This is a genomic window from Nocardia sp. GCM10030253, from assembly GCF_042675075.1.
Taxonomy (GTDB): domain Bacteria; phylum Actinomycetota; class Actinomycetes; order Mycobacteriales; family Mycobacteriaceae; genus Nocardia.
This window is the reverse complement of sequence record NZ_JBHTDL010000009.1, coordinates 114,954-170,810: the sequence shown is the minus strand read 5'-3', so window position 1 is coordinate 170,810 and position 55,857 is coordinate 114,954. Positions and strand designations below refer to the sequence as shown.

General features: G+C 66.2%; 50 protein-coding genes, 3 tRNA genes and 2 pseudogenes (2 of these 55 running past the window's edge). 22 read left to right on the top strand and 33 right to left on the bottom strand.

The annotated features are described in order from the left end of the window. The 4 genes from ACFQZZ_RS21595 to ACFQZZ_RS21580 form a co-directional block, all read left to right on the top strand. Nucleotides 1–355, top strand: the 3' portion of a protein-coding gene (locus ACFQZZ_RS21595; protein WP_378683584.1) for a DNA-directed RNA polymerase subunit beta. The gene continues 95 nt to the left of window position 1, outside the view; only the last 355 of its 450 coding nucleotides appear in the window; the start codon falls outside the window, past its left edge; it ends in the stop codon at nt 353–355. Nucleotides 356–603: 248 nt separating this feature from the next. Beyond that, nucleotides 604–849: a hypothetical protein gene (locus ACFQZZ_RS21590; protein ID WP_378683582.1), complete on the top strand. Its 246-nt coding sequence runs from the start codon at nt 604–606 to the stop codon at nt 847–849. 8 nt (nt 850–857) lie between these two features. Further along, nucleotides 858–1,076 (top strand): hypothetical protein, encoded by a 219-nt coding sequence (locus ACFQZZ_RS21585; RefSeq protein WP_378683580.1) that lies wholly within the window; start codon nt 858–860, stop codon nt 1,074–1,076. A gap of 292 nt (nt 1,077–1,368) precedes the next feature. Beyond that, nucleotides 1,369–1,878 carry a DUF664 domain-containing protein gene (locus tag ACFQZZ_RS21580; RefSeq protein ID WP_378683578.1) on the top strand — a complete coding sequence of 170 codons (510 nt, stop codon included), beginning with the start codon at nt 1,369–1,371 and terminating at the stop codon, nt 1,876–1,878. 219 nt (nt 1,879–2,097) lie between these two features. Here the strand turns inward: ACFQZZ_RS21580 and ACFQZZ_RS21575 are convergent, their stop codons facing one another. Beyond that, on the bottom strand, nt 2,098–3,579 hold the full coding sequence (locus ACFQZZ_RS21575; RefSeq protein WP_378683576.1) for an FAD-dependent monooxygenase: 1,482 nt from the start codon (nt 3,577–3,579) through the stop codon (nt 2,098–2,100). A 91-nt stretch (nt 3,580–3,670) separates the two neighbouring features. Between ACFQZZ_RS21575 and ACFQZZ_RS21570 the strand changes: the two genes are divergently transcribed. Next, nucleotides 3,671–4,324: a TetR/AcrR family transcriptional regulator C-terminal domain-containing protein gene (locus ACFQZZ_RS21570; protein WP_378683573.1), complete on the top strand. Its 654-nt coding sequence runs from the start codon at nt 3,671–3,673 to the stop codon at nt 4,322–4,324. 65 nt (nt 4,325–4,389) lie between these two features. Here ACFQZZ_RS21570 and ACFQZZ_RS21565 read toward each other — a convergent pair whose 3' ends face one another. Further along, on the bottom strand, nt 4,390–4,863 hold the full coding sequence (locus tag ACFQZZ_RS21565; RefSeq protein ID WP_378683571.1) for a lytic transglycosylase domain-containing protein: 474 nt from the start codon (nt 4,861–4,863) through the stop codon (nt 4,390–4,392). A gap of 416 nt (nt 4,864–5,279) precedes the next feature. Between ACFQZZ_RS21565 and ACFQZZ_RS21560 the strand changes: the two genes are divergently transcribed. Then, a complete protein-coding gene (locus ACFQZZ_RS21560) occupies nt 5,280–5,465 on the top strand; it encodes a hypothetical protein (RefSeq protein WP_378683568.1) in 186 nt (61 codons plus the stop codon). 137 nt (nt 5,466–5,602) lie between these two features. Here the strand turns inward: ACFQZZ_RS21560 and ACFQZZ_RS21555 are convergent, their stop codons facing one another. The 6 genes from ACFQZZ_RS21555 to ACFQZZ_RS21530 form a co-directional block, all read right to left on the bottom strand. Then, nucleotides 5,603–7,048 carry a DUF1254 domain-containing protein gene (locus ACFQZZ_RS21555; protein ID WP_378683565.1) on the bottom strand — a complete coding sequence of 482 codons (1,446 nt, stop codon included), beginning with the start codon at nt 7,046–7,048 and terminating at the stop codon, nt 5,603–5,605. Between the two features lie 147 nt (nt 7,049–7,195). Beyond that, nucleotides 7,196–7,633: a VOC family protein gene (locus ACFQZZ_RS21550; RefSeq protein ID WP_378683562.1), complete on the bottom strand. Its 438-nt coding sequence runs from the start codon at nt 7,631–7,633 to the stop codon at nt 7,196–7,198. A 115-nt stretch (nt 7,634–7,748) separates the two neighbouring features. Beyond that, nucleotides 7,749–8,669, bottom strand: coding sequence for a class A beta-lactamase (bla, locus tag ACFQZZ_RS21545; protein ID WP_378683559.1), 921 nt, complete (start codon nt 8,667–8,669; stop codon nt 7,749–7,751). Nucleotides 8,670–8,839: 170 nt separating this feature from the next. After that, complete coding sequence (locus ACFQZZ_RS21540) at nt 8,840–10,414, bottom strand: multicopper oxidase family protein (RefSeq protein ID WP_378683556.1); 1,575 nt, start codon at nt 10,412–10,414, stop codon at nt 8,840–8,842. Continuing rightward, entirely contained in the window at nt 10,411–10,797 is a 387-nt protein-coding gene (locus tag ACFQZZ_RS21535; protein ID WP_378683554.1) for a hypothetical protein, read from the bottom strand. The genes ACFQZZ_RS21540 and ACFQZZ_RS21535 overlap by 4 nt, the downstream gene beginning before the upstream one ends. Before the next feature lie 29 nt (nt 10,798–10,826). Then, nucleotides 10,827–11,939 carry an amidohydrolase family protein gene (locus ACFQZZ_RS21530; protein ID WP_378683551.1) on the bottom strand — a complete coding sequence of 371 codons (1,113 nt, stop codon included), beginning with the start codon at nt 11,937–11,939 and terminating at the stop codon, nt 10,827–10,829. A gap of 156 nt (nt 11,940–12,095) precedes the next feature. Between ACFQZZ_RS21530 and sigJ the strand changes: the two genes are divergently transcribed. The 3 genes from sigJ (at nt 12,096) to ACFQZZ_RS21515 (ending at nt 14,576) form a co-directional block, all read left to right on the top strand. After that, nucleotides 12,096–13,019 (top strand): RNA polymerase sigma factor SigJ, encoded by a 924-nt coding sequence (gene sigJ, locus ACFQZZ_RS21525; protein ID WP_378683548.1) that lies wholly within the window; start codon nt 12,096–12,098, stop codon nt 13,017–13,019. Between the two features lie 178 nt (nt 13,020–13,197). After that, on the top strand, nt 13,198–13,704 hold the full coding sequence (locus ACFQZZ_RS21520; protein ID WP_378683545.1) for a VOC family protein: 507 nt from the start codon (nt 13,198–13,200) through the stop codon (nt 13,702–13,704). 53 nt (nt 13,705–13,757) lie between these two features. Further along, the gene (locus ACFQZZ_RS21515; protein ID WP_378683542.1) at nt 13,758–14,576 is read left to right on the top strand and encodes a MerR family transcriptional regulator; all 819 of its coding nucleotides are present in this window, start codon (nt 13,758–13,760) and stop codon (nt 14,574–14,576) included. Nucleotides 14,577–14,630: 54 nt separating this feature from the next. On the opposite strand, the gene ACFQZZ_RS21510 is transcribed toward ACFQZZ_RS21515, so the two are convergent. The 3 genes from ACFQZZ_RS21510 to ACFQZZ_RS21500 all read right to left on the bottom strand — a co-directional run bounded on the left by ACFQZZ_RS21510 (nt 14,631) and on the right by ACFQZZ_RS21500 (nt 17,407). Then, on the bottom strand, nt 14,631–15,995 hold the full coding sequence (locus ACFQZZ_RS21510; RefSeq protein WP_378683539.1) for a DUF5933 domain-containing protein: 1,365 nt from the start codon (nt 15,993–15,995) through the stop codon (nt 14,631–14,633). A 43-nt stretch (nt 15,996–16,038) separates the two neighbouring features. Next, complete coding sequence (locus ACFQZZ_RS21505; protein WP_378683536.1) at nt 16,039–16,164, bottom strand: hypothetical protein; 126 nt, start codon at nt 16,162–16,164, stop codon at nt 16,039–16,041. 229 nt (nt 16,165–16,393) lie between these two features. Next, on the bottom strand, nt 16,394–17,407 hold the full coding sequence (locus tag ACFQZZ_RS21500) for a hypothetical protein (RefSeq protein WP_378683533.1): 1,014 nt from the start codon (nt 17,405–17,407) through the stop codon (nt 16,394–16,396). Between the two features lie 293 nt (nt 17,408–17,700). On the opposite strand from ACFQZZ_RS21500, the pseudogene ACFQZZ_RS21495 reads away from it, so the two are divergent. Beyond that, nucleotides 17,701–19,640 (top strand): annotated as a pseudogene (locus tag ACFQZZ_RS21495) (potassium transporter Kup). A 51-nt stretch (nt 19,641–19,691) separates the two neighbouring features. Here the strand turns inward: ACFQZZ_RS21495 and ACFQZZ_RS21490 are convergent. The 7 genes from ACFQZZ_RS21490 to ACFQZZ_RS21460 all read right to left on the bottom strand — a co-directional run bounded on the left by ACFQZZ_RS21490 (nt 19,692) and on the right by ACFQZZ_RS21460 (nt 26,485). Then, on the bottom strand, nt 19,692–21,257 hold the full coding sequence (locus ACFQZZ_RS21490) for an APC family permease (RefSeq protein ID WP_378683530.1): 1,566 nt from the start codon (nt 21,255–21,257) through the stop codon (nt 19,692–19,694). Between the two features lie 177 nt (nt 21,258–21,434). Continuing rightward, nucleotides 21,435–22,022 carry a TetR/AcrR family transcriptional regulator gene (locus ACFQZZ_RS21485; RefSeq protein WP_378683527.1) on the bottom strand — a complete coding sequence of 196 codons (588 nt, stop codon included), beginning with the start codon at nt 22,020–22,022 and terminating at the stop codon, nt 21,435–21,437. Nucleotides 22,023–22,112: 90 nt separating this feature from the next. Further along, a complete protein-coding gene (locus ACFQZZ_RS21480; RefSeq protein ID WP_378683524.1) occupies nt 22,113–23,135 on the bottom strand; it encodes an agmatine/peptidylarginine deiminase in 1,023 nt (340 codons plus the stop codon). Further along, on the bottom strand, nt 23,132–24,115 hold the full coding sequence (locus tag ACFQZZ_RS21475) for a nitrilase-related carbon-nitrogen hydrolase (protein ID WP_378683521.1): 984 nt from the start codon (nt 24,113–24,115) through the stop codon (nt 23,132–23,134). The genes ACFQZZ_RS21480 and ACFQZZ_RS21475 overlap by 4 nt, the downstream gene beginning before the upstream one ends. 792 nt (nt 24,116–24,907) lie before the next feature. After that, nucleotides 24,908–25,399 carry an RDD family protein gene (locus tag ACFQZZ_RS21470; protein ID WP_378683519.1) on the bottom strand — a complete coding sequence of 164 codons (492 nt, stop codon included), beginning with the start codon at nt 25,397–25,399 and terminating at the stop codon, nt 24,908–24,910. Next, nucleotides 25,396–25,935, bottom strand: coding sequence for a hypothetical protein (locus ACFQZZ_RS21465; RefSeq protein ID WP_378683516.1), 540 nt, complete (start codon nt 25,933–25,935; stop codon nt 25,396–25,398). Before ACFQZZ_RS21465 ends, ACFQZZ_RS21470 begins: the two co-directional genes overlap by 4 nt. Before the next feature lie 142 nt (nt 25,936–26,077). Next, nucleotides 26,078–26,485, bottom strand: a complete 408-nt coding sequence (locus tag ACFQZZ_RS21460) for a hypothetical protein (RefSeq protein ID WP_378683513.1) — start codon at nt 26,483–26,485, stop codon at nt 26,078–26,080. Nucleotides 26,486–26,960: 475 nt separating this feature from the next. Here ACFQZZ_RS21460 and ACFQZZ_RS21455 point away from each other — a divergent pair, with 475 nt between their 5' ends. The 3 genes and pseudogenes from ACFQZZ_RS21455 (at nt 26,961) to ACFQZZ_RS21445 (ending at nt 30,697) form a co-directional block, all read left to right on the top strand. Next, nucleotides 26,961–29,453: a LuxR C-terminal-related transcriptional regulator gene (locus tag ACFQZZ_RS21455; protein WP_378683510.1), complete on the top strand. Its 2,493-nt coding sequence runs from the start codon at nt 26,961–26,963 to the stop codon at nt 29,451–29,453. Nucleotides 29,454–29,661: 208 nt separating this feature from the next. Continuing rightward, a complete protein-coding gene (locus ACFQZZ_RS21450; protein WP_378683508.1) occupies nt 29,662–29,874 on the top strand; it encodes a hypothetical protein in 213 nt (70 codons plus the stop codon). 136 nt (nt 29,875–30,010) lie between these two features. Beyond that, nucleotides 30,011–30,697: pseudogene (locus tag ACFQZZ_RS21445) on the top strand (DUF2252 family protein). Nucleotides 30,698–30,961: 264 nt separating this feature from the next. On the opposite strand, the gene ACFQZZ_RS21440 reads toward ACFQZZ_RS21445, so the two are convergent. Then, a tRNA-Leu gene (locus tag ACFQZZ_RS21440) sits at nt 30,962–31,046 on the bottom strand. A gap of 388 nt (nt 31,047–31,434) precedes the next feature. On the opposite strand from ACFQZZ_RS21440, the gene ACFQZZ_RS21435 reads away from it, so the two are divergent. After that, nucleotides 31,435–40,869, top strand: a complete 9,435-nt coding sequence (locus tag ACFQZZ_RS21435) for a fatty acid synthase subunit beta domain-containing protein (protein WP_378683505.1) — start codon at nt 31,435–31,437, stop codon at nt 40,867–40,869. A gap of 11 nt (nt 40,870–40,880) precedes the next feature. Beyond that, nucleotides 40,881–41,318 carry a holo-ACP synthase gene (locus ACFQZZ_RS21430; RefSeq protein WP_378683503.1) on the top strand — a complete coding sequence of 146 codons (438 nt, stop codon included), beginning with the start codon at nt 40,881–40,883 and terminating at the stop codon, nt 41,316–41,318. A 13-nt stretch (nt 41,319–41,331) separates the two neighbouring features. Here the strand turns inward: ACFQZZ_RS21430 and ACFQZZ_RS21425 are convergent, their stop codons facing one another. Continuing rightward, the gene (locus tag ACFQZZ_RS21425; RefSeq protein ID WP_378684098.1) at nt 41,332–41,952 is read right to left on the bottom strand and encodes a TetR family transcriptional regulator; all 621 of its coding nucleotides are present in this window, start codon (nt 41,950–41,952) and stop codon (nt 41,332–41,334) included. A gap of 295 nt (nt 41,953–42,247) precedes the next feature. Here ACFQZZ_RS21425 and ACFQZZ_RS21420 point away from each other — a divergent pair, with 295 nt between their 5' ends. Next, nucleotides 42,248–43,549 (top strand): hypothetical protein, encoded by a 1,302-nt coding sequence (locus ACFQZZ_RS21420; protein ID WP_378683500.1) that lies wholly within the window; start codon nt 42,248–42,250, stop codon nt 43,547–43,549. 109 nt (nt 43,550–43,658) lie between these two features. On the opposite strand, the gene ACFQZZ_RS21415 is transcribed toward ACFQZZ_RS21420, so the two are convergent. Both ACFQZZ_RS21415 and ACFQZZ_RS21410 read right to left on the bottom strand, forming a co-directional pair. Then, a complete protein-coding gene (locus ACFQZZ_RS21415; protein WP_378684095.1) occupies nt 43,659–44,390 on the bottom strand; it encodes an ABC transporter permease in 732 nt (243 codons plus the stop codon). A gap of 44 nt (nt 44,391–44,434) precedes the next feature. Further along, nucleotides 44,435–45,391, bottom strand: coding sequence for an ATP-binding cassette domain-containing protein (locus ACFQZZ_RS21410; RefSeq protein ID WP_378683497.1), 957 nt, complete (start codon nt 45,389–45,391; stop codon nt 44,435–44,437). A gap of 101 nt (nt 45,392–45,492) precedes the next feature. Here ACFQZZ_RS21410 and ACFQZZ_RS21405 point away from each other — a divergent pair, with 101 nt between their 5' ends. Beyond that, complete coding sequence (locus tag ACFQZZ_RS21405; RefSeq protein ID WP_378683494.1) at nt 45,493–46,239, top strand: TetR/AcrR family transcriptional regulator; 747 nt, start codon at nt 45,493–45,495, stop codon at nt 46,237–46,239. Between the two features lie 27 nt (nt 46,240–46,266). Here the strand turns inward: ACFQZZ_RS21405 and bcp are convergent, their stop codons facing one another. Continuing rightward, on the bottom strand, nt 46,267–46,740 hold the full coding sequence (bcp, locus tag ACFQZZ_RS21400) for a thioredoxin-dependent thiol peroxidase (protein ID WP_378683491.1): 474 nt from the start codon (nt 46,738–46,740) through the stop codon (nt 46,267–46,269). Nucleotides 46,741–46,816: 76 nt separating this feature from the next. Here bcp and ACFQZZ_RS21395 point away from each other — a divergent pair, with 76 nt between their 5' ends. Beyond that, nucleotides 46,817–47,038 (top strand): DUF3618 domain-containing protein, encoded by a 222-nt coding sequence (locus ACFQZZ_RS21395; protein ID WP_378683488.1) that lies wholly within the window; start codon nt 46,817–46,819, stop codon nt 47,036–47,038. 60 nt (nt 47,039–47,098) lie between these two features. Here ACFQZZ_RS21395 and ACFQZZ_RS21390 read toward each other — a convergent pair whose 3' ends face one another. Continuing rightward, nucleotides 47,099–47,392 carry an excalibur calcium-binding domain-containing protein gene (locus ACFQZZ_RS21390; protein WP_378683486.1) on the bottom strand — a complete coding sequence of 98 codons (294 nt, stop codon included), beginning with the start codon at nt 47,390–47,392 and terminating at the stop codon, nt 47,099–47,101. 125 nt (nt 47,393–47,517) lie between these two features. Beyond that, nucleotides 47,518–48,495 (bottom strand): pirin family protein, encoded by a 978-nt coding sequence (locus tag ACFQZZ_RS21385; RefSeq protein ID WP_378683483.1) that lies wholly within the window; start codon nt 48,493–48,495, stop codon nt 47,518–47,520. 59 nt (nt 48,496–48,554) lie between these two features. Here ACFQZZ_RS21385 and ACFQZZ_RS21380 point away from each other — a divergent pair, with 59 nt between their 5' ends. Then, nucleotides 48,555–49,019, top strand: coding sequence for a MarR family winged helix-turn-helix transcriptional regulator (locus tag ACFQZZ_RS21380; RefSeq protein WP_378683480.1), 465 nt, complete (start codon nt 48,555–48,557; stop codon nt 49,017–49,019). A gap of 6 nt (nt 49,020–49,025) precedes the next feature. On the opposite strand, the gene ACFQZZ_RS21375 is transcribed toward ACFQZZ_RS21380, so the two are convergent. The 3 genes from ACFQZZ_RS21375 to ACFQZZ_RS21365 all read right to left on the bottom strand — a co-directional run bounded on the left by ACFQZZ_RS21375 (nt 49,026) and on the right by ACFQZZ_RS21365 (nt 50,937). After that, on the bottom strand, nt 49,026–49,337 hold the full coding sequence (locus ACFQZZ_RS21375) for a hypothetical protein (RefSeq protein WP_378683478.1): 312 nt from the start codon (nt 49,335–49,337) through the stop codon (nt 49,026–49,028). A 101-nt stretch (nt 49,338–49,438) separates the two neighbouring features. Next, on the bottom strand, nt 49,439–50,056 hold the full coding sequence (locus tag ACFQZZ_RS21370; protein ID WP_378683475.1) for a transglycosylase SLT domain-containing protein: 618 nt from the start codon (nt 50,054–50,056) through the stop codon (nt 49,439–49,441). A 410-nt stretch (nt 50,057–50,466) separates the two neighbouring features. After that, a complete protein-coding gene (locus tag ACFQZZ_RS21365) occupies nt 50,467–50,937 on the bottom strand; it encodes a MarR family winged helix-turn-helix transcriptional regulator (RefSeq protein ID WP_378683472.1) in 471 nt (156 codons plus the stop codon). Nucleotides 50,938–51,013: 76 nt separating this feature from the next. Here ACFQZZ_RS21365 and ACFQZZ_RS21360 point away from each other — a divergent pair, with 76 nt between their 5' ends. Then, the gene (locus ACFQZZ_RS21360) at nt 51,014–51,388 is read left to right on the top strand and encodes a cupin domain-containing protein (RefSeq protein WP_378683469.1); all 375 of its coding nucleotides are present in this window, start codon (nt 51,014–51,016) and stop codon (nt 51,386–51,388) included. Between the two features lie 75 nt (nt 51,389–51,463). Here ACFQZZ_RS21360 and ACFQZZ_RS21355 read toward each other — a convergent pair whose 3' ends face one another. Next, complete coding sequence (locus ACFQZZ_RS21355; protein WP_378683466.1) at nt 51,464–51,751, bottom strand: antibiotic biosynthesis monooxygenase family protein; 288 nt, start codon at nt 51,749–51,751, stop codon at nt 51,464–51,466. Between the two features lie 214 nt (nt 51,752–51,965). Further along, nucleotides 51,966–52,038 (bottom strand) — tRNA-Lys (locus tag ACFQZZ_RS21350). A gap of 305 nt (nt 52,039–52,343) precedes the next feature. On the opposite strand from ACFQZZ_RS21350, the gene ACFQZZ_RS21345 reads away from it, so the two are divergent. Further along, nucleotides 52,344–53,561, top strand: a complete 1,218-nt coding sequence (locus tag ACFQZZ_RS21345) for an Ig-like domain-containing protein (protein WP_378683464.1) — start codon at nt 52,344–52,346, stop codon at nt 53,559–53,561. A 60-nt stretch (nt 53,562–53,621) separates the two neighbouring features. Here ACFQZZ_RS21345 and ACFQZZ_RS21340 read toward each other — a convergent pair whose 3' ends face one another. From ACFQZZ_RS21340 to orn, 3 genes are all read right to left on the bottom strand, one after another. Next, complete coding sequence (locus ACFQZZ_RS21340) at nt 53,622–53,927, bottom strand: hypothetical protein (protein WP_378683461.1); 306 nt, start codon at nt 53,925–53,927, stop codon at nt 53,622–53,624. 246 nt (nt 53,928–54,173) lie between these two features. Continuing rightward, nucleotides 54,174–54,249: transfer RNA gene (locus ACFQZZ_RS21335), tRNA-His, on the bottom strand. Nucleotides 54,250–54,404: 155 nt separating this feature from the next. Next, nucleotides 54,405–55,046, bottom strand: coding sequence for an oligoribonuclease (gene orn / locus ACFQZZ_RS21330; RefSeq protein ID WP_378683458.1), 642 nt, complete (start codon nt 55,044–55,046; stop codon nt 54,405–54,407). A 150-nt stretch (nt 55,047–55,196) separates the two neighbouring features. Here orn and ACFQZZ_RS21325 point away from each other — a divergent pair, with 150 nt between their 5' ends. Then, nucleotides 55,197–55,857 carry the beginning of a helicase HerA-like domain-containing protein gene (locus ACFQZZ_RS21325; RefSeq protein WP_378683455.1) on the top strand. 1,130 nt of this gene lie beyond the right edge of the window, so the window shows 661 of its 1,791 coding nt (coding positions 1–661); its start codon is at nt 55,197–55,199; the stop codon falls past the right edge of the window.

Sequence of the window (55,857 nt, the reverse complement as noted above, 5' to 3'; positions counted from 1 at the left end):
ATGGGCGTTGACGATGCCCGCACCACTCGGGCAAGCGGTCAGGCACGACATGGGCCGTCATGGTGCCGCTGTTGGTCCGATCGTGGCGCATCCACGGTCGAACCGGTGGACGTATCTGATCAGGCCTGACGTACCCGACGATGTGCCACTGTTCGCTGATCTGTTCCGGCACAACGTTTCCGTGATCCGTGAAGGCGGCACGGTGGCGTTGCCGTCACCTACTCCCCAGTCGGGGGCTATCCGGCAGTGGATCGAGTCACCACGTGACACGTTCCGCCCCTCTGGGCTTGTCGTCATCGCATCGGTGCGGGCGTGTGTAGGACCGGGCAGGGTGCGGGCGGTGTCGCATGTCTGAATGTGATTGCGTCCCTTGGATAAAGCTGTCGATGTGCGGAGCCGGGAAGTTCAGCCCCCAGGCCGATGAGCTGATCGAAGTGACGTGCCCCTCCCGGTTCTGTATGACGTGGGTTCGGTTGGTCGACGGGAAGCTCGCCCCTCATGACGGACGGGTGCCCGGTCGTTGCCCGTTTATCGGTGTGCGGGTGGTTGATGACCGTAGCGACTTCACTCCCGACCGAATCACCTATCTCGGTGGAGTCCGCAATGAGCATTGACCACCGGACACGCAGTACCGAGAAAGCGGGCTCTACCGCCTCCTGGTTCGCCGACAACGGCGTGATCCATGTCGTGAGTGTGCGCTACGCGGCGAACGGCGAGGTGTCCGAATTCGAGGATGCCCCGACGCTGGGTGAATGCTTCGGCAGGATCCCTCGCGCGCTGTGGGAGCAGGTTCGATACGACTACCACCACGGCTCGCACGAGAATCGTGAGCGCGGTGAAACATTGTGAGTGCCAACATGTCTCCGTTACCAGAGGAGGCGGACGTACACCTGAGTGTGTTCCTGCACGGCGCACGATTCGACTTCGCCGCCTGCCTGCCTGCCTGCCTGCCTGCCGCTCTGTTGTTCGTCGAAGAGCATCAGGAACGCCACTACATGGATGCGGTCGATGTGATCCCAGGCGACACAGCGGGACTACCGCGTCTGCCGAACGAGAGGTTGTTTCTGGAACCCTGAACACCGACACTGGATAGCTCGGCTGAAATAGACAGGGGTACGGCATGGGCGTCGATCCCGACTGGGGGACATCCGCAGGTGCGCGGCAGCCCGGCCGAAGTGCAGTTCATCGGCGACGGTCCGCACAGTAATTCGACAAGTCCCGTGGTGGATACCGAGGAGGCCGGGCTCCAGCCGGTATGAGCGTGTGGTTCGGACGAAGTAGTCGGTCGAGATGTGACAAAGGCCGCGGCTGATGCCGCGGGTGTGGGTACGGTCGAATGCACGACATCGACGGGACGGAGCCGACAGGATGACCAGTGCCGACGTGCTGACCGACGCCTACGAGCGGATCAAGGAGGTAGTGCACGAGGCCGTGGAAGGCCTCAGCGAGGACGACCTGGCCTATCGAATCGATAAGAGCGCCAACTCGATCGCCTGGCTCGTCTGGCACCTGACGCGAGTACAGGATGATCACATCGCCGACGTGGCAGGTGTGGAGCAGGTGTGGACCGCGCACGGTTGGTATGACCGGTTCGGGCTACCGATCGACCGGCGAGCGACCGGCTACGGCGATGGCCCCGACGACGTCGCGGCCATCATCGCCTCGGCCGAGCTGCTCACCGGCTACTACGACGCCGTCCACGAGCAGACGCTGCGGTTCGTCCGTGGTCTCACCGATAACGACCTCGGCCGGATCGTCGACACCAGGTGGGACCCGCCGGTGACCCTCAGCGTGCGGCTGGTCAGCGTGATCTCCGACGACCTGCAGCACGCGGGGCAAGCCGCGTATGTTCGCGGGGTAATCGCGCGGACCGAGTAGAGCGCTCGGCGTTCTCGCGGATCAGTCTGATTCGACCGGTGGCGGCGTTTCCGGGCGCCACCGCTCGGTCGACCAGCACCATGCTCGTGGAGCTCGTGGAGCTCGTGGAGCTCGTGGAGCTCGCAGGTGGCGGGCGGTCGATCGTGCTGAACCCAAAGGCGCACTTGTGATTTCGCAATCGATGGTGTCTGCGCGCTGCCGAGCGATCGCGACGGTGCATCAGGCCGGTGCGCCGATCCACGTGGTGAGGGCGTCGGTCAGGCCGGCGGTGGTGGGCTCGTCGGTGGCCCACGCGACGTAGCCGTCGGGGCGCAGCAGAATCGCGGCCGGGGTCGGAATGTCGCCGACGCCGGGGACAGTCCAATGGTCGGTGTGGCCTTCGGCGCTGACTATCTGGATCCGGTCGTGCCATTGCGGTACTGCGGGGACGTCGTTTCCGTTGAGTACCAACAGGATCGGGCGACCCGTGCGCAGCAGTGCGTGGACTCGGGTGTTGCCGCCGGAGCTGGTGAGGTCGGCGTCCGGTACGCGGCGTCCGGACAGGGGGTGGTCGGCTTTGATGTCGTAGCGGATGTCCAGGGCGGTGATCATGAGGCCGAGGCGCTGCCGGACCTGGTCCATGTCGATCAGGTCGCGCATGATGCCGCGGAGCGCGTCGGTATGCGAGCCGGAGCGCGACAGTGCCGTCTGGGCCCTGGTGTTGTGCAGGACGCGGGCGGCGATGGGGTGGCGCTCGGTCTCATAGGTGTCGAGGAGTTCGTCGGATGCGTTGCCGCGCAAGGTCGCCGCGAGCTTCCAGCCGAGGTTGACCGCGTCCTGCACGCCCAGATTCTGTCCCTGGCCACCGGCCGGGTAGTGGATGTGGGCGGCGTCGCCCGCCAGGAACACCCGGCCGATGCGGTAGCGGTCGGCTTGGCGCGCGGCGTCGCCGTAGTGCGTCACCCAGCGCGGGCTGTGCATGCCGAAGTCGGTGCCCGCGATCTCGACGAAGTTGTCGCGGAAGTCCTCGAAGGTCAGCTCTGTGCCGCGCTGGAGCACGCGATCGTGCCGTTGCACGACCAGCCGGTACCAGCCCGGCTCGAACTGGATCGCCGAGAAATCCCCCGCACCACGGCGGTGGCTGAAGAACGGCTGTGCAGGCGGATCGGCCAATTCGACGTCGGCGATCATTCCCGTCATGGTCGCGTCCGTCCCGGCGAAGTCGATGCCCGCCAGCTTGCGGACCGCACCGCGTCCGCCGTCGCAGCCGACGAGGTAGGCGGCGCGGATCCGGCGCGGACCGTCCGGGCCGCCGACCTCGACCTCCACGCCGGTGGCATCCTGCCGAAATCCGACGACCGGCGATCCCCACCGCACGGAGGCGCCCAATTCTGTTGCGCACCGGTCGATTTCGCGTTCGAACACCGACTGCAGGACGGCGAGCATATAGGGGTAGCGGGTGTCGAAATCGCTGAAGTCCAGGGGCAGTCCGCCGAAGTGTCCGGCCTGGAGGGTCCGGCCCTGCGGGAGCAGCCCGTCGAGCAGGCCGCGCTGGTCGAGGATCTCCATGGTGCGGGCGTGGATGCCGCCCGCTCGGGATTCGCCGGTGCGCGCCGGAAGCCCGTCGAGCAGTGCCACCTCGACTCCGGCGAGTCGCAGTTCGTAGGCCAGCATCAGGCCGGTCGGTCCGGCACCGGCGATCACCACATCGGTCGTTTCCATGACCGTCTCCTTAACGATGTTAAAGGGGTTAACGTTGTTAAGGAGACCAGAACATTGTTAAGCTGTCAACGGTCGAATGGAGGAGGTGACGATGACGCTCGATGCCAAAGCGATCGCCGATGCCGCGCTGGGATTGCTCGATGAGGTGGGTCTCGACGGGCTGACCATGCGCAAGGTGGCGGCGGCACTGAATGTGCAAGCGCCCGCACTGTATTGGCATATCAAGAACAAGCGTGAACTGCTCGATGTGATGGCGCAGGCCGTCTTCGTCTCCGCTGTCGCAGGCATCGAGGCGCCGCGGCGGGGGGAGGCCTGGCAGGAGTGGGTAATCGCGCTGGCCGAGCGGCTGCGCCGGTCGATGCTGCGCTATCGGGACGGGGCAAAGGTGCTGGCCGGCACCTACATCAATGACGAAGCCATGTGGCGCACAGTGGAATTGACATTGCGCACCCTCGAAGACGCGGGTTTCTCCAAAACCGAGGCCGGCCGCGTCTTCCCGGTCATGCTGCACTACACCGTCGGCTTCGTCATCGAGGAGCAGTCCCGTGCCGGCACGGAGTACGCCGATACCAACCCCTACGATCCCGAACGCCTCGAACAAGCCGTCGACGCCGCCAACTATCCCCGAACCGCGCAACTGGTAGCCGACTTCTCCGTCGCTGATTTCGACGAGGAATTCGACTATGGCCTGCGCGTCATCCTCGCCGGAATCCTCGCCACCCGAACAGTTTCCGACCCTTCATGACGCGATGTTCGTTGCGTTGCGACCAGTTGTTTCGCGGCGGCATTTGTTGTCTGGCCGGGGAATGATCAATACCAGTGGTGCTGTTGCCAGAATGCCCACGCGCCGGCGGGACTGCCGTACACCTTGTTCATGTAGTCGTAGGTCCAGCGGATTTGGGTCACCGGGTTGAACGGCCAGTCGGCGCCGTGGCTGGCCATCTTTTCCGGTGGTAGGGCTTGGCCGAGTCCGTAAGCGCCACTGGTCGGGTTGACAGCGAGGAAATCCCAACTGCTTTCGCGCATGATGACGTTGTCGAATGCCCAGAAGTCGCGGAGCGGCACGATCGTCATCGCCATGAGTCTGGTGGCCGCGCGGACCGGCGTGATGCTGGACCCGACCTGCGTTTCCGAGGAGCCGGACGGCATCGCGGAATTCGCCTGCTGGCCCGCAACATCGAAGTCGGGAGGTGTGGCGGTGGCGGGAGTGGCGCCGATGGCGAGCGCACAGAGGGTTACCGCGACGGCAGTGGTGACGTGTCGCACGAACTGCTCCTTTCGCATCCACGGTTGAACCTTGAAGCTGGCGGGACACAGTCAGCAAATCATTGGTTAGCGCCGTGATGGCGCACCCGGTGCGGTGTGTCGGCGACGGGGTGCATCGGCTCGGCATCGCGAAGTGGTGTTTCCGCGCGTTGCTTTTCCGCAGCTGAGTGAAATATGTATTGGTCACTAGTGTGTAACGACGACGCGTGCGACTTCAGTTGCCCGGTTGATGGCGGATTTTGTCGGATTTCAGAAGGTCTGCGGTATTCCGGCAGCGCTCCCGGCATAACTCTGCGGCGTATCACATGTGACCGCTCCGATACGCGACACGACTGAACTTGACGTTTCCTTGTCTGGTATCCGTCTTCATCCGAGCGAACACTGAGAGCCGTGAGCCAATTGAATCATTAACTTATTCGACCGAAGGATGCGCCATGTCTACCAAAGTCATCAAAGCCGTCGCCGCCACCGCCATGGCGTTGTCCCTGGGTGTCGTCGCAGCACCCGCGGCTATGGCCGACACGATTCCATCCGCTGCGTCCACATCGACCTCGGTCACTCCGGCCTTCGGATCGGTCGCACTGTGTTTCGGCTTCGGCAGCGTCTACGTCTGCCTCTGAGGCCACCGGCTGAGCCCGCGGGCTGCGGGCTGAATATGGTCGGAATCAATCTGCTGTAAGTCTTCCCCGACCCTGACGCGTCCCGGATCTCCTCGGTGTTTTCGTGGGGCGGCGCTACGGGTCGGGGCGCTCAGTGATCAGGGCATTGGTTCGAGTCCGGGTGGTTGCCAGGTGCCGTCGATGGCTGCGGGCGCGGGTGCGTAGAGGCGCATGGTGAGGGAGAACTTTCCCGATGCCGGTATGGGCAGCCAGTTGCCGGTGGGCACGCTCGGGCCCGGATCGGCGTTCTGGACCACGATGTCGACTGCGCCATCGGGGCCGGGTACGACGGGGATCTGGTGGCCGACCGCGTAGATGTTGTCGGGGTTGGGGATGAAGAAGCTGTCGGCGTTGTAGGCGGTGATGGACCAGAAGGCGTCGACCGGCGGTAGTTGTCCGGCGGGGAAGTGGAGCCGGAAGCGGCGCGGGCGGCCGTTGTCGTCGGCGGTGCCGAAGACCGTCGGATAGATCGCGTCCTGGGGCAGGTTCGCGCCGAGACCGGTCAACGCGATGTAAGCGCGTTGTTTGTAATCGGTGCCGTAGGTGCCGACGTTGGTGGCGAATTGCCAGCCGTTCAAGTCTTTGATCTGCGGGTTGACGTAGTCGGCGATCTGGCGTTTCGCGTCGGCCGCCACGGCGTCGAGATCGGCGGCGGAAAGATCGACATTGCCGCCTGGCGTGAGCCCGATGCCGGCGAAACGCTTCATCGCGTCGTCGTCCGCGGCGGCGGGCGGGTCGGTCGCCATCAACGCGGACATCCGGTAGAAGAACGTGCGCCCGTCCATATCGGCGACCTGCTTCACCGGTGGGACCGCGTTGGGATCGGTGACATGGGTACGGCTGATGGTGCCGCCCTGGTCACCCCGCGCCCACCGGCTCAGCGGCACCAGCTTCAACTGCTGCTGTAGCGCCTGAACGGCGGCGGTGTCGCCGACGCCGTTGATCTGGATCCTGCCGATGATCCAGACCGTCGACGTCGGCACGGACAGCCGCGTGGTGTTCGGGGGCAGCGCGCCGAACCAGCCGGGCCCGGTGATCACGTAGGTGTAGGGCGGAGACGTTGTGCCCGAGGCAGTTTGGGGTTTGATGCTGCTTGGGTTGTGAACGGTGTTGCTCCATGCGTCCAGGATCTGCATCAGCCAGTAGCGTCCCGCGTCCATCGCGGGCACCTGCAAGACCATCGGGCCCGACCGCAGGTCGAGCCAAGCCTGCGAGTAGAGCGTGTCCAGATTCAGCCGGACCACATCTTTGTCGGCCGGGTTGGGTAGTACGCCATGGTCGAACGAGTTCGCGGGCGCGGAAATGGCCCGGGTGGCGTCCATCAGCACCAGCGGATAGCCGAAAATGTAGGCATCGGTCGCGATCGACTTCATGTCACCTGTTGCCGCCGCCGAACGGGATGTGGTCGAGGATGTCGAGTCGCTGTCGTCGCCGCATGCGGCCAGACCGAGTCCGGCCACGGTGATCGCGCCGATTCCGAGCATGGAGCGGCGGGAGAACCGTCCCGCGTCGCGGTGGTCGAAGGCATTGTCGTTGCGGTTCATAGCTCTCCCGAGGTCGATCCAGCGGACTGAAGACACGAGATGTCGAACACGGCTAGCGGTTTGCCTGCGTCCTGGAGAGTAGTTGAAAGATCACATCGCTGCTGGTCCTGAGCCGATATCGTCGCGATCGTCCGCCGCGCGGCGGCCTCAGGCGAGGCAGAATTCGTTGCCCTCCGGATCGGCCAAGGTCACCCAGGTGTGTGGGCCCTGTCTGCCGTTGTGCAGGAAGGTCGCGCCGAGCGCGGTGAGTCGTTGGAGTTCCGCGTCGTGGTTGTCCGCCCCGACCCGAATGTCGAGGTGTAGGCGGTTCTTGACCGTTTTGGGCTCGGGGACGAGTTGGAACAGGATGCGCCTGCGGAGACCATTTTCTGGGTTGTCGGGGTGCAGGATGGCGGCGCCGTCCTTCCAGACAAGCACGCCACGGTGTTTCTTGGTGTCGGCCTCTTTCGCGTATCCCTTGGCGATCATGCTGCGGATGAAGTCCTCATCGGAGGGTTCCACTTCCCAGCCGAGGACCTCAGCCCACCACGCGGCGAGCGTGTGCGGATCGGCGCAGTCGATGGTGATCTGAAATTCGTGTGCCATGTCGCGCATCCTAGGCAGCGGCACCGACAGCAATCGGTCCAGAACGTCCGATCGCTGAGATGCCCTCGCCGCGGCGGTCGCAGCGTCAGGGTGCCGCTGCGTCCAGGATCTCGATTCACCTCAGCGTTGCGACGACGTTCTTCGCCGTCTCGGCGACCAGGGCACTGTCTGGTTCGGCATCGGGGGTTGAATGTGTTGTCAGTACGGCTATTACGATCGGCGCGGTGCTGCCGGTCGGCCAGGTGACGGCGACGTCGTTGGCTGATCCGAATTCGCCGGTGCCGGTCTTGTCGCCGGTCTTCCAGTCGGTCGGCAGGCCGGCGCGGATGCGGCTGCCGCCGGTGGTGCTGGCAAGCAGCCACGTCGTCAGCTGTTGGCGCTCCGGTGCCGCGAGTGCGTCGCCGACCGTGAGCGCGCGGTAGTCGGCGGCGATGGCGGCGGGAGTCGTAGTGTCCTGCTCATCGCCGGGTGTGGCGGCGTTGAGTGCTGGTTCCCAGCGGTCAAGTCGCGTGACCTGGTCGCCGAGGGATCGGACGAACTGCGTCAGGGCCTGCGGTCCGCCGAGCAACTTCAGTACCTCGTTGCCCGCCGCGTTGTCGCTCTTGGTGATCGCCGCATCGCACAATTCCGATACCGACATGCCGCTGTCGATGCGGGTGCTGGTGACCGCCGACCCCTCGGCCGCCGCGACATCGGCCTCTGTGAAGTGAATGACCTGATCGAAATACCCTGTGCCGAGCGGATGTTCGCGCAGCAGCGCGGCGCAGGCGAGCGTTTTGAAGGTCGACAACATCGGGAACCGCTCGTCCTGGCGGTATCCGGCGGTCTTTCCCGAGCCGGTGTCGATCGTGAACATCCCGAGCCTGGCCTGGTGTTGCTGCTCGATACCGGCCAACTGCGCGCCCGAGGTCTGGGCGGTGGGTGCGGGGGCCGGGTCTTCCGGTGTGGCCCCGCACGCGCCGACCAGCGGCAGCATCACCAACGCCATCAGGGCGGTCTTCGAGTTGGCCAGTGCACTCCTGCTGATCTGTGTCATGCGGGCACAACACCACAGCGGTGGTACAGCTGTCCAAGACCAACAAGCGCGAGAACCGATATGCGCGCCGATATCGTTGCACTACAGCGATGGTGCGCGAGGCTCAGCCGTGTTCAGCAGAAACAGCTTCGGCTTGCGATCCCGGCGGGAATTCCCGGGCAACGTCGGCGTCACGGTGCGGTGACGAAGTCGGCCATCATCGCCATGTCCTCGTGTTCGAGGTTGTGGCAGTGCAGCATGAAGGCGCCGGAGTAGTCGCTGAAGCGGACGGCGACCTCGACCGCTTCGGAGGGGCGGACGTCGACGGTGTCCTTCCAGCCGAGGTCGTATCGGCTGGGTGCGCGGTTGTTGCGGCTGAGCACCTGGAACGGGTCGAGATGGACGTGCACGGGGTGGTGCAGATCGGTGATGAAGCGCCATATTTCGGTGGTGCCGAGACGAGGACGTGCCATCGCGCGGCCGGGTTCGTAGGGGTGCCCGTTGATTGTCCATTCATGATTGCGGAGCTGGAAGTGGAAGGTGCGTTCGGCCACGGCGCGGCTCGGGTCGAGTGTGGCGATGTGGCTGAGCCGATCCGGTATGGCGGTGTCGTCATGGAATGCCGCCTCGGTGATATCGAATCGCATGACTTCGGTGGTCTTGTCCTCGCCGAGCGTATTCATCAGCCGCACACTGGTTCCCGGACGGAACCGAGAGAAGTCGAGCACGATGTCGAAGCGCTCGGCGGGGGCGATATCGAGAGTGTCGTGCGCGACCGGGTGAGCCAATAGTCCACCATCGCTGCCGATTTGGACGAATCCGCGACCGCCCTCCGGCTGCGGGTCGAGCGCGAGGCGGTATCTGCGTGCGTTGGAACCGTTGAGCAGGCGAAACCGGTAGCGCACCGGGGCGACGTGGAGCACGGGCCACGGTGCTCCGTTGACCAGGACAACGTCGCCGAGCACCCCGTTCATGAAAGGGTCGGTGACGCCGGGCGATCGGAGTGTCGGATCCGCGAACGGGTAGGCGAAGGAACCGTCGGCGGTGAAGGAACGATCGGCGATCAGCAGCGGGATGTCGCGGTCGCCGGATGGCAGCGGGAGGGCCTGCTCCTCGTCGTCGCTGATCAGATGGAATCCGGCGAGGCCGTGCCAGACCGCGGGAGCGGTGTAGCCGTGCCGGTGGTCGTGATACCAGAGTGTCGCCGCGCGTTGGGCATTCGGGTACACATAGTCCCGTTCGCCGTGGGCTATGGCGCCCGGCGCGATCGGGGCCGTGTGGGTGCCGTGGTGTGCGGCTGTGGGTGCGGTGCTGCCGTGCGGGAGTATGACGTCCATCGGATAGCCGTCGCTGTCGGCCGGAGTATGCCCGCCGTGCAGATGCACCACCACCGGATGCGGCAGTTCGTTGCGGTGCCGTACGACAGCGCGACGGCCCGATCGTGTGTGCAGGGTGGGACCGGGGAAGCTGCCGTGGTAGGTCCATGCGGTGGTGCGCAGTCCGGGCAAAATCTCGAGATCCGCTGTCCGCTGGACGATCTCGTAGTAGTCGGTGGTCGCATCGCTGCGCACGGGCTGGAGCACCGGAGGTACCGGCAGGAGCGTCTGAAAGGGACGAGGTAACGGAATGCCACTGTGCAGGAGCCGGCCCGGCTGACCTGGGGACAGCAGGTGTGCACCCACCTGCCAGCCTGCTGTCGCCAGTGCCGCGGCCGCACCTGCCCCCGCCCCGGCCCGCAGAAATCCGCGTCTGCTCAGCTCGGTCATCGCTGCCCCCGCCAGGCCCAGGTGACCAGCAGCGAGGTGCCGATGGCGAGCCCCACCGCCAGTGGGATATGAACGGCGAGAATCCGATTCTCGCCGAGCGGGATCAGCGCACCCGTGATCACCAGTTGGATGAGGCTGGTCCGCACCGGCCAGGAAGGGCCGAAGCCCTTGCGCCAGAGCAGAGTAGCCGCGACCGCCTGTCCGAGCATGGCGACCGCGACGACACTGCCGTTGCGGCTGTGCAAGGCCAACGCCTCGTATCTTCCGGACAGGAAATCGCCCGCCAAAGCGGCCTGGACGAGCACCAGCAGCGCCACCGCGGTACTGATGATGCGGAATGACATCAGCGGCCAGGCAGGGGCGCGCACCGTGGCTTCGGTCATGGTTCTCCTCAGGTCCGTTGCTGACGGGATCACTGGCGGACGCCGCGCCGCCAGACCTCGGCGATCGAACGGGTCGTCGAGATATCGGTGGTCGGATCGCCCTCGACGAGCAACAGGTCGGCGCGCATATCCGGCGCGATTCTGCCGCGGTCGGACAGCCCGAAATGGTGTGCGGGCAGGCTGGTCGCGGCCGCGAGCGCCTGCTCGTTGCCGAGTCCGGCCGAGGTGAGCAGGACGAGTTCGCGGTGCAGGCTGACGCCGTGGGCGGGGACGAACGGGGTGGCATCGGTGCCCGCGAGCAACGGCACGCCTGCCTGGTGCAACGCGCGGGCGACCTGCGCGGCGCCCGCGGCGGTACCGGGTGTCACGCAGTCGGCGGCGGCCGCCGCGTTCTGCGTGATCGCCTCGAAGTACACCAGCGTGCTGACCACAAAAATGTTTTGTGCGGCAACAAGATTCACCAGGTCGAAGGAGGCGTCGGTGGTGTCGGTCCAGACGTGGGCCAGGCCGTCGACACCCACGTCCACGGCAACGCGTACTTCCGCAGCGGTGATCGCGTGCGCGATGACCCGCAGGCCCACGTCGTGCGCCTCGCCGACCAACGCCGCGGCCGTCTCTTGTGACAAAACCGGCAAGTGGGTCCCGTGCACGGCACCGTCATCGATGACGATCTTCAGATAGTCGGCGCCCTCGGCCAACCGCGCCTCCACGAAAGCCATTGCCTCGCTGGGGCTTTGGATCGTGTCGAACAGCCCGACGTCGAGTGCGTCCATACCCGGCGCGGTCAGTAGCTGGCTCGGGTGTCCGCCAGGCGCGGTGGCCAGCGTGCCCGCGGAACGGAAGTCGGCGACATCGTCATGCTCCGCCGCTTTGCGCAGTTCGGTCAGCTTGGCGGGCAGGCAGAACATGTCGAGCTCGGTGGTGACGCCGTTGGCCAGCGCCGCACGGAGGTCGTCGACGACGAAGGTGTGCGTGTGGGCGTCGATCAGGCCGGGCAACAAGGTCCGGCCGGTGCCGTCGATCTCGATATCGCCGGCACCGCCGTCGTACTCGGCGATACGGTCGTCGATGATCAGCACGGTGGTGTTGGGTATGGTCTTCTCGCCGTCGAACAGGCGGACATCACGAATCACGGTGCGCATGGAATCTCCTGGTGGTTGGGCGACAGGTGCCGCGTACGCCAACCAAGAGGGCGGGTCTGGGCTCGAACGTAACGTGTCGGTGAGATGGATCACAGTGTGTTATCGCGGCCGGTGCTTTTGTCTCCCATGACTGATACGAGAGACAGGAGCCTTCCGATGATCGACCCGGACCGACGCCAGACCGACCGCGCGATGGAGACCGACGGCGCGACAGACGAGTTCGTGCGGCATCGGGAACTGCTGTTCTCCGTCGTCTACAACATCCTCGGCAGCGTCGCCGACACCGAGGATGTGCTGCAGGAGACCTGGCTGTCGTGGGCGCCACGGCGCGACGCGGCCGCAGCGGAGATCGACAATCCGCGTGCTTATCTGGTGCGGGTCGCGGTGAATCACGCGCTGGGCAAGCGTGCGGTGATGAACCGGCGCCGGGAAACCTATGTCGGCCAATGGCTTCCCGAGCCGGTGGTCACCACGCCCGACGAAGACGATGCCGCCGACGCGCTGATCCGTGCCGAATCCTTCTCGATGGCGCTGCTGGTGGTGCTCGAATCGCTGAGCCCGATAGAGCGGGCCGTGTTCGTGCTGAACGAGGTCTTCGGCTACACGCACGGCGAGATCGCGGAGATGATCGACCGCACGCCCACCGCGGTCCGCCAGCTGGCCTACCGGGCGCGACAGCACGTGCACGCCCGGCGGCCGCGGCAGCAGGCCGACCCGCGGGTGCGCAGACAGGTGACCGAACGTTTCGTCGCGGCCGCGATGGGCGGCGATCTGGAGGAACTGCTGGCAGTGCTCGCGCCGGATGTGACGCTGTGGACCGACGGCGGTGCCAAGGGACCCGCGACCAGCCTGCGGCCGGTACACGGATGGGCGGACGTGGCCAAGGTCTTCCTCGAGGTCGCCCGTGGGCTGCGCGCGGACTACAAGGTCACCTACCGCGCCGTCAGCGGCGACCCGTGTGCGGTCGTCTTCGACGGCGACGCGCCACTGGCGGTCGTCGTCCTGGATGTTTCCTCGGACAACACCGTTCGCGGCATCTACTCGGTGACCAACCCGGACAAGCTCACCGCGATCCATTGATCGAAAGTCACCAGGTGTCCGCGAATATTCTTCCCCCCGATCCCACCGCATGATGGGGCGCGCTGTCGGAACTGGTTGCCGCGGGCAAGGTTCGCTACCTCGGCATCTCGCAACGGTGCACCGTGCCCGCCGCGACGCCGCTTGACCCTCACGTTGCGTGAGGCTCGACGATGTCCTCATGACCGAGAACTTCCCCGCATTCGACATCAGTCCCGTTCCCGACCCCGCGCTCGACGCCGTACCCCCGGAGCTTTTCCGCGGCCTCTACGGGATGCCGATGTTCGTCACGGCGTCCACGTCCGATCTGGCCGCGTCGGTGGACTTCTGGATCCGTGGGCTCGGGTTTTTCGACCTGTTCTCAGTCCCCGGCCAACTCACGCACCTGCGCCGCTGGGCGTTCCAGGACGTCTTGCTCGTGCCGGGTGAGCGCCCTGCCGGGGCGCCGGGGCTGAGCGTGAGCTTCGCATGTGTGCTGAGCCAGATCGACCCGATCGCCGCCGAGTGTGAGGAGTTGCTGCCTGGCTGCACGACGGGGCCGCGCCAGATGCCGTGGAACTCGGTGGAGTTGGAGATCGTCACACCGGAGAACATCCGGGTGATCATGACGGCGGCACGACCGTACGATCCGAACAGCGCTGCGGCCGAGTATCTGCGGGCCATAGGAATCGGAGCGCCCGAAGAGTGATCAGACCGTGGTCGTCGGGGCCTCCGCACGGCATGGTCGTCAGACTGGACGGTGTGACGAATCGAGCCCTCGACGATGCCACGGCAGGAGATGGTCTGACCGTCGGTGCCGTCGCATCGCTCGTGGGTGTCACGATCCGGGCTCTTCATCACTGGGACGCGATCGGGCTCGTCCGTCCCTCCGAGCGCACCGATACCGGCTACCGGCTTTACACGGTCGCGGACCTCGCCCGTATCCATCGGGTGCTCGTCTACCGTGAGCTGGGTATACCCCTCAACGACATCGGGACATTGCTGGACGCACCGGCAACCGATGCGACGGCATCTCTGTGCCGGCAGCGCGACCAGCTTCGCGAGCGTGTTGCTCATCTGCAGCGGATGAGCGATGCGCTGGACCGCATGATCGAAGCCAGGCAGTCCGGCATTCTGCTGTCGGCCGAGGAACAGGTAGCGATCTTCGGTCAGCACTGGCAGCCATCATGGGTCGAACAAGCACACGATCGTTGGGGTGACACCGCCCAGTGGGCGCAGTACGCCGAACGTGCCGCGGGCAGGACCGCTGAGCACTGGCAACAGATCGCCGAGAGCGTCGATGCGCTCAACGCGGAACTGGCCGAGGCACACCGAACAGGGGTGGTCCCGGGCAGCGACCAGGCCAACGCGCTGGCCGAGCGGCATCGGGCGTCGATCGGCTCGTATTTCGACTGCACACACTCGATGCACGTCTGCTTGGGACGCACGTACGCCACCGATCCAGGATTCGCCGCTTTCTACGACGACATCGAGACCGGTCTGACCACCTGGCTCCGCGACATCATCGACGCCAACGCGCGCGCCAACGGCGTCACCCCCGAATCAGCGGCATGGGTCTGACAACGTTGCCCACGCGACTATCGGTCGAGAACGGCCCGGACTGGTGCCGTGCCCTCAGCGCTGCCCGAGATCGGCACGCTCTGCTTCGGGGGCGAGGAGGTCTTCGCCACGGTTCGGCGCGAACCAGGTTGTGTAGAAGGTGATTGCCAGCGCGGTGAAGATGCCGAGGATCGCGATACCGAAGGGGAACGGGTAGGTCGCCATCGGGAGGGCGAGGTAGCGGATGCACAGGAGAACACCCGTGAATGTGGCGACGCCGAAGGCCACTATCCGCACGCGGTGGCGGTCCCAGCCTCGGTCGGGGTCGCGCAAAGCGGACTCGATGGTCAGGCACAGGGTCGCGCCGACGATGAGGTCGATGCCGTAGTGGGCGCCGAGGCCGAGCGTTGCGATGAGGGTGCACACCAGCCAGAATGCGCCGCCCCAGCGGAGCCAGAGCGGTCCGCGGCGGGAGTGGATGAATAGCGACAGTGCCCACGCCGTGTGCAGCGACGGCATGCAGTTGCGTGGTGTGATGGTGTCGAACGGCATGGATTCGACCGAGGACGGTACCGGTGGAACAACGTTCGGCCAGACGTTCGCCAGTTCCATGCCATTGCCCCATGAACCGAACGCGAGTATCGGGCCGACGACGGGGAAGAGCACGTAGAAGATCGGGCCGATGAGGCCGATCGTCAGGAACGTTCGCACCAAGTGATGCCGTGGCCACAGACCTGCGGTCACGCCGCGAAGCTGCCAGATGGCGACGACGATGGCCGCGACCGGAAGCTCGAAATACACCCAGCGCACCACGCCCAATGGCACCGGTCCCGCCACGTCGAGCGCGTGGCCGACGAACCACGCTGGATTGCCGAGCGCTCGATCGGCCAGTTGTACATACGGATCCAGGACTTGCGGGCAGGCCCAGGCGGTGATGTCCAACCAGATCTCGCCGATCTTCGTCGCGAGGATGAGCAGTGCGCCCAGAGCGATGGTGCGCAGCGCCGTGTGGCGGCGGGCGCCGGTCCACCGCACGGCGGCGATCACCGCCAATGCGGTGAGCACGATGGTCGGACCGTTGCCGACGGTGAACGGTCGACCCTCCAGCGTTCGAACGGCCACGAAGACCAGGTCGAGTGCGATCGCGGCGGCGAGAGCGGTCACGCGTGCGCGGGCCGTGATGCCGACCAGTGCGAGCAGGAAGCCCGCCCATGGTGTGGTCGCGGACTTGGGTGTCCCGGCGTAGTCGCGGAAAAGGCTGGTCAGCGGGCCGAGCGCGTGGATATGGGCGGCCATGAGCTGGCCTGCGACGAGCACGAGCACCGCGGCCGCGATGCCGCCCCAAACGATCCACGATCGAAAGCGACGCTCCAGGACCCGCCCGACACCCGCTTGCTCGGGGGGTGAGGTCGAACGTCCTTGCGCGTCGTGAATAAGCATTCGGCCATCGTAAACACGATGTGAACACGATCATGCGGTCCGGTTAACGGATGTCGAGGCGGTGCGAGATCGTGAAAACCCGTGGCCGCCTGCTGAATCCGGTCACCGGTGAGCTCGCTGGGCACAGCACGGCCATCGTGAGCGTGACCCGGATCACGACGATGTCCACGGGCTCTCCACGCCTCGGCGATCGTGCCGATCAATCCTGATGGGCGCTCGGGACTCGCGGGAACGCTTGTGCGGTGGTCGAACGAGCCGCCGCCCTGAGTAGCGCTCTCCTTATCATTTGGGGACTGGTCAAACTGATCGAGTGGTCTGGTAGACCGTTCTTCGAGATGGTCGTAGACCGAGACGCATAGCCCAGCGTGGTAGGCGACCGTGACGCATGCAGAAAGTGCCTAGCGCGCGCCGAATCCCGTTGCCGCGCCCCAGTCCGCGAGGTCGATCGTCTTGGTCAGCAACGTGAGTCGCTGGGCCGCGTCGTCCCATGTGGTGCCAGTTGGTTCGAGTGTCAGCAACACCACGATCTTCTCGTCGTGTTCGCCAACGGTCCCGGTTGTGTGCATGGCTCGCTTTTTGAGGTTGATCACGGGTCCATCGGCAGGCGTTGTGCCCTGGGTGAGCGACCATGTTTCGCGGACGCCGTCTTCGCCGAAGACGACCGGGCCGGTGGCGGCGGTGTTGAGAGCTCCTTGGGGAATCGGTGGCTTCGGGTTTCCGGGTGCGCACACCTTGTCCGGCTCGTCGCCGAACCCGGACCATCCTTGTTTGACGGCCCTCGGCTGGTGGGCGAGAGCCCGTGCGATACCGAAGGATTGGTCGAATCCGTCCTTGCCGCATTTGGTCGACTGATGCAGATTGCTCATCATGAAGTCGCGGATCGCCGGATTCGCTGTGTCGAGGATGTAGCGGTAGATCGTCACCACGTCGGCCGCGCTGATCGCGGTGTAACCCCACATCCCCCGCGTCGCGGGCGGTGCGGTGTCGGTCAGGCCGAGCTTCGCGACCATCCGTTCGATGATCTTGTCCCAGCCGTTCTCGATCCACAGGTAGCTGGCGGCGTCGTCGTCGCTGGAGCGCAGCATCGCCTGCAACCGAGCCAGATCATCGGACGGCGTGGTGAGCGACAGGTCGTGCGACTCCAGGTAGTCGAGGGCAATGAGCAGCTTGACCACCGACGCGGAGCGGTACTGCTTGTGCGCGTCGAATTGCACGCTCGAATCGCCGGTCTCGCGATCGAAGACCATGAAGCTCGCCTCGACGCCGATCGGCAACGCATCCGAGACAGGTTCCGCAGCAGCCGGATTCGCGCCGATGGCCGTCAACGTCGTGACGAGGAGCACCGTGGCCAGACGGATCGGTGTCAGCAGTCCTGCTCGGCGGTGAGGCCGGATGGGTTCGGCGCGGAACACCAGGTGTCTCCCATGGGTCGAATTTGCGGCTCGTGTGCACGAGGCGATCCAGCACACTATCCGGATGCAACCGCCCGACGCCAGATGCGTTGCATCACAACCCATCACCGCTGCCTGGTAAATCCGGTGGACGTGGGCAGTCGTGCGGGCCTCGCGCGGCGGCCAGGTGTCAGGAAGTCGGCTCGGATCGGTGGCAGTCGAGCCGGATCCATCATCGACCCGCCGCGCTGTAACCCCCGGTACATCGGCGAGTCCGGCACGATAGGGCGCGGTCCCGCCGACAAGGAGTACGTATGGAGACACCGTCCGCAGTCAGTCCGCCGATTCACGCGGCGAACGGTCGAGGCACGTTGCGGGCCGCTGTCGTGGTCGGTGCGCTCGGCGTCGTGTTCGGCGACATCGGGACAAGCCCGATCTACACCATTCAGACGGTCTTCAACCCTGCTGATCCGCACCCCGTCCCGATCAGCACGGACAATGTGTACGGCGTTGTTTCGCTGATCTTCTGGTCGGTGATGATCATCGTCACGCTGACTTACATCTCGCTGGTGATGCGCGCCGACAACGACGGTGAGGGCGGCATCATGGCGCTGATCACGCTGCTGCGCAGGCTTGGTGGGGGACGAGGTGGTCGGGCCGCCGCGGTGCTGGCCGGGCTCGGGATATTCGGTGCCGCGCTGTTCTTCGGCGACAGCATGATCACTCCGGCGATTTCGGTGCTGTCCGCGGTGGAGGGCCTGAAGATCGTCCAGCCAGGGCTCGAGGATCTGATCGTGCCGATCACGGCGGTGATCATCGTCGGGCTGTTCGCGGTGCAGCGCCACGGCACGGCGGCGGTTGGCCGACTATTCGGGCCGGTGATGATCGTCTGGTTCGTGGTGATCGGCGCGCTCGGCGTGAGCGGGATCGCCAAGCATCCGGAAATCCTGAAGGCGCTGTCGCCGACCTATGCGCTGAGCTTCATGTTCGGGCACTTCGGAATCGCGTTCTTCGCGCTGGCCGCGATCGTGCTCGCGGTCACCGGTGCGGAGGCGCTCTATGCCGACATGGGCCACTTCGGGAGGAAGGCGATCACTCGCGGCTGGCTCGGGCTGGTGCTGCCCGCGTGCGCACTCAGCTACCTCGGCCAGGGTGCGCTGCTTCTCGGCGACCAGACCGCCGTGAGCAGCCCGTTCTTTCTGCTCGCCCCTGGCTGGGCGCGGTTGCCGTTGGTACTGCTTGCGACCGCCGCGACGGTGATCGCCTCGCAAGCGGTGATTACCGGCGCCTACTCGGTGGCCTCGCAGGCCGCCCAGCTCGGTTACCTGCCGAGGTTGCGGATCGCGCACACCTCGGAGTCGACGATCGGACAGATCTACGTTCCCTGGATCAACTGGATGCTGATGGTCTCGGTGCTCACGCTGGTGTTCGCCTTCCGCACCTCGGCGGCGTTGGCGTTCGCGTTCGGTATGGCTGTCACAGCGACGATCTCGATCACGACGTTGCTGTTCTTCTATGTCGCCCGGGTCAAATGGGCCAAGCCGCTGTGGTTGGTGCTGCTCGGCGGTGTCCCGTTGCTGGCCGTCGACGTGATGTTCCTGTCGGCGAACATGACCAAACTGGTGCACGGCGCGTGGTTGCCGCTGCTGATCGGGCTCACGGCATTCACCGTCATGACCACTTGGGCCCGTGGTCGCGTGGTTGTCACCCGCGCACGCCAAGAGGTGGAGGGACCGCTGCGCGAATTCGTCGACCACTTGCAGGACTATCGGCCGCCGCTGCTGCGGATCCCCGGTACCGCGGTGTTCCTCAACCGCGGCAAGGAGACCGCGCCGCTGGCCATGCGGGCCAACGTCGAGCACAATCGCGTGCTGCACGAACATGTGGTGATCTTGGCGATCGACACATTGCCGGTGCCTCGCGTGCCGGACGCGGAACGCACCGAGATCGACGCCCTCGGTTACGGCGAAGACGGATCATCCATGTGACCGCGCACTACGGGTACATGGAAACACCGAACATCCCGCACGCGCTGCACCTACTGGACCCAGCGCAGACCGAAGGCCAGATATCGATCGACGACGCCTCCTACTTCCTGTCGAAGATCGAACTGAAGAAGGGGTCGGCACCGACGATGGCATCGTGGCGCAAGCGCCTGTTCATCGCCACCTCCTACGTCACCGCCGACGCCGCCGAGTACTTCGGCCTGCCAGGCGAGCGGACAGTGATCATGGGTTCGCGAATCGAGGTGTAGGGCGGGCGGATCCGCCGTCACGCGGCGGATCCGCCAGTTCGGAGTCAGAGCCTACGCGTCCGCCGAGATCAATACGGGCACCGGCTCTTCGGACTCGGGGGCCGGGTGGGAGTCGATGCCGCGGCGGAAGAAATCGGGATTGCGCCAGCGTGCGACCAACATCAGCGCGGCACCGAACAGCAGGATGCCGAAGCCCATGTAGAACACCAGTCCGATGCCGCCGATCGAGGCGCCGCTGCCGTTGTCGGGGTCCATGCTCTCGCGGACCGACACCAGGAATACCGCCAGCAGCATCACGCCGCCCAGCAGCGGGAACAGGAATTTGAAGACGATATTGCGGGTGCTGGTGAACAGCTCCTTGCGGAAATACCAGACGCAGGCGAAGGCGGTGATGCCGTAGTACCAGCAGATCATGATGCCCAGTGCCGCAACGGTATCCAGCAGTGCTCGCTCGGAGAGCAGCGACACGATGGCGTAGAACGCGCCGGTCACCACACCGGCGACGACGGTGCTGTAGGTCGGCACCAGGTACCTGGGGCTCACCTCGCCGAACTTCTTCGGAAACGCGCCGTAGGCGCCCATCGCGAGCATGGTGCGGGCGGCGGGCAGGAAGGTTGTCTGCAGGCTCGCCGCCGAGGAGGCGAGGATCGCGAGCAGCAGCAGCGGGCCAGCCCAACCGAGTACCGGATCGGCCAGCGCACCGAAGACATTGTCGGCGTTCTCCTCGTTACCGAGGCCAAGACCGCTGTCGCCGACACCGGCGTACATCATCACCGCGACTGCGACCAGCAGGTAGGTGAGCAGGATCGACAGGACGCAGAGCAGTCCGGCACGGCCTGGCACTCGCTTCGGGTCCTTGGATTCCTCGCCGAGGGTCAGGCAGGTGTCCCAGCCCCAGAAGGCGAAGATGGAGCCGGTCACTCCGATCATGAACGCGCTCAACGTGAGTCCGGTGAACGGATCGAACCAGTCGATATCGAAACTCAGCTGGGTGGGCGAACCGTGGCGGACCACGTGTACCAGCGCGGTGACCGCGAAGGCCAGCAGAATAATCATCTGGAACCCGACGAGTACGTACTGCACCCGCTCGCTGGTGGTGATGCCGCGGCCGGCGACCAGGGTCGCGATCGCGACGAACACCAGCGTGGTGGCGATGTTGACGCCCTTGTGGTCGGCGAGCTCGGCAATGCCTGGACTACTGAAGATCCGCCCGAGGAACAGGTAGAAGAATTCCACGGCGATCGCGGCCAGATTGGACAGCACGATGACCGTTGCCATCACCATGCCCCAGCCGCACATCCATCCGACGTAGGGCCCGAAGGCTTTGGTGGACCAGGTGAACGAGGCTCCGCAGTCGGGCATCCGCGCGTTCAGCTCGCGGTAGGCATACGCGGTCAAGAACATCGGGACGAAGCCGACAAGGAGAATGGCCGGCATCTTCAGCCCGACCGCGGCGACGATCAGGCCGATGCTGGCCGTCAACGTGTAGCCGGGCGCGACCGTCGAGATCCCGAGAATCGCACCGGAGAAGGTACCGATGGTGCCCGCGGCCAGCCCCTTGTCGACCGGTTGTTCGCTGGTCTGCGCGGTGGGCGCGGGCTCATTCACGATTTTCATTCGTTTCCTTCTTCTCCAACCACGACCATCGGCACATAGCGGACTTCGAGCATCGGCACGACGGTGTTTGCGTCGCCTCAGTGTGCGCTGCGACACACGCCATGGGCCGTGCCGAGTTGGACACATGTCCGTCCAACCTTCGACAATCTGTACAACGACGAGCCGACGCTGTGGCCGTTAGCCGGGTGCCGACTCAGATGTCGGCAGCAGCGTCTCCAGCGTGCTGCGCAAGTGGGCGCGGGCGTCGTCGGCGGTGAGTTCGCGTGACAGCCAGCGTGCGGCCAGCCCCTCGGTCAGTGCGGTGACGACGAGTCCGACCTGCTGCGCATCCACCGCGTCGGACACATCGCCGACCGCCTGCGCTACCCGAATCGCATCGGCGATCTCGTTCGTCCACTGCCGCGAGGTGCGGGCCAGCGGCTCGCGCAACGGCTGCTCGTAGACCGCGCTGGCTCGTAATTCGTTCCAGGCCAACGAGTTCTCGATGATCTCCGGAGTGTCCTGGAGCTCTGCCAGCAATTGACTGATGAGCTGCTCGCGCGGTGGTCCGGAGTCGTCGGCCGCTTTCCGGTAGGCGCGAGCCTGGTCGTTGATGTAGGTCAGCGCGGCGGCGAGCAGTCCGTCGCGGTCCTTGAAGTAGTAGTAGAGCAGCCCGGGCGATACCCCGGCCACCTGTGCGACGTCACCCACGCGCAGACCACGCACCCCGCGCTCGGCGATCGCGGTGGCGCTGGCCCGCAGGATTGCCTCCCGCCGGCTCGTCATGGCACGCACTTGCCTTCCCGCCCTTCACCATTCGCAGTTGTCATGGTATCCCGGCGGCGGCCGCCCACCGGGGCGCTGCCGCCGTACCTGTCAGCGCGGCGCGGGCTGCTGCTGGGTGATGCAGTGGATGCCTCCGCCGCGCGCGAATATCTCGCGAGCGTCGACGGGTACCACGCGCCGACCCGGGTACGCGTCGGCGAGGATGTCGCGTGCGGCGGCATCGTTCGGATCGTCGAAGGAACAGCAGATAACGCCGTCGTTCACGACGAGGTGGTTGATGTAGCTGTAGTCCACCCAGCCCTCGTCGTCGCGCAGCACTCGGGGTGCGGGTACTTCGACTATCTCCCAAGGCTTTCCGTCGACGTCGTGACTGGCGTGCAGCACCGCCGACACGTCGTCGGTCACTCGCGCGTCGGGGTGGGAGCGGTCGGCCTGCGAGTGCACGAGCAGCCGTCCCGGTGCGGAGATGGTGGCGACGATATCGACGTGACCGCGGGTACCGAATCGCTCGCTGTCGCGGGTGAGTCCGCGCGGCAGCCAGACGACGTGTTCGGCGCCGATGGTGCGGGCCAGTTCGGCTTCCACCGCGGCCTTGTCCATGTTCGGATTGCGACCGGGATCGAGCTGGACCGTCTCGGTGACCAGCACCGTGCCCTGACCGTCGACCTGGATCCCGCCGCCCTCGTTGACCAGATCCGAGGCAATGATTTCGGCACCTGCCATGGCGCCGACGGTCGCGCCGATGTGTCGATCGTTGGCCCAGCGGGCCCAGTCCTGGCCGCCCCAGCCGTTGAACACCCAGTCGACCGCGCCGAGGCGCCCGGCTTCGTCGAAGACGAAGGTCGGGCCGATATCGCGCATCCAGGCGTCGTCCAGTGGGGCCTCGACGATCTCGACGGCCTGTGACAGGTACCTGCGAGCGGCCTCCCGATCGGCGGGATCGACAACCATGGTGACGGGTTCGAAGTCGAGGATGGCGTGTGCGACCGCGCTCCACGCGAGCCTGGCGGCGTGCGCCGACTCGGGCGTGGCGGAGATGGAGGCGCCGAGCGGCGGGAACGCCATCCAGATCCGTTCCTGCGGTGCGGTTTCCGACGGCATCGTCCAGCTCATGGGGCGACCTCCCCGAAGGGGCGCTCGGCATCGACCGGAGCGGTGAGGCGGGCGTAGGTGTCGGGTCTGCGAGTGGTCAGGAAGGGAAACAGGCCGAGCCAATCTCGGCGCTGCTCGAGGTCGAGGTCGGCGACAAGCACCGCCGCGGCGTCGCGCGGCGCCCGCACCAGCACGCGGCCGTACGGGTCGGAGATGAACGACGAACCGTAGAAGGTCACGCTGCCCTCGTCGCCGTACCGGTTAGGCACGATCATGAAAGTGCCCGCTGTGATGCCGTTTCCGACGATGACGTGGTGCCATAGCGGCTGGGTGTCGAAGTCCGGGAACGACGGCTCCGATCCGATCGCCGTTGGGTAGACGAGGATCTCCGCGCCACCGAGCGAATAGGCCCTCGACACCTCGGGGAACCATTCGTCCCAGCAGGTCGGCAAGCCGATCGCGGCGCCGTCCAGCGCGGCGGGCCGGTATACCGGGTAGGGGTCGTCGGCGGGTCCGGGGCGGAAGTAGGTGTCCTCGTAATAGCCATCGGTGACCGGGATGTGCAGCTTGCGGGTTCGGCCGATGAGTTCGCCGTCGGGGGAGACCAGGATCGCGGTGTTGAATCCGAGACCGTCGGCAGCCTCCGCGCGCTCGTAGAGCGAGGCATGGACCGCGACACCGTGCTCCTTCGCGGCCTGCGCGGCGAAGGCGAAAGTCGGGCCGACAAGTAGCTCCTCCGCATCGCCGCCCGGATTCGAGCCAGCTCGTACGTCCGCCGGATAGCGCGACAGGGTCAGCTCGGGCAGGAATACCGCCTGCGCGCCCTGTTCGGCGGCGATCCGGATGCCCGAGGTGAGCTGAGCGCGCAGTTCGGTGGGGTCCGCCAGCCAGCGGTGCTGCACCACGCCGACCCGAACGGGTCGACGCAGGGGATCGGTGGTGCGCGCGAATGAGGTCGGCGGCGCGAACGCGGTCTCGAGGACGAACGTCGATCCACTCATGGCTTCGATACCTCCTGGAATCGATAAACTGAAAATTCAGTCAAAGCAATCGGCAGTCGACTGCGGGCGACGGCAGACACCGCACAGACAACATTGCGAAATCGATGCTGTCAACTGTGAAGAACAACTGATTTCGTTGTGATAGCGCGGTGTTTATGGCGAATTGGGCTGTGCCACCCCACTCTGGATGGAACCGCTGGTTGTTCGCGTCGCTACCTCGAAGAAGGGGCTGCGGACGTCTTCTCCGCCATGAATGACACCGACCGTGTGATCGAGAGCGCAGACCGCTACGGCCTTCTGTGCGAGGCGGTCTGGGCTGATGACGACGGTCTGTCGGACCTGGTCTCCAACTGTCTGTGCGCGGGACCGGCGTGCGACGCGCGCGGGGATCAAAGCTGCGCCACGTGCTCGCCAGTGACTGCTCGCTGGTGAGGCGACGAAATTCGCAGCCATGTCCGGGAAATAAATCTCCGTCGCCTTACCGGATGCCGGGCATGTCGTCCGAGACCGATCTCGCGCCCTTGACGAGGTTCGGTGGTCACGGTGACGTACTGACCCACCTGCGGGCGATGGTTACCGTCATGACTGCAGGTAGCCCCACAGGAGGAGTGGTCGGCCTCGGCGAGATCGCGATCGCCGCTGCGGGAACCGGTTCGACCGAAGGACTCCTGCCCGCGGAAGCTGCGGTCATCGCTTGGACGGATCAGCTGCTCGCCGAGCACACTCTCGGCGATGCCGAACGTAAAGATGCGCTCGAATTCTTCACTGCGACCCAACTCGCCGATTTCGTGCTCACCGTTCGGTATCCGTTTTCCTGGTCCAGTCGTAGATCACCGAAGTGTGGGCGAGTAGGTCTTGAATCGAGCGGTTCGTACGACTGATGGCAACCCACAGGAGGCCGATCGGGAAAAGCGCGCAGAGCAGCGCGCGGAAGAGTGCCCGTACGAGATGGAGCTTCCGCTGCCGCGAGTCGACCACCCGGAGTCCGAGTAGCGCGTTCCCATACGTACGCCCGGTCGTCCACCAGCAGAAGGTGAGATACGGCGTCAGGATGACGAATCCGATGAGCGGAACACTGCGGCCGAGACTCTCCGGCCAATGGAACGAAGTCGGATTGATCAGGAACGATGAGGCCGCGATCCCGGCGTAAACAGCCGCGATGACGACCAGCACAACCAGCAGGTCGATGAACCCGGCGGCCAGGCGGGTTACCACCCCAGCTCGCCGCCCCTGATATTCCCGGGCCGGAGCGGGAAGGCCGGACGACGGCGTGGTGTGCGTCATGGGTTCGGGGTGTCCGCGTCCGGTGCGGTGTTGCGTTCGCTCCGACGCAGCAACAGGCGATCGATAATGCGGTTCACCTTGTCGTCGGCATAGATGCCCTGCAGCCGTACCCCTATTACGGACTCCGAGGCCATCGTGCCGCTGGATTCCCTGATGATCTCGGGTAAGTCGATATCGTCGATGACCTTGTGCGCAATGCCGGCGAGATCGGTGCGTCCGAGGAGGGCGTCGACGACAGCGGGGACGAGGGTGTCGGCCAAGGCCGACGCCTTGCGTTCGGCGTCGTGGCGGGCGATGGCCCCTCGGTGTGCCCACCTCTCGATCGTGGACTGTGGCCAGAACCGGTGCGGTAGAAGTGGGGGACGCAGGGCGGAGCGGACGATCGGCCGCACGACAGCCACTGAGGCGTTGGTCGCTCGGCCGGCGATACGCAAGACGCCGACAGCCAATCCGAGCGGGGCGTCGATCAGGTAGTTGACCGACTCCGCGCTTTGCGAGGGGGCGGCGCCACGCGTGCCATCGGTGCGGTTCGACACGGGTCACCTCCCGAGGCGGTGCGTGCAACCGAGGTGGGACACTCGCTGCCATGTCAGCGTAACGCCGCACCTGTACCGGCGGCGAGATGCTGTCTATGTGCTGCCGTCCGTGAATGGCGCTGCCTCGGCGCGAAAGTGCGTGCTAGGTGACCGGTGAATCGCCGGTGTTCCAGGTCGATACTGCCCAGATCACGACCACATTGAGGGCGATGATGATGATCGACCACCACGGGTAATAGGGCAGCCATAGGAAGTTCGCGACGATAGAGAACGCGGCTATGATCACCGCGGCGATTCGCGCCAGCGCAGCGCCGGTCAACAGCGCGAATCCGGTCAGCGTGACGAGGAAGCCGATCACGATGTGGATCCATCCCCAGGCCGAGACACTCCAGGTATACGTGTACTCGATGCCGACGATCACGATGTCGTCTTTGGCCACCGCCGAAATACCCTCCAGGATCTGGAGAAAGCCAACCGTGATGAAGAGTATTGCGGCGCCGATCGATACGCCGGTCGCGATACCCTGTTTGACGCTCGAATGACTCGTCATTGCAATATCCCTACTGTCGAATCGACCCTGTCCCGTTCAGATGCTTCGCCTTGGTCAGGCATGCCGCCTCACCCGTTGGGGGTGACTCTTGCGCGCCCGGCGGGCCACCCGATGGAGCGGAGAGGCCGGACCCGGTGTGGGGCGAGTGCCTCTGATCAGGACGAACCGGCGCGAGCAAAGCGGTACCCTCCTTGGGAGGCGCATGACCCGACGGCGCCTCTGCGGTCTCGCCACAAGGTGCGGAGCGTGAATAATGGACCGACAATCGGAGCGGCTGCGCTCGCCATCGAGTGCAGAGATCGGCGATGCTGGTGGATCGCGGCTACCGCACTACCGCTTGTCGCCGCCGACCCTTGGTACGAGAGCGCTGAGACGGCTCACACTCCAGTCGACGTTGTCGTCCACGATTAGCCAGCCATTCACCGGGCCGGGCCGTGTGTGTTTGGTATGCGGCCCCGCTGGCGCGGGAAAGACTGTGCTCCTCGCAGATTGGGTACAACGGCAGCGGCGTCTCGACAACGCCGCTACCTCGTTCGTGTGGCTCGGCCTCGACGAGCGAGACAACGATGTGCACACGCTGTGGTCGTCGATCTCTGCTGCGATCGCCGATCCTGCGACCGGGCTAGGTGCACCAACTGCCGCGGTTGAGCCCTTTCGGCTCACGGCGGCCACTGCCCCGGAATTCGTATCGGCGCTGACGTCGGCGCTCGGCGCTGCCGGGCATGCGATATGCCTGGTCCTCGACGATGCTCACGTTCTACACGACCGCATTGCCCTCGACAGCTTGACCTCGTTCATCCGATGGACCCCGGCCAATGTCACGACCGTCGTCTCGGCGCGGCATGAGCCACCGCTGGCATGGTCGCAATACCAGCTCGAAGGCCGGCTGACGCGAGTGGATTCGCGGGATCTCGCGTTGGATTCGTCTGAAGCGGCGGCGATTCTCGCTGACCATTCCGTCGTGCTGAGCCCAGACCTTCTCGCGACGATGATGACCCTGACCCGCGGATGGGCGGCAATGGTCCGCCTGGCGGCTTTCTACCTGCTCAGCAGGGACGATGCCGAGACGGCAGTCAACGAGTTCGCGCATTCGCCGCGGGCGGTATCCGACTATCTCGTCGGCGAGCTTCTTGCGTCCTTACCGAAGTCGCTCACGCGGTTTCTGATCTGGACTTCGCCGGCGGAGTCGTTCACCACCGAGCTCGCCGAGGAACTCAGCGGCCAGGATGCTGCTCGGATGATCGACACGCTCGAGCGGCTGAACTTTCCGATCACTCATGCAACGCACAATGACGAGCCGACATGGTTCAGCTATCACCCTTTGCTGCGCGAGCACCTGCGAGCCGAGCTGCATCGGACTGTTCCGGAACGCGAAGCCGACCTGCACGCACGAGCGGCACAATGGTTCCTGGCGCGCAATCGTCATATCGACGCCCTGGTGCATATGTCTCGGATGCATGATCCCGCGCAGCTCGCCTCTTTCGCTGAGCGATTCGGCCTGTCGGTGATCATGGACGGTCGCGGTTCTGAGATGTTCCGTGTTCTCGACGGCGTAGACACCGACGCCGAAGATTCCTTCCTGCTGTTGCTTCGCGCCGTCGCAGCGCTCGACGCGGGGGATTCCTTGCTCGCGCTCACCTATCTCGACGCCGCCAGGGCGACCGGCCCGCCAGATGCAGGGCCGCCGTGCCGGGAACGATGGCGGGCGCTGGTTCTAGCAATCGGGGTCGCGACAGCCGTCCTTACCTCCGATTCATCGTTGCCGCTGCTCCTTCGCCAGCTTCAACAACGTGCTGCGACAGGCGATCTCGACATCGACTGCTATACCCATACCCAGCTGGGTGAAGCGTGGATGTTCAGCGGCGATCTGACTGCGGGTGAAGAACACCTTCGTAAAGCGATCGCCCTTGCTCGACTCTCCGGTCGGCACCGGGTCGTGCTGCGCTGCCTCGCACGTCTGGCGATGACCGCGGAATTTGTCGGCGAAATCTCCGCTGCGACGTCACGAGCGCGCACCGCGCTCGAATTCGCCGAACGCCACCACCTCGGCAATCAAGTCGACGTCCCGCGGTGCGACGCGACCGCCGCGTTCGCGAACTATCTTCGCGGTGTCCCGAACGAGTCAGGGGCCGAAGGGAATCGGCGCCATCAGGAACCGGTATCGCTGTCCGATGAGAGCGTTCCGGCTGCTGGTTGGCGCGTTGCCGTGCTCGAAGGACTCGCCTGCTTCGACGGGGCGACTGATCCACATGCCGCGGCTCGAACGCTTCGCAAAGACATGATTCGGTTGCTCACCGAGGTGACCTACCCGGCAGCCAAGGCGGTGGTACTGCCACACGTTCAGCGAATCTGCCTGCGCGTCGGCGGGATCGAATGGGCAGACCAGCTGATAGACATCGCAGAAGGCGAGCTGGGCCGCACAGCCGAAACTCTGCTGAGTAGAGCGGAAGTTCTCGCTACCCAAGGCCGCACTGTCGATGCGCGCCGAACGCTGTCGGACGTACTGTCGTCGGACGTGGGCGTGCCGGCCACGACGATCTCCGCGTGGCTGCTGGAAGCGGTACTTGCATGGCGTGCCGATCGCGATGTCAGAGCCCATGACGCCCTCACTCGAGCGCTCTCCCTCGCCGAACGAACATCGGTTCTGCGCCCCTTTATCGATGCCGGCCCACCCGTGCGGCAACTTCTGGCTCTTCATCACGGCCGCTTCGGGGACCTGGGGGGATTCGCCGAAGCTACGCGGCAACAGATCGAGCCGGCACAGAATGTCACGCTTCCGGCATTGACTCCGAGCGAAACGAACATCCTCCGCCACCTCACATCGGGTGCGACGTCGGAACAGATAGCACGCGAGCTGTACGTATCCGTCAACACGATCAAGTCGCATCTGCGTGGTGTCTATCGCAAACTGGGCGTCACTTCCCGCCGGGAAGCACTGGTAGCGGCGCGCACCATCGGGTTGCTGTAGCCGCACCGGTCAGGCCGCGGCACGCACACACCTGACGAAGGGCGATGCGAACCCGTCCTTCATCCCCTGTGGATGAAGAACTCGACTCCGCGCAGTCGCACACTGAACGAGTTGCCTGGAGCAGCACTACCGCGATGAGCCAACCGATGACCAAATCTGGTCGGACCGGTGGCCGTCGACCCGACGATGCGGGGGTTAGGACCTGACAATGAACACGCCCACTCGGTATCAATTCGTCATCGACGGCGAGCTGTCCGAACGCGCGCAAGCGGCCTTTCCGGATCTCACCGTTGTGCCCTCGATCGTCGGATCGACCACCATGTACGGAGCAGTGGGCGACCCGATCGACTTGCGCAGCATCCTCGACCGCCTGGAGTCGCTCGGACTCACCATCGTCGAGCTCCGCAGACTTCCGGACTGATGAATTCCTCGAAGGGCATTGCACGACCTGCCACGTTCGTGCGCGACGGCCCGCCCTGGTTGGCCCGTTCGAAGCACGTCGCCGCGTTCAGCTCAGTTGCCGCGTGGCGGGCCGCCTGCGGCGAAGAGCAGTTGCGATGACGGACCGGAGCGACGCTTCGCAGAAAATCCGCAAGCTGAGCCGGGACGAACGAATCCGCCGAGGTAAGCAGGCGCGACAGACAACGCCCATCGAATCGCTTGCCGAGCACAATCCCACCGGACGGCCCGACCCGCTCGACCTTTTGCAGGTGCAGGCAGCCACACGGGTCCCGGAGTTGGTACCGGTTCGCTACGGCCGAATGTCCGCGAGTGCCTTCACGTTCTTCCGCGGCTCGGCGTTGGTGATGGCCGACGATCTGTCTCGGTCACCGAGCACCGACCTGCACGTCCAGCTGTGTGGCGATGCGCATCTCAGCAACTTCGGTGTGTGACCCGCCGCTCGTGGTTCCGATCGAAGAGCCCAACGCGGGCAGGGACCCGACCGAAAACCGCGAGACTTCTATGTACGTCAACTGCGGGATGGCAAGGGCTCCGCCCCAATTGAGGAGATGCGACCGAAGGCAATGCTGCTGTACGGACGGCTGTGCGGCAGGGTCCTCGCATACGCGCACGCGAGGTCAGGTGACCGCCTGGCCATCGCCGGTTACCTGGGGTCCAGCCCCCGATTCGAGCAAGCACTCGCCGAGTACGCGGAGAGCTACCTGAAGCAGAACTCGCTGGACCATTCGAAGCTGGTGCGGGCAATAACGGACCATCGAATAACAGCCCGAGTCGGCGTTTGATTCTCGACCGTCCGCACGCATCTCACCTGTTTCGGATGATGAGTTCGCAGGCAGACCTGCCCTGTACTTGATCGTCAGGGGCAGCGCCATGCGGGAGCGGCGACTTGCCGTAGCGAGTTCAGCGAGACTCGCCCATGTTGATGAACGCATTTTGGCGAACGCGTAGTGCGGGATGCGAGATTGCTCTAGCGTGCCTCACGCCTAGATGAGTGGTTCCCGCCGAAGATGCACCCTGGTGTCCGTTATGGACACCAGGGCGGTGTGTGGTGCGCGAGAGGGGACTTGAACCCCTACGTCCGTGGACACCAGAACCTAAATCTGGCGCGTCTGCCAATTTCGCCACTCGCGCGTGATGGTACGACCGTCCAAAGACTACCGGGCTTGACCGCGATCGCGAAGCTCCGCCCGGGCGTGGCGTACTCACCGGTAACCCCACCTGGGATTATAACGATTAAATAACGGACAACATGAGGAGCGCTCATGTTTCCTACGCGTTAGTAACCGGGTGGACCAGCGGGTTCAAACATGAGGGCGAGTCATGTTTCCGGTCATTCTGGTACGAAAGTGCACAAATACCAGGTGGTAGAGGAGTGGGTGGGGAGCAAACGTGAGGATTTCCTCATGATTTTGTGCCACCCTGGGCCGTATCAAGCCCATTGGTTGAGGAACACCTGCGCACCGGAGGGAGCGGCGTGTCCCGCAAGGGCATGTCGCCAGGAGAAGGAAGTCGAAGCGTCTTGACGATCAACGAGAGCACCGAAACCGGGACCGGAAAGAGCGCGAAGGTGGTCGCGACCGCCAAGGCGGGCGGGACGCGGTCCCCGCTGTTGGATCGTTTGATGGGCGGGACGCCCTACGCGCTGGCCTTCGGTGGCCAGGGTGCGCAGTGGCTGCGCGAGCTGGAGGAGATCGGGCGCGATAGCGCGCTGGAGCCGGAGTTGACCGCATTGGTCAACGAGGCGGCCGCGCTGCTGGAACCCGTTGCGGCGCAACTGCTCGTGGTGCGTCCGGTCGGTTTCGACCCGATCGGCTGGATGCTCGAGGACGAGCTCGTCGACGGTGACGATGGGGAGGCCTCGGCGGCGCCCTCGGAGCATGTGTTGCGCTCGGCCGCGGTGTCCATGCCGGGTGTGTTGCTGACGCAGCTCGCGGCCATGCGGGCGCTGCGGCTGCAGGGACTGGATCCGGTCGAGCAGGCGCCGGTGGCGATCGTTGGTCATTCGCAGGGCCGCCTGGCCGCGACGGCGGTGGAGACCGGCGGGCAGCGGGACGCGGAACTGCTCGTTGTGGCCCAATTGATCGGCGCCGCAGCGAGTTTGGTGGCGCGTCGGCGTGGGCTGATGCCGGTGGGCGAGCGCTCGCCGATGGTCGCGGTGTCGAATGTGGATCCCGAGCAGCTGCGCGCGGTGGTCGCCGAGGTGTCCGAAGGCGTGGATCCGGCTGCGGCAGCGGTGGTTTCGATTCGCAATGGGCGTCGCAGGGCGGTGCTGTCCGGTACCCCGACCCAACTGGAGCGGGTGCGGCAGCGCTGCGCGCAGATTCACGACGCACAGTCCCGCGAGCGTGACTCGAAGGCACGCGGTGGTGCGGTGTTCGCGCCGGTCTTCGAGGACGTGGCCGTCGATGTCGCGTTCCATCACCCGGCCCTGGCCGACACGGTGGATCTGGTGGCCGGATGGGCCGATCAGTGCGGTATTGATGCGGCCCTCGCCGGTTCGTTGGCGCAGCAGATCCTGGTCGATCCGATCGATTGGGTCGAGACCGTCGACGGCGTGGTTGCCGCAGGCGCGCAATGGATTCTGGACCTCGGCCCCGGAGATCTGCTCAGCAGGCTCACCGGCGGCTCACTCAAGGGCACCGGTGTCGGCACCGTCGCGGCCGCGACCCGCGCGGGTCAGCGCGAGCTGCTGACGCCGGGCGCCGCACCCGAGGTGGCGGCGCCGTGGACGGCGTTCGCGCCGCGGCCGGTGCGACTGCCCAATGGGCGCATCGTGGTCGAGACCGCGTTCACCAAGCTGACCGGCCGCTCGCCGATCCTGCTGGCCGGTATGACACCGACCACCGTCGACGCCAAAATCGTTGCGGCGGCGGCGAACGCGGGCCACTGGGCGGAGCTCGCCGGTGGCGGCCAGGTGACCGAGCAGATCTTCGCCGACCGGGTGGCCGAGCTGAAGACATTGCTCCACCCGGGCCGCGCGGTGCAGTTCAACTCGCTGTTCCTCGACCCGTACCTGTGGAAGCTGCAGCTGGGCGGCAAACGCCTGGTGCAGAAGGCCCGCGCGGCCGGTGCGCCCTTCGACGGCGTCATCGTCACGGCCGGTATCCCCGAGCTCGAGGAAGCCGTTGCGCTCATCGAGGAGCTGACCGAGGCCGGCATCACCCACGTGGCATTCAAGCCGGGCACGGTGGCCCAGATCCGCGCGGTGCTGCGCATCGCCGACGAGGTGCCGAACTATCCGGTGATCATGCACATCGAGGGCGGCCGCGCAGGCGGACATCACTCGTGGGAAGACCTGGACGACCTGCTGCTCGCCACCTATGCCGAGCTGCGCAACCGCGACAATGTAGTGATCTGCGTCGGCGGCGGCATCGGCACGCCCGAGCGCGCCACCGAGTACTTGACCGGTGAATGGGCTGTGCCGCACGGCTATCCGGTGATGCCGCTGGACGGCGTGCTGGTCGGCACCGCGGCGATGGCGACGCTGGAGGCCACCACCGCGCCCGAGGTGAAGCAGCTGCTCGTCGACACCCCCGGCACCCCCGACTGGGTCGGTGCGGGCACCGCGAACGGCGGAATGGCCTCGGGCCGTAGCCAATTGGGCGCCGACATCCACGAGATCGATAATGCGGCCTCGCGAACCGGCAGACTGCTCGACGAGGTCGCGGGCAACGCCGACGCGGTCGCCGAGCGCCGCGACGAGATCATCTCGGCGCTGAACGCCACGGCCAAGCCGTACTTCGGCGACCTGACCACGATGACCTACCTCGACTGGCTCGAGCGCTACGTGGAGCTCACGGTCGGCCTCGACCGGCGCAAGGACTTCGACTGCGGCAGCGACCTCGGCGACGCTTTCCTCGACGCCACCCGCTCGGTGTGGCTGGACATCACCTGGCGCGATCGGTTCGCGGACATGGTGCGTCGCACCGAATCTCGGCTCAACCCGGCCGATCGCGGCGAGATCGCGACACTGTTCGCGGGTGACGACGCCTTCGAGAGCCCGATCGACGCGCTGTGCACGCTGAAGAAGCAGTACCCGGCCGCCGAGCAGACCCTGCTGCACCCGGCCGATGTGCCGTTCTTCATCGCGCTGTGCAAGACGCCAGGCAAGCCGGTGAACTTCGTGCCGGTCGTCGACGGCGATGTGCGCCGCTGGTGGCGCTCGGATTCGCTGTGGCAGGCGCATGATCCGCGCTACTCGGCCGATCAGGTCTGCGTCATCCCCGGCACCGTGGCCGTCGCCGGAATCACCCGTGTCGACGAACCGGTCGGCGAGCTGCTCGACCGGTTCGAGAAGGACGCCGCCTACTCGCTCGTCCGTGCGGGTGTGGTTCCGGTCGCGATCGACGCCCGGCGCACCGCGGGCGTGACCTCGGGCGCCATCGACACAGTGCTCGCCGCACCGGACGTCGAATGGTCCGGCCGCACCACCATCAACCCGGTACACCGGCTGGGCGATCTCGCCGAATGGACCGTCGACGGCAAGGGCGCGCTGCACCCGCCGACCGGAGCCACCCTCGTCGAGACGACAGGCCCGGACCGCGAGGACGCCTACCTCGAGCTCAGCGTGCCGCTGCTCGGCCGCCCGTCGGGAGCGACGGTCACGGAGGCGGCAGCCGGAGTAGCCACAAAGGGCACCGCGGACTCCGCCATCGACACAGCCGTGCGCATCCGGATCACGGTCCCGGTCTCCACCTTCAATGGCGGCGCCCCGGTCATCACCGAGGCCGACGCCGATTCCGCCATGTCCGCGCTGCTCGCGGTCGCCGCCGGCCAGTCGCTGCCGGAGGTGAAGGGCAAGGTCGCGCACCTCAACGTGGCCTGGACTCCCGACCTCATCGCCGATCACGCCGGAGTCACCGGCTCCGGCCTGCCCGCGACCCTGAGCACGCTCGGCCGCACCGTTCCCGACGTGCTGGTCGGCGCCTGCTGGCCCGCTGTGTTCGCGGTGCTCGGCGCGGCGCGTAGCGCGTCCGGTGACAGCGTCATCGAGGGCATGCTCGACCTGGTCCATCTCGACCACCAGATCGCACTGATCGGCGAATTACCTGCCGAGACAAGTGTTCTCGTGGTACGTGCCGAGGCGGGCGAGACCATCGACACCGACCTCGGCCGGGTGGTCGAGGTGCATGTGAAGATCACCGGCATGCTCGACAAGCCCGAAACCGGGATGTCGATGCCGACTGTCGCGACGCTCACCGAGCGCTTCGCCATCCGTGGCCGCAACGGCGCCGGCGAGCTGACCGATCCGCCGCGTGCGGCAGGCGTGCTGTCCGACGCGGCCACCGACAGCCCGCGCAGGCGGCGCCGCGACGTCACGATGGTGGCGCCGCGCGCCATGCACGCCTTCGCCGCGGTCTCCGGTGACCACAACCCCATTCACACCAGCGATGCCGCCGCCAAGCTGGCCGGTCTCGGCAGCCCGATCGTGCACGGCATGTGGCTCTCGGCCGCCGCGCAGCACGCGGTGTCGGCTCTCGACCCGTCGGCCACCGTGCCCGCACGAACCCTGACGGCGTGGACCACCCGGTTCCTCGGCATGGTGCGGCCCGGCGCGGAGATCGATGTGCGGGTCGAGCGGATCGCCGTCGACGCGGGCAGCGAAATCGTCGAGGTGTCCTGCCGGACCGACGGCAACCTGGTAATGACCGCGACCGGTCGCACCGCGGCGCCGAAGACCGTCTACGCCTTCCCGGGACAGGGCATTCAGCGCAAGGGCATGGGCCTTGACGCCCGCGCCCGTTCGAAGGCCGCCAAGGAGATCTGGGAGCGCGCCGACAAGCACACCCGTGCGGCACTCGGCTTCTCGATCCTCGCGGTCGTGCGCGACAACCCGACCTACCTCAAGGCGCGCGGCGTCGAACACCGGCACCCGGACGGTGTGCTGCACCTGACCCAGTTCACCCAGGTCGCGATGGCGGTGCTCGGTGTCGCCCAGGTCGCCGAGCTGCGCGAGGCGGGCGCCTTCGTCGAAGGCGCCATGCTGGCCGGACATTCGGTCGGCGAGTACAACGCCCTCGCGGCGGTCGCCGGCGTGCTGCCGTTGGAGGCGGTGCTCGAGGTCGTCTTCCAGCGCGGTTCCGCCATGCACGAACTGGTGCCGCGTGATGCGCAAGGCCGCAGTGACTATCGGATGGCCGCCATCCGGCCCTCGCAGATCGGGTTGCCGGATGACGAGGTCATCGGCTTCGTATCGGGCATCGGTGCGCAGACCGGTGAGTTCCTCGAGGTCGTCAACCTGAACCTGCGCGGATCGCAGTACGCGATCGCGGGTACGGTCGCCGGTCTCGAAGCCTTGGAGACCGAGATCGACCGGCGCCGTGCGGAATTCGGTGGTAAGCGCGCCTTCATCCTGGTGCCCGGTATCGACGTGCCGTTCCATTCCACGGTGCTGCGCGAGGGTGTTCCCGAGTTCCGGCACAAGCTCGAGCAGCTGCTGCCCGCGGACTTGCATCCGGAAATCCTTGTCGGACGCTACATTCCGAACCTGGTGCCCAAGCCGTTCTCGCTGGAGCGCGCCTTCATCCAGGAGATCGCGGACCTGGTGCCCTCGGAGCCGCTGGCCGCCGTGCTCGCCGACTTCGACAGCTGGGCGGCGCGGCCGACCGAGCTCTGCCGGGTGGTGCTGATCGAGCTGCTCGCCTGGCAGTTCGCCAGCCCGGTCCGTTGGATCGAAACCCAGGACCTGCTGTTCACCGACACCGCACACGGCGGTCTCGGCGTGGAGCGGTTCGTCGAGATCGGTCTCGGCGCCACCCCGACCGTGGCGAACCTGGCCAGCCAGACGCTGAAGCTGCCGGTGTTCAGCACCGCGACGGTGGAGGTGCTCAACATCGAGCGCGAGGCCGGGGTCGTCTATTCGACCGACACCGATCCCGCGCCCGTCGACGAGCCCGCCGACGAGCCGACCCAATCCGCGCCCGTCGCGCCCGCCGCCGCGGCGGCAGCACCGGTCGCCGCACCCGCGCCCAGCTCGGGCGGCCCGCGGCCGGACGACATCGTCTTCAGTGCGGCCGATGCCACCCGCGTGCTCATCGCGCTGTGGACGAAGCTGCGGCTGGATCAGATCGGTCCGGTCGACACCATCGAGGGCCTGTGCGACGGTGTTTCCTCGCGGCGCAACCAGCTGCTCGTCGACCTCGGCTCGGAGCTGTCGCTCGGCGCCATCGATGGCGCGGCGGACGCCGACATGGGCGCGCTGTCCGCCACGGTCGAGCGGCTGGCTCGCACCTACAAGCCGTTCGGCTCCGTGCTGTCCGATTCCATCGGTGACCACCTGCGCAAGGTGTTCGGCCCGTCCGGCAAGCGGCCCGCCGCGATCGCCGAGCGTGTCAAGAAGGTCTGGGAGCTCGGCGACGGCTGGGCCAACCACGTGACCGCCGAGGTTTCGCTCGGCACCCGCGAGGGCGTCAGCGTGCGCGGCGGTGATCTCGGCGGGCTGGTATCCGGTGCGCTGAGCGACGGCGCGTCGGTCGACGCGGCCATCGACGCCGCGGTGCAGGCTGTTGCGGCCCGTCGCGGTGTCGCGGTGTCGCTGCCGAGCGCGGGTGGTGGTGGCGGCGCCACGGTGGACGCCGCCGCACTCGGCGAGTTCACCGAGCAGATCACCGGCCGCGATGGCGTGCTCGCGACGGCGGCTCGGGTGGTGCTCGAGCAGCTCGGCCTGACCGAGCAGGTTTCCGCGCCGGAGGCGAGCGACGATTCGCTGGTCGACCTGGTGTCGGCGGAGCTCGGTTCGGACTGGCCGCGACTGGTCGCACCCGCGTTCGACGCACGCAAGGCGGTGCTGATCGACGATCGCTGGGCCACCGCGCGCGAGGACCTGGCGAAGCTGTGGCTACTGGACGACGCGGGCTCGGGCGAGGGGCCGGTCGTCGGATTCCTCGGTGCGGGCGCAGCCGTTGCCGCGCAGGCGAACTGGTGGCGGGAGCGGGCCAAGCACGAGGCGCGCTCGGTGCTCGCCCGGCTGTACGAGCGCATTGCCGAGGCCGCGCTGAGCACCGAAGAGCCCGGACTGTGGTCCTCGGATATCGCCGTGATCACCGGTGCCAGTAAGGGATCCATCGCGGCCTCGGTCGCTGGACGGCTGCTCGGTGGCGGCGCCACCGTCGTGGTCACCACCTCTGGTCTGAACGACGAGCGGCTCGGCTTCTACCGGAAGCTGTACCGCGAGAACGCCAGGCACGGTGCCGCCCTGTGGGTCGTACCCGCGAACATGGCCTCTTACCAGGACATCGACGCACTGATCGACTGGGTCGGCACCGAGCAGGTCGACAACGCGGGCGGTGCGAAGATCAAGACCAAGGACGCGATGACGCCGACCCTGCTGCTGCCGTTCGCGGCGCCGCGGGTGGCCGGCGACCTCGCCGACGCGGGTGCCCGCGCCGAAATGGAAATGCGCGTACTGCTCTGGTCGGTGGAGAAGCTCATCGGCGGACTGTCCAAGCTCGGCGCCGACCACGACGTCGACGCGAAACTGCATGTGGTGCTTCCGGGTTCGCCCAACCGCGGCATGTTCGGCGGCGACGGCGCCTACGGCGAGTCCAAGGCGGCGCTCGACGCGGTTGTCGCCAAATGGCGGGCCGAGAAGTCGTGGTCGGCTCGGGTCACCCTGGTGCACGCGCTGATCGGCTGGGTGCGCGGCACCGGGCTGATGGGCCACAACGATCCGATGGTCGAAGCGGTCGAAAAGGCCGGAGTGCAAACCTGGTCCACCGCGGAGATGGCCGACGAGCTGCTCAAGTGGTGCACCTCGCGGGCTCGTCAGGTGACCGCGACAGGCCCCCAGCAGATCGACCTGACCGGCGGACTGGCCAGGGCCAAGCTCGACCTGCCCGCGCTGGCCAAGCAGGCGCAGGCGGCCGCCGACGCGGCGACCGACGAGGTCGACTCGACCGCGACGATCCCCGCGCTGCCCGCGCCGCCGACCATGACCTCGGCGCTGCCGGTTCCCGAATGGGGCGCGGTCTCTGCCGATCTCGCCGACATGGTGGTCATCGTCGGCGCCGGTGAGCTCGGCCCGTACGGGTCCTCGCGCACCCGGTTCGAGATGGAAGTCGAGGACGAACTCTCGGCCGCGGGCGTCCTCGAGCTTGCCTGGACCACCGGCATGGTCAGCTGGGAGAACGATCCCAAGCCCGGCTGGTACGACGCCGAGTCCGGTGACTACGTGCCCGAGTCCGAGCTGGCCGAGAAGTACCACGACGCGGTGGTCGCCCGCTGCGGCGTGCGCCGCTATGGCGACGACGGCGCCATGATCGACAACACCTCGCCACTGATGACGTCGGTATTCCTCGACCAGGACCTGTCGTTCACCGTCGGCAGCGAGGCCGAGGCCCGCTCCTTCCACGCCGCGGACCCCGAGCACACACTGATCGTGCCGGTGCCGGATTCCGGCGACTGGACGGTAACCCGCAAGGCGGGCACCGAGATTCGGGTGCCGCGCCGGGCGAAGATCTCCCGGACCGTCGGTGGCCAGATCCCCACCGGCTGGGATCCGACCATCTGGGGCATCTCGGCCGATATGGCGAGTTCGGTGGACCGGGTGGCGCTGTGGAACATCGTCACCACCGTCGACGCGTTCATCAGCTCCGGGTTCAGCCCGGTCGAACTGATGCGCTGGGTGCACCCGTCGCTGGTGGCCAACACCCAGGGCACCGGTATGGGCGGCATGTCGGCGATGCGCTCGCTGTACATCGACTCGCTGCTCGGCGAGCCGACGCCGAACGACATCCTGCAGGAAGCGCTGCCGAATGTGGCGCTGGCGCACGTGGTTCAGTCCTACGTCGGCAGCTATGGCGCGATGGTGCACCCGGTGGCCGCCTGCGCGACCGCCGCGGTGTCGGTCGAGGAAGGCGTCGACAAGATCCGGCTCGGCAAGGCCGAACTGGTGGTTGCCGGCGGCTTCGACGATCTCGGCATCGAGGGCATCAAGGGCTTCGGTGATATGTCGGCGACCGCGGACTCGGCGGTCATGAGCGCCAAGGGCATCAGCGATCGGTACTTCTCCCGCGCCAACGACCGCCGTCGCGGCGGGTTCGTGGAGTCGCAGGGTGGCGGCACCGTGCTGCTGGCCCGCGGTGACGTCGCGGTAGAGATGGGCCTGCCTGTCCTCGGCGTAGTGGCGTGGGCGCAGTCCTTCGGCGATGGCGTGCACACCTCGATTCCGGCGCCCGGCCTCGGCGCGCTCGGTGCGGGCCGCGGCGGCCGGGAATCCCGGTTCGCCACCGAGCTGCGCAAGCTCGGTGTCGGTCCGGACGATATCGCGGTGATCTCCAAGCACGACACCTCCACCGCGGCCAACGATCCCAACGAGTCCGAACTGCACGAGCGGCTTGCCGATGCGATCGGTCGCTCGGCGGGCGCCCCGCTGTTCGTCGTCTCGCAGAAGAGCCTGACCGGACACGCCAAGGGCGGTGCGGCGGCGTTCCAGCTGATCGGCCTGTGCCAGGTGCTGGAACAGGGTGTTGTCCCGCCGAACCGCAGCCTGGACTGCGTCGACGAAAAGATGCAGGCCTACCCGCACCTGGTGTGGGCGCGCGAACCGCTGCGCTTCGGCGATCGGTTCCCGCTCAAGGCCGGTCTGGTGACCTCGCTCGGCTTCGGGCACGTGTCGGGTCTGCTCGCGGTGGTGCACCCCGAGGCGTTCGTCCAGGCGATCGAGCCGGGACGGCGCGAGGAGTACCAGCGCAGGGCACAGCAGCGGCAGCTCGCCGGACGGCAGCGATTCACCGAGGCCATGTGCGGTGGCGCCGCGTTGTACGAGCGGCCCGCCGATCGGCGCCTCGGCGCGGATGGCACGCCGTCCAAGCAGATTCGGCAGCTGGAGGCCGATGTGCTGCTGTCCGCGGATGCGCGTCTCGCGGCCGACGGTACGTATCGCGCCGATGGCTGGGGCTGCAATACCGGACGGGTCGCGGACGGTTCGCGAGCGGCCGACCGCGCGGGGTCGTAGGCTTCGCCCCTGTGACGATCCTCGGTATCGGCCTGGACTTGGTAACCATCTCCGAGTTCTCCGAACAGCTACAACGGTCCGGAACAACCATGCTCCGGGAAAGTTTCACCGCGGGTGAGCGGCGCTACTGCCAGAGCAAGGGAACCGACCCCGCCCGTAGTTACGCGGCACGGTGGGCGGCGAAAGAGGCGGTGCTCAAGGCATGGGCATCGTCTCGGTTCGCCCGCCGACCGCAGATCGGGGACAACCCGTACCCGCTGATCGAGGTGGTCAACGACGCGTGGGGCCGGCCGAGCATCAAGCTGCACGGCCTCGCCGCCGAATTCCTGCCGCGCGCAAGGGTTCACCTGTCGCTGACCCACGACGGCGACACCGCCGCCGCCATGGTCGTCCTGGAAGACCCGGGCGAACTGGCCGATCTCATCGAAGGCCGCGAAGCGACCAGCTAGTCGACCCGCTCCGTCAGCGCTCGCTGGCGGAGCGGGATTCTTTTTCGGCGACGAGCAGGTACGCGACCATCAGGCGCTTGAGCTCGGAGACGGCGTCGGCGTGGCTCTGCTCGTCCTGGACGGAGAAGTTCAGCATCGAGTACACGACGTGCACGAGCACCTCGGCCATCATGGACCGCCGTGCCCGCGGGGTGCGCGGGGTCAGCGGCCGCAGCATCCGTGAGATGACCTCGGCGAATTCCTTCTCGTGAATCGCACCGGTGGCCCGCGTCGACGGCGTCGACTGCATGGCCAGCCAGACCTCGCGCCGGGACGGGTCGGTCATCCACAGGTTGGCCATGTGGTCGACGAACTGGTTCATGTGCCGCAACCAGTCCAGTGACGGAATCTCGCCGTGGAAATCGGCCAGTTCCTGCGAAACGGCAACGAGGTCTTGGCGATTCAGCTCGCAGACGATGACATATTTGTTGGCGAAGAACTGATACAGCGTGCCGATCGGCACCTCGGCTCGCGCCGCCACCTCTTCACAGGTGAACGACTCGAACCCGACCTCGACGAGCAGTTCACGAGACGCCTGCAACAGTGCGTCGAACTTCCGTTTGCTGCGTTCCTGCGTCGGTCGACGCCGCGGCATGAGCTCCTGTGGGTCGTCCTGCAGGTCCAACGCAGGGTCCGGACGTCGCTTAGCCCTGGCCTCCGTGCGTACATCCACGTATCCAGGCTAGCGGTATGGACACGCGCACGACACGCGCACGCGGTATGCGCGTCCAGGACTGTCAGATTTCACCACCCATCCAAGCCGGATGTGGCTGCGAACACATAAGCGAGCCTGCGTGCATCGTGACCCGCGTTACCGCGCAGTGCGTTCCCCGCGCAGGTGGTAATGACCCCGTTCGTGAGCTCGGCAAAACATTGGGAAGGCGTGATCTGTGGTAGCTCGATCTGTGGTAGCCCTAGGCGTTTCCACCGAACGCGGCGCCGTTCACGCGGTAGCCCTCGCCGATTCCGGCGAGAGGCTACCCGAGCGCGTGTTGCTTCATCGGGTGGTAAAGACCGACGGCGATAGCAAGGCGGACCTGGCGGCGGCGGTCGAGACGGCGATGGATTTTCTAGCCGCCGAACTCGGCCCGGATCTGGAGATCGGCGGTGCTGCGGTCACCTACCGCGACGCCGCCGAACGCCGGGCCATCGTCACCAGGCTGGCTTCCGGGCAGTGGGACACCGCCTCGTTGGTGTCGGCGAAGGCCGCGCATCTGAACGTCGCCGGTGTCATGACATGGCTGAACGAATTCGACGATCTGCTGATCTGCGAGGTGGTCCCCGGCCATCAGGCGTTCACGTTGATCGACCGCAGGCGCACCAGGGTCCTCGCGGCCAACAGTCAGACCGGCAGCGCGGCGACCGCCGAGGCGATGGGCGCGGCCGTAACGGCGGCTTGGGATCAATTCGAAGCGGACGCGGTGCGGCCGGACGCGGTGGTGTTGATCGGTTCGGGTGCGCGTGCGGCGGCGGTCGTCGCCGCGGCGGACGGATTCGGTGCACCCGTAATTCCGTGCAAGATCGCGGCATCCGCGTCCGCGGTCGGCGCGGCGCTGTCCGCCATGGCCGATCTGAACGCGGTCGGCGAGCCGGTGGAGCCGGTGCGTCACGGGCGAGGCACCGCGACAGCGCTGTTCGCTGCGGCCAGTGTGCTGGCCGGCGGACTGGTCGTCGGCGGCGTCTATTTGGCGGGCGGTATCTCGCGCCCGGCTACCGGTGCTGTCGTCGCGGATGCGCGGGTAACCGCGGACGCGCGCGTGGTCGATGCCGAGACCGGATCGTCCAGTGGTTCGAACGCCGGCTCGGCGGTCGAGCCCGGTGTGTTCAACCCGCGTGATTCGGCGATCGAAGGTCGGGGCGTGGCGGCGGGCGAACTCAGGCTGGAGCCGACGGTGGTGGTGCTGGACGTGCCGCAGTACTCGGCTCAGCGGTGGGGCAGCGGCGGGCAGCAGGATCGCCCGTTGCCGCTCGTACAGTCCGAACCGGTCCGCGAGACCGAGTCCGCGGCGCAGATGTTGCCAGGGACGGGGATTCCGGCCTCCACCACGAAGGTCGGCGCACCGAACGGCTCGCTGCTCTTCCCCGGCGAAGGCCCGCCGCCCGCGGCGGGCACGCCCGAGTCCTACCACTGGTGGGACAACCACTTCCGCATGTTGATGCAGTGGGCGTCGCAGCAGTTGCTGTCCACGTAGGCGGTAGTAGTACCGACAGCGGATACCACGAAAGGTCCGGCGCCTTGCAGCGCCGGACCTTTCGCTTGTCCGGACCAGACCGATGCCCCGGCGACGGCCGGAGCCGGATTCAGTCCGCGGTCCGGTGCCGGAACAGAATGCCCGCGGCGATGAAGCCGACCAGCGCGATGCCCGCACACCAGAGCACGGCCAGCAGCGCGCTGTTGTCGATCGGGGTGCCCATCAGCAATCCGCGCATGGTTTCGGTCACCGGTGTCACCGGCTGGTTCTCGGCGAACCAGTGCAGCCAACTGGGCATGGACTGCGGCGGCACAAAGGCACTGCTCACATACGGCAGGAACATGAACGCGAAGGTGAAGCCATTGGCCGCCTCCGGATTCTTCGCCAGCAGTCCGAGTGCGGCCGCGAGCCAGGACAGCGCGAGCACGAACATCGCGATGATGCCGTAGGCGGCCAGCCACCGCAGCGGATCGGTGGTCGGCCGGAAACCGATCGCGACCGCAAGCAGGATCACGATGGTGGTGGTGATCAGATTGCGCAGCAGACTTTCCACGACGTGCCCGGTCAGCACCGACGATCGGGCTATGGCCATGGTGCGGAACCGGTCGATGATGCCGTCGGTCATATCGGTCGACAGGCTCACCGCCGTTCCCGCCGAACCGAATCCGGCGCACAGCAGGATGATCCCCGGCACGATGTAGTCGATGTACGCGCCGCCACCGACATTCATCGCGCCGCCGAACACGTACACGAACATCAGCAGGATCATGATCGGCAGCGCGATGGTCATGATCATGGTGTCCGGGCTGCGCAGGGTGTGGCGCAGATTGCGGCCGAGCATGGTCGCAGAGTCCTGTGCCGCGCCGGTCAGTGTGGTCGTGATGGTCACAGCAGTGCCGCTTTCTCGGTGGTGGGGTGCCCGGTGAGCGCGAAGAACACGTCGTCGAGGTCGGGAGTGTGAATCGCGAGCTCGTCGATGGTGATCGCCTGATCGTCGAACTGATCCAGGAGCTGTTTGAGGGCACCGACGCTGCCGTCCGACGGGACCTGCAGCGTCAGCTGATCGGCATCGATCTCCGCGAGCGGCACGGTGCGAGCAGCTGCGGCGAGACCATGCCGGTCGGCGAATCGCAGCTGGATGTGACCGCCGGGTGCGAGCTGCTTCAGGTCACCGGGTGTGCCCGCGGCGACGATTTTGCCGTTGTGCAGCACCGCGATTCGGTCGGCGAGTTGATCGGCCTCTTCCAAGTATTGGGTGGTGAGGAAGATCGTCACGCCGTCGGCGACGAGGTTGCGGATCACCTGCCACAGTTCGCGGCGGCTGCGCGGGTCGAGTCCGGTGGTCGGTTCGTCGAGGAAGATGATCAGCGGCTCGCTCATGAGGCTCATGGCCAGGTCGAGTCGCCGGCGCATGCCGCCGGAGTAGGTCGCGACGCGGGCGTGCGCGGCATTCGTGAGCTCGAATTGCTCCAGGAGGCGGGCGGTTCGACGAACGGTCTCGGGTTTGCCCAGATGCAGTAGCCGACCCATGAGTCGCAGATTTTCGGCACCGGTCAACACGCTGTCGACCGCCGAGTACTGGCCGGTGACGCCGATGAGTCGGCGCACGGCGTCGGGTTCGTGCGCGAGATCGTGTCCGGCGACTCGGATCTCGCCGCTGTCGGCGCGGCTCAGCGTGGCCAGGATGCGCACCATGGTCGTCTTGCCCGCGCCATTCGGGCCGAGCAGCGAAAAGACTGTTCCCGCGGCGACTTCCAGGTCGATCCCAGCCAGAACGGTGTGCTCGCCGAAGGTTTTCGTCAACCCGCTGATACTGATGGCGGAGGTGGGTGGGACTGTCATGGGGTTCCTCGAATCAAAACTGTGTATGGCTTAAACTTTGTTTAGATAGTACGCAGTTTTTGGCCGGAGGGAAGAGATAGTCGAGAAGGAAGGTCGACCAGATGGAAACCCCTGAAGCCGACGGTGGTCCCGGCACGATGCCCAAGTCCTTCGCGCTGATGTGGGGCTTGGACGAAGCGGGAACGCGCGGACCCAAGCGCGGGCTGAGTCTCGATCAGGTGGTCGACGCGGCGATCGAGGTGGCCGACGCCGAAGGGTCCGCCGCGCTGTCGATGAGCCGGGTCGCCAAGCACCTCGGCTTCACCACGATGTCGCTCTACCGGTATGTGGACAGCAAGGACACGTTGATCGACCTCGTATCGGATCGAGTGGTGGGACCACCGCCGGAGCTGCCGGTCGGCGGGGACTGGCGGACCGGGATCGAGGCATGGGCGTGGGGCATGTTCCGGTCGATCGCACGGCATCCGTGGTGGCTGGACCTACCCCTGGCGGGCCCGCCGATGGGGCCGTACAACATGGCCTGGTTGGAAGTCGGGCTATCGGCGTTCGACGAAACGTCCGTACCGGAATCGGTGAAGCTTCAGCTGGTGCTGAACGTCTCGCTGTACGTGATCGGGCGAATGCGGGTAGCCAAGGAGATAGCGGTCAGCGCCGCCGCCGACCATGACGACTACCCGGCCATGCTGAGCCGGGTGATCGACCCGCAGCGGTTTCCGGCGCTGACCCGCGCTTTCTCCCAGCAGGCCTTCGACGATGTGGAGATGGACTCGGAGGAAGCCGTTTTGAGCTTCGGCCTGGATCGGATGCTGGATGGATACGAGCAGTTCGTGCGCTCGTTCGAGCGATAGGTTCCAGCTGCACCGACAGGTCGCGACCTACACCGACAGGTCGCGACGCAGCTTGGCGACGTGGCCGGTGGCGCGGACGTTGTACTGGGCGACCTCGATCTTGCCTGCCTCGTCCACCAGGAAGGTGGAGCGGATGACGCCGGTCACGGTCTTGCCGTACATCGTCTTCTCGCCGAACGCGCCCCATGCGGTGAGCACGGTGCGGTCGGGGTCCGACAGCAGCGGGAAGGTGAGTTTCTCGGCGTCGCGGAACTTGGCCAGCTTCGCGGGCTTGTCCGGCGAGATACCGATGACCTCGAGGCCCGCGCCCTCCAGTTCGGCGAGGCTGTCGCGGAAATCGCAGGCCTGCTTGGTGCAGCCGGGTGTGCTCGCGGCGGGGTAGAAGTAGACGATCACCTTGCGGCCGCGGTAGTCCGACAACGACACCTCTTTGCCGTCGGCATCGGGGAGCGTGAAGGCGGGGGCGGGAGCACCGGGGGAGAGTCGTTGGTTGTCGGTCACGCCTTGCACGGTAACCGAACGCCCCGACAGACTGCGCGCCATTAGACTCGTGGCAATCAGACACAGGAGGAGATACGTGGCTAGGGATACCGAGCGGATCGAGCGGGACATCGAGGCCGCGCGGACACGGCTCGCGAGCACGCTCGACGAACTTGCCGTGCGGGCGGATCCGCAGCGGATCGCCGATGACACCAAGCACATGGTGCTTGCGAAGCTGAACGAGCCGAAGGTGAAGTACAGCCTGATCGGTGCGGGCGCCGTCGTCGTTGGGCTGGTGCTGTTCAAGATCTTCCGCTGACGGAAAAACGAAACACCCGGTGTGGCACTGCCACACCGGGTGTTTCGTTTTTCGGGGCTATCAGACCGTCGGGCAGGCGAATCCGTCGCCGTCGGGATCCAGGTGCGGGCCGTAACCCGGTTCGCCACGGAAGATCGGCGCCCGACCGGCGGCGCGGGCCGCGTCGCAGTTAGCGAAGGCGCCACCCGCAGACCCGGTCTGCGACATACCGGCCGAGCCGGTCGCGGCCGAGCCGGTGTCGATGGCGGAAGATCCCGTTCCTGCGGATCCGGTAGGAGCGGCCAGTGCGGCGGGGGCCGCAAGGAGGGTCAGACCCGCGACGGCAGCGCTGACTATGAGCCGGCGAACGTTCATGTATTCCTCTATGTGTTTGCTGCGGTGGATTGGCGCCACAGGGGGAGACGCCGCATCCACTGTTGTGACGGCCCGCTCAGTTGTCAACCGGGCTGCATGCGAAGTTTGTGCACGCAACGCCGTAATTACTCGCCGAGGCGCCTGCCCGCGACGTGCTCGGCCGGGATATTTCCCATTCGTCCTGCGTGAAAATCCTCCACGGCTCGGATGATTTCGGCGCGGCTGTTCATGACGAACGGCCCGTACTGCACCACGGGTTCATTGATGGGTTGTCCGCCGAGCAGCAGCACCTCGAGATCGCCGCTCTGATTGTGTTGGAGTGCATCGGCGGACACGGTGACCGAGTCGCCTTGACCGAATACCGCCAGCTGTCCCTCGCCGACCGGCCTGCGTTCGGCGCCAACCGTGCCGTTGCCGGACAAGACGTACGCCATCGCTGTAAATCCTGGCGGCCATGGTGTTTCCAGCTGCCCGCCGGGGCTGATAGAGGCGTGCGCATAGGCGATGGGGGTGTAGGTCGAGCCGGGGCCGGCGAATCCGCCGATGTCGCCCGCGATCAAGCGCACCAGCGCGCCGCCGTCGTGCGAGCTCACCAATGTCAGCTCGGATCCGCGCAAATCTTGATAGCGCGGCGCGGCCATTTTCAGTGCACGCGGCAGATTCACCCATAGTTGGACGCCGTGGAACCAGCCGCCCGAAATGACCAGCTCTTCCGGTGGTACCTCGTCGTGCAAGATGCCGGATCCGGCTGTCATCCACTGGGTGTCGCCCTCGCTGATGACGCCGCCCCCGCCGTTCGAGTCGTGGTGCACCATAGTGCCGTCGAGCATGTAGGTCACGGTCTCGAAACCGCGGTGCGGATGCCATGGGGCGCCTTTGGCCTCGTGCGGCTCGTAGGCGACCGGGCCCATCTGGTCGAGCAGGATGAACGGGTCGGCCGAGCGCAGATCCATGCTCGGGAACGGCCGACGCACTTCGAACCCCGCGCCCTCACGCTGCTTGTGGGCGGTGCTGATGCCGCGTACCGCACGCTCGCGGGTCGGCTCGGTCGGCCTGGGCAGGCGGGGCAGAACCATGATGTCGGGGACGGTGATGGCGGGCACGGGCACCTCCTGAAAGTTTTGGTGTCCATGTCAACCAAAGACTGACTAGGATCATTCCCGTGGCCCGATGGTTGAGCGATGACGAGCAAACGACCTGGCAAGCGTTCATCCGGCTGCGCCAGCGAATGGACGCGGCGCTGGCTGCCGGATTAGCCCAGGACGGCCTCTCGCCCGCCGACTACGAGATCTTGGTGCCGCTGTCGGCCGCGCTGGGCGGCTGTCTGCGCGCCAAGGATCTCGGTGCGGAGATCTGCTGGGAGAAGAGCAGACTCTCCAAGCACCTGGCCCGGATGGCCGCGCGGGGCCTCGTCGAACGACGCCCGGCGCGGGAAGACGCCCGCGGCATCCTGGTGGAACTCACCCAGGACGGCCGCAAGGCGCTCGAGCACGCCGCACCGAACCACGTCGATCTGGTCCGTCGGCTGTTCATCGACGCGATGACTCCGGCGGAGGCGCGGGCGCTGCGATCGCTGGCGGACAAAGTGGTGGACGAGGCCGAGCGCGGCACCGACCTCAGCGTCTGAGCGTCGTCACCACGGCGTGATCGGCGGCTTCACCCACAGCAGCTTCTCGTCCGCGTGATTGCGCTGTGCCGCGGCATGATTCGGATGGCGCGCGGCCCAGGTGTCCTTGTCGTCGAGGAGTTGGGCGACGCTCGCCCAGGTCTCGTCGGTGCTCGGCGGATTCGTTGCCGCCGCGCGCGCGAGCTTTCGCCGCAGCACCGCGGGCATGGCCAGCAGTTCGGCTCCGGTGATTCCGCGATCCCAGATGTAGCCCGCGAGCCGCCGCGCCTTCTCGGCGCGACTCTTCGACGCGGAGTCGGAGTGGGCGTAATCGGTCATGGTGCGGTCCGCATCGGTGGTGGTTGGTCCCGGTCGACCCTAGCGGACGACAACGCCTCCCCGGCGATCGCCGGGGAGGCGTTGTGCGGCGTGCTGTCGGATCAGTAGGCCGAGTTCACGTTGTCCATCGAGCCGTACCGGTTGGCTGCGTAGTTGCATGCCGCGACGATGTTGGCGACCGGGTCCCAGACGTCGGTCGACGTGCCGGGGACGTGGTAGGCGTTGAAGGTCGGGTCGATGACCTGGAGCAGGCCCTTGGAGGGGATGCCCGCGGCGGCGTTGGAGTCCCAGAGGTTGATGGCCTGGGGGTTGCCGCTGGACTCGCGCATGATGTTGCGGTAGATGCCGTCGTAGCTGCCGGGGATGTTGTTGGCATGCATGATGTCGAGGGCCTGCAGGATCCAGCCGTTGAGGTTGTTCTCGTAGACGGGTGCGGGTGCAGGTGCGGGTTCAGGTGCAGGTGCGGGTGCTGGCATCGGTGCGGGAGCCGGGGCCGGCTCGGGCAGCGGGGCGGGCAGCGGCGCGGCGAGCGCCTCGGGGGCGGGCACTGTGGCCGGTGCCTGCTCGGCGACCACGGCGATGCGAGACGGGACACTGTCGTCTGCCACCGACACCGCGGAAGAAGCGGCGACGGCGATGAGGCCTGCTGCGGCTACTGCGAAGGTGAAGCCTTCGCGAAGCGAGCGGCGATGGAGTGAGAAGAAGCGTCTGTCAGGCATTGCGAAATCGGTTCCTTGTTCGGGGACTGTTTTCCGATCCGGGCGTGTGTGGCAGCACGGATCCACGACGGGCTCCCGTTGCGGTTGCTCGCCGAATTCGGCTTATGCTGTTTTCGGATTTTGTTGTGAAGACGGGGATTCGGGTTCCCGTTGTCAAGTAGTAAATCGGTCCAACCAAACTGCTGATCTGTTCTGGCTAGATCTCAGGATGGTCACGACCTGGATCTCAGGATGGTCACGACCGGTTAACGCAGGGTGAACGAAAGGTGAATCAGCGGGGTTTTCGATCTTGGTTGATCAAGATCGTGCAGGTCGACACCCCGTGTATGCGGGGAGTTTGCCCCTAAACGGAATGTGATGCAGCCCACTTAAGTTTCTTGGTAACGCAGGACACTTTGTCGTATTTGCCCTTACCAAGACGCGGGACGCACCCGTCCTGGGGTCACAACGCGAGCCAATGCGTTACGTAATTCGGCGACCGTGGAATCGCCGAGAACGGCCGACCATTGCTCGGCGAAATTGGCGGCGGCGGTATCTGCCGCGCGAGTGCAAGCCCACCCTCGTTCGGTCAATGTGATCAATCGCGCACGAGCGTCGCCCGGGTGCGCATTGCGCTCGGCGTATCCCTTGCGCACCAATTCGTCCACCAGTTGACTGGCCGCCTGCTTCGTCACCCCGAGATGCTCCGCGAGCTCACCGACGGTCGCGCCATCCGGCGCCATCCGCACGAACGCGAACCCGTGGGTGGGCCGCACATCGTCGAATCCGGCCGCCTGGACGCCCGAATGGATGGCGTCCGTGGCCGCCGCGCCCGCGGCGAGCAGCAGCAAGGCCAAATCCTGCCCGGCATGCAGCGTGGAGGCGGGCTTCAGGTCCGTCATGAATTCCATCTTGACACATGTGGTCAAGATGCTTGACTATATGGTCAATCTAGTTGACCAAATGAGGGAGCAAGACATGCCTGTGATCCGTGCCGCCGAAGCCCAAGTCCACGAAATGCACAACGCCCGCTTCACCTCCTACATCCGCCCCGAAACGGGCAGCACGGAACTGTGCGTCTGGCAGACCCGGATCGAGCCGGGCACCGTAGGGGTCGGCCACAAGATCCTGCGCGAGGAGGCCTTCGTTCTCATCCAGGGGTCCGTCACGCTGAGCATCGACGGTGAGCGGTCGGCGCTGGAGCCCGGAGATGCGGCCATCGCGCCCGCAGGCTCGACCATCAGCCTGGATAACACCGGATCGGAGCCTGCCGCCCTCGTGGTGACCGTTCCGGTCGGTTTCGCCGCCGAACTCGCCGACGGCACCCGCCTCACCCCGCCGTGGGCGGGCTGAGGCACGTCAGCCTCAGCATGCGGGCGTGACACGGCCCGGCAATCCAGCACCTGGATTGCCGGGCCGTCGAAGTACCTAGGCCAAGGTGCCGAGCTCGTCGCTCACCAGGCCGGAGATCGTGCCGAAGAACGCGGCAATGCCAGGCAGGTTCGGGCCCTTGGCGCGGGACGCGGTGAAATCCGCCTCGGAGCGCCACTCGACCACGTCGAGCCACTCGTCATTCGGCAGGCGCACCAGCCGGGCTCCGAGGAACCCTTCGCGGTCGGCGTCGAAATCCGCGACCATTCCGGGCCGCGCGGCCAGCATCTGCTCGACCTTGTCCGGCGTCACCGTGAAACGGGTCAGCTCTACCGTCACAGCCATTACTGCCTCCTTGTCGTACCAACGGTGCTCAACCCTGGCAGGAGTCGAACTGTTCCGCGTGTTCAGCCAGCGCCCTACGCGGCTGCTCGGCGGTCACGTGGTCTCCTCGAACTCGACGGTGTCGCGCGTGGCGAACGACACACCCGGCGGTTTGCGATTCTGGGAACAAAAAATCCCCCGTCGACGTGTTGTCGATGAGGGATGTGTGTTGTTGTGCGCCATCAGGGACTCGAACCCCGAACCCGCTGATTAAGAGTCAGCTGCTCTGCCAATTGAGCTAATGGCGCTTGCTCCGTGTTCCGGTGCGGGACAGACATTAACAGGCCGAGGGCACAGAAGTGAAATCGATATCTGGCCGGGGCGCGGGGCAAGTCTGCGAGCCGTGTTAACAAGCGGTGGGGTAGTCGGGATCTAACCGGTGAACTCGCCTGGGTCGATGCGGTATTCGCGTTGGATCGGGCTTGCCGGGCTGGCAGAATGGCGGACGTGGTCTCGACCGATCCCGCCGGCGCGGTGGGTTGAGCTAGCAATCGGTTGGATCCGAAGCCATCGGTGCGCTTCTTGGCGCTCCGGGACTTGAAACGGGGTTGAGATGAGCGTTGTGCAGGGTCGACATCGGTCGATGGGGAAAGTCACCGCACCTCTGATTGTGTTGGCTGTGCTAGCGCTGGCGTTATCGGCGTGCTCGTCGTCGTCGGGCAGCGCGGACGCCGCACTGATCGCCATCGACCGCAACCCCATCACGGAACTGATCAAGCCCAAGCTGTTGTCCCCGGTCAAGGATGGTGACGTGGGGGTGTCGCCGGGGATGCCGCTGACCTTCAAGGTCGACGACGGCAAGTTCACCAACGTCACCTTGCTGAACCCGCAGAGCGAGCCGGTGAGCGGCAAGCTGGCCGCCGACGGCCGGTCCTGGGAGACCACCGAGGTGCTCGGCTACGGCAAGGCCTACCGGCTGCGCGCCGATGCGATCGGTCTCGGCGGCGCGAACTCCACCGCGTTGAGCTTCACCACCAGCTCACCGGACAGCCAGACCCATCCCTATCTGCTGCCGGGTGAGGGTGAGGTGGTCGGTATCGGGCAGCCGGTGGCCGTCCAGTTCGACGAGAACATCCCCGACCGCATGGCCGCCCAGAATGCGATAAAGATCACCACCGAGCCTGCGGTGGAGGGCGCGTTCTACTGGGTGAACAACCGTGAGGTCCGGTGGCGGCCCGAGCACTTCTGGGCGCCGGGTACCAAGGTCACCATCGACGTGAACGTGTACGGCAAGAACCTGGGCAACGGACTGTACGGCCAGGACAACATCCACTCCTTCTTCATCGTCGGCGACGCGGTGATTTTCACGGCCGACGACAACACCAAGCAGGTGACCGTCGAGCAGAACGGTCAGGTCGTGCGGACCATGCCGACCTCGATGGGCAAGGCATCCACGCCCACCGACAACGGCGTCTACATCGTGAGCGACCGGTTCGACAAGATCGTCATGGACTCCTCGACCTACGGCGTGCCGGTGGGCTCGGCGGATGGCTACAAGACTCCGGTCGACTATGCGACCCGAATCTCCTACAGCGGCATCTTCTTTCATTCCGCGCCGTGGTCTGTCGGTCAGCAGGGGTACTCGAACACCAGCCACGGCTGCCTGAACCTGAGTCCGGCCAACGCCCTGTGGGTCTATCAGAACGCCAAGCGCGGTGACATCACCATCGTCAAGAACACGGTGGGCGGCACCCTGTCGGGTGTCGACGGCCTCGGTGACTGGAACATCCCGTGGCCGGAGTGGAAGGCAGGCAACGCCGACGTCCGATGACGAAGGAAAGGCCCCCAGCGATCGCGCTGGGGGCCTTTTTCGTGTCCGGTATGGCAAAAATCAGGGGATGACCGGTCCTGGCGTTCCTGGGCAGGTGAGGTTCGCGTTGAACGCGCTGCCCAGCGCGGCGCACAGCAGCGGGCCGCCGAAGAGGAGCTTTTCGAAGGCGGCCAATGCCGCGCCCGAGGACCCGGTGCCCGAGGACCCGGTCGTGGTCACTCCGCCCGCCGATCCGGTGCTGCCCGACCCGGTCGAGGACTCCAGCCCGGTCGACTCCACCGGAACTCCGAGATCCGCAGCTGCCGTTCCGGTAGCTCCGGTCAGCAATGTTGCGCCGACAAGGGCTGCAATAACCGTGGCACGCATCACGAACTGTTGTCTTTCTGGTCAGCCAGGGCGATGCCTGGCGGCACCTCCCCTCGGGCCGCAGTCTACGGAGTGAAAACGAGATATGTCAGATATTCGTGAAGAATCTGTCGGGCATCGGCGGTCCGGCTTGTGTCGCGAAACTTGCTGGTGCACTGGGGGATAGGCCCGTTTCATGGGCAGTGCTGCCGGGTTTCATGGATGCAAAAAGGCCCAGGCTGGGATTTCTCCCGGCCTGGGCCTCGGTGGGGTGGCTGACGGGACTCGAACCCGCGACAGCCAGGATCACAACCTGGTGCTCTACCAACTGAACTACAGCCACCATTGCCGGTGAATCACCGGCGCGGTAGATATTAGCGTGTTACCCCCGGGAGTCCCTAATCGGTTAACCGCGTGCCGTTTGCGCTGGGCTTTTGGCGCGCCGCGGATCCGGAGTCGCTGCACGCCGTCACACCGGTCCGGCGCCGTTGGGCCGATCTATTCGGCGCCGTCGGTTCGGACCGACTCCGCGCCCTTGCCGTTGCCGCTGAGTTCGGTGGCGATCGCGGCGATCTCCGCGGTCGACGGGCCGGGCGCGGCGACGAACGCGGTGCGTCGGTAATACTCCAGCTCGCGGATGGATTCCTTGATGTCGGAGAGGGCGCGGTGGGTGAGCCCCTTCTCCGGCTGACCGAAGTAGATGCGCGGGTACCAGCGGCGGCACAGCTCCTTGATCGAGCTGACATCGATCATCCGGTAGTGCAGGTGGGTATCCAGCAGCGGCATGTCGCGGGCGATGAAGCCTCGGTCGGTAGCGATCGAGTTGCCCGCGAGCGGGACCGTGCCCGCGAGCGGGGCGTATTCGCGGATGTAATCGAGGACCTGCTGCTCGGCCTCGGCGAGGGTGACCGTGGAGCGGCGCACCTCGTCGGTGAGGCCGGAGCGCGCGTGCATTTCGGTGACCACCGGTGGCATCGCGGCCAACGCCGCGTCGTCGGCGTGGATGACGATATCCACGCCCTCACCCAGAATGTTGAGGTCGCTATCGGTCACGAGCGCGGCCACCTCGATCAGCTTGTCGCTGTCGAGACGGAGGCCGGTCATCTCGCAATCCATCCACACCACGAATTTGTCGGACACCCGAGCAACACTAGCGCGCGGCGCCACTGGGATGAGCACCCGAGGACGACCGGCGGCGATAGAGTTTGCGGGAGTTCGACGTAGGCGTTTGTGGCACGACAGCTAACACAGCGGAAGCAGTCACAGTCAGAGCTGGACGGAGGACGCGCGATGACCACTCCCCAGGAGAAGGCGGCCGCGGCGCGCAAGGCCGCGCAGGACGCGGCGCGGGTGGCCGCGGAGGCCGCGGCCGCGGCCGAAGCCGCGGAGCGCGAGCTGGCCGAACAGGAGGCCGCCGCGGCGTCGGGTGCGGCGAACGGTGCCGATGCGGTGGCTGTGGCCGCCGAGTCCGAGGCGAAGGCTGCCGCGACGGCGGAGATGACCGCCACGGTGGCCGAAGCGACGAAGGCCGCGGCTTCCGACACCGCGCGGTCGGCCGAACAGTCGCCCGCGCAGCTGATCGCCGCGGGTTATGCCTTCGAGGGGGAGGCACTGGAACTCGGCACCGTGGTGATCGACGGGCAGGTCGATCCGACTGCGCTGGTGCGGATTCCGATGCGCACCGTGAACCGGCACGGCCTGGTGGCAGGCGCCACCGGCACCGGTAAGACGAAGACGTTGCAGGGGATCGCCGAACAGCTCTCACGCGCCGGAGTGCCGGTGGTGCTCGCCGATATCAAGGGCGACCTGTCCGGTCTGTCGCGACCCGGGCAGCCGAACGAGAAGCTGAGCACGCGGGCGCTGGAAACCGGTGCGGGGGAATGGAAGCCGACCGGGTTCCCGACCGAGTTCGTCTCGCTCGGCACCGGCGGCATCGGGTTGCCGATCCGCG

What these genes read in the sequence shown, in the direction of transcription:
- ACFQZZ_RS21590 (WP_378683582.1), top strand. Translation starts at nt 604, where the DNA reads ATGAGCATTGACCACCGGACACGCAGTACCGAGAAAGCGGGCTCTACC.
- ACFQZZ_RS21585 (WP_378683580.1), top strand. Translation starts at nt 858, where the DNA reads ATGTCTCCGTTACCAGAGGAGGCGGACGTACACCTGAGTGTGTTCCTG.
- ACFQZZ_RS21580 (WP_378683578.1), top strand. Translation starts at nt 1,369, where the DNA reads ATGACCAGTGCCGACGTGCTGACCGACGCCTACGAGCGGATCAAGGAG.
- ACFQZZ_RS21575 (WP_378683576.1), bottom strand. Translation starts at nt 3,579, where the DNA reads ATGGAAACGACCGATGTGGTGATCGCCGGTGCCGGACCGACCGGCCTG.
- ACFQZZ_RS21570 (WP_378683573.1), top strand. Translation starts at nt 3,671, where the DNA reads ATGACGCTCGATGCCAAAGCGATCGCCGATGCCGCGCTGGGATTGCTC.
- ACFQZZ_RS21565 (WP_378683571.1), bottom strand. Translation starts at nt 4,863, where the DNA reads ATGCGAAAGGAGCAGTTCGTGCGACACGTCACCACTGCCGTCGCGGTA.
- ACFQZZ_RS21560 (WP_378683568.1), top strand. Translation starts at nt 5,280, where the DNA reads ATGTCTACCAAAGTCATCAAAGCCGTCGCCGCCACCGCCATGGCGTTG.
- ACFQZZ_RS21555 (WP_378683565.1), bottom strand. Translation starts at nt 7,048, where the DNA reads ATGAACCGCAACGACAATGCCTTCGACCACCGCGACGCGGGACGGTTC.
- ACFQZZ_RS21550 (WP_378683562.1), bottom strand. Translation starts at nt 7,633, where the DNA reads ATGGCACACGAATTTCAGATCACCATCGACTGCGCCGATCCGCACACG.
- bla (WP_378683559.1), bottom strand. Translation starts at nt 8,669, where the DNA reads ATGACACAGATCAGCAGGAGTGCACTGGCCAACTCGAAGACCGCCCTG.
- ACFQZZ_RS21540 (WP_378683556.1), bottom strand. Translation starts at nt 10,414, where the DNA reads ATGACCGAGCTGAGCAGACGCGGATTTCTGCGGGCCGGGGCGGGGGCA.
- ACFQZZ_RS21535 (WP_378683554.1), bottom strand. Translation starts at nt 10,797, where the DNA reads ATGACCGAAGCCACGGTGCGCGCCCCTGCCTGGCCGCTGATGTCATTC.
- ACFQZZ_RS21530 (WP_378683551.1), bottom strand. Translation starts at nt 11,939, where the DNA reads ATGCGCACCGTGATTCGTGATGTCCGCCTGTTCGACGGCGAGAAGACC.
- sigJ (WP_378683548.1), top strand. Translation starts at nt 12,096, where the DNA reads ATGATCGACCCGGACCGACGCCAGACCGACCGCGCGATGGAGACCGAC.
- ACFQZZ_RS21520 (WP_378683545.1), top strand. Translation starts at nt 13,198, where the DNA reads ATGACCGAGAACTTCCCCGCATTCGACATCAGTCCCGTTCCCGACCCC.
- ACFQZZ_RS21510 (WP_378683539.1), bottom strand. Translation starts at nt 15,995, where the DNA reads ATGCTTATTCACGACGCGCAAGGACGTTCGACCTCACCCCCCGAGCAA.
- ACFQZZ_RS21490 (WP_378683530.1), bottom strand. Translation starts at nt 21,257, where the DNA reads ATGAAAATCGTGAATGAGCCCGCGCCCACCGCGCAGACCAGCGAACAA.
- ACFQZZ_RS21485 (WP_378683527.1), bottom strand. Translation starts at nt 22,022, where the DNA reads ATGACGAGCCGGCGGGAGGCAATCCTGCGGGCCAGCGCCACCGCGATC.
- ACFQZZ_RS21480 (WP_378683524.1), bottom strand. Translation starts at nt 23,135, where the DNA reads ATGAGCTGGACGATGCCGTCGGAAACCGCACCGCAGGAACGGATCTGG.
- ACFQZZ_RS21475 (WP_378683521.1), bottom strand. Translation starts at nt 24,115, where the DNA reads ATGAGTGGATCGACGTTCGTCCTCGAGACCGCGTTCGCGCCGCCGACC.
- ACFQZZ_RS21470 (WP_378683519.1), bottom strand. Translation starts at nt 25,399, where the DNA reads ATGACGCACACCACGCCGTCGTCCGGCCTTCCCGCTCCGGCCCGGGAA.
- ACFQZZ_RS21460 (WP_378683513.1), bottom strand. Translation starts at nt 26,485, where the DNA reads ATGACGAGTCATTCGAGCGTCAAACAGGGTATCGCGACCGGCGTATCG.
- ACFQZZ_RS21450 (WP_378683508.1), top strand. Translation starts at nt 29,662, where the DNA reads ATGAACACGCCCACTCGGTATCAATTCGTCATCGACGGCGAGCTGTCC.
- ACFQZZ_RS21425 (WP_378684098.1), bottom strand. Translation starts at nt 41,952, where the DNA reads ATGCCGCGGCGTCGACCGACGCAGGAACGCAGCAAACGGAAGTTCGAC.
- ACFQZZ_RS21415 (WP_378684095.1), bottom strand. Translation starts at nt 44,390, where the DNA reads ATGCTCGGCCGCAATCTGCGCCACACCCTGCGCAGCCCGGACACCATG.
- ACFQZZ_RS21410 (WP_378683497.1), bottom strand. Translation starts at nt 45,391, where the DNA reads ATGACAGTCCCACCCACCTCCGCCATCAGTATCAGCGGGTTGACGAAA.
- ACFQZZ_RS21405 (WP_378683494.1), top strand. Translation starts at nt 45,493, where the DNA reads ATGGAAACCCCTGAAGCCGACGGTGGTCCCGGCACGATGCCCAAGTCC.
- ACFQZZ_RS21390 (WP_378683486.1), bottom strand. Translation starts at nt 47,392, where the DNA reads ATGAACGTTCGCCGGCTCATAGTCAGCGCTGCCGTCGCGGGTCTGACC.
- ACFQZZ_RS21375 (WP_378683478.1), bottom strand. Translation starts at nt 49,337, where the DNA reads ATGACCGATTACGCCCACTCCGACTCCGCGTCGAAGAGTCGCGCCGAG.
- ACFQZZ_RS21370 (WP_378683475.1), bottom strand. Translation starts at nt 50,056, where the DNA reads ATGCCTGACAGACGCTTCTTCTCACTCCATCGCCGCTCGCTTCGCGAA.
- ACFQZZ_RS21365 (WP_378683472.1), bottom strand. Translation starts at nt 50,937, where the DNA reads ATGACGGACCTGAAGCCCGCCTCCACGCTGCATGCCGGGCAGGATTTG.
- ACFQZZ_RS21360 (WP_378683469.1), top strand. Translation starts at nt 51,014, where the DNA reads ATGCCTGTGATCCGTGCCGCCGAAGCCCAAGTCCACGAAATGCACAAC.
- ACFQZZ_RS21355 (WP_378683466.1), bottom strand. Translation starts at nt 51,751, where the DNA reads ATGGCTGTGACGGTAGAGCTGACCCGTTTCACGGTGACGCCGGACAAG.
- ACFQZZ_RS21345 (WP_378683464.1), top strand. Translation starts at nt 52,344, where the DNA reads ATGAGCGTTGTGCAGGGTCGACATCGGTCGATGGGGAAAGTCACCGCA.
- ACFQZZ_RS21340 (WP_378683461.1), bottom strand. Translation starts at nt 53,927, where the DNA reads ATGCGTGCCACGGTTATTGCAGCCCTTGTCGGCGCAACATTGCTGACC.